This is a genomic window from Chloroflexota bacterium (genome assembly GCA_011322445.1).
In the GTDB taxonomy this organism is placed as follows: domain Bacteria; phylum Chloroflexota; class Anaerolineae; order Anaerolineales; family DRMV01; genus DRMV01.
Map to the genome: position 1 here is coordinate 1 of DRMV01000022.1, position 44,652 is coordinate 44,652.

Here is a 44,652-nt window from a genome sequence, read left to right on the forward strand (position 1 = left end):
CCCCTGGCTCCCCTCCCCGCATGCGGGGAGGGGATGGGGGTGGGGTAAAGAGGGCGGCTCTGGAAACGCTACTGCGTTGCAAGAGCGGGGGTAGGGAGAGATTAAATGCGAGAACCATCCAGGTGAGATTTGTCAGTCAACGCGCTGAACCACCGCCCGGCTTGAACCCACGGGAGGAAACCCATGCGCCGCCTGACCGCTTTGCTCGTGCTCTTTGCTGCCGCCCTGCTGCTGGCCGCCTGCGCCGCGCCCGCACCGACGCCTGCGCCCGCGGCCCTGCCCAGCCCCACACCCCAGCCCACCGCCACCCCGCAGCCGCTCACGGCCACCCCGACGCCGACGGCAACGCCTTCGCCGACGCCCCTGCCCGCGGGCCTGGGCGACCTCCTCGGGCAACTGCGCGCCGCCTGGTCCACCAACCCCACCTACGCCCCCGCTACAGCGGAGCAAGTAACCCAGTTAGCCAAGGATTTGGGGATTGAACCGGCGAAATTGGGACAAGTCTATCGAGTGGAAGCCGGGAACGGGGCGGTATTTTGGGCGAGCGCGGAAACCGGCCAGACTTATGCTATTCGTCAGGTGCCAGACGCGAGCAAGATGGAGAACCTGCAAGGATTGCTGGGCCTGGAAAACACCCAAAAAGCGGTCAAGGGTGGGGAAGAGGTGTTAGCGGTAAAAGAGGTGGCAGAACTGGAGCGCTGGGGCAAGGTGGTTAGAGGTGAGGATGGGCATTGGTGGCAATGGGATGAAAAGAAAGGGGCGTGGGAAAAAGTGCCTTATAGCGGGTTTGACCCGGAAGTTAGGGTGGAAGTGGTAGAGCGATTTTTGACGCTCAAAGGTTATACCAATGTGGAAGAGGCAGTGACAGATTTCATTGAAAATCATGGTGGTAAGTATTATGTTGATTTTGGTTTGCGGCAGCATGATGTAGACACTTTTGATAAAGCCCATTTTGTGGGTTTTGCCTTTGCGAGGCCAATGAATATGGGGACAGGCTGGTTACGGGTAGAGATGGATGGGGGCAAAGAAGTAGATGCTTTAGCCATTTTTGCTGGCTTTCCGGTGCGTGACCGAAGCCGGGTGAGAACAGGCGAGCCAAGATTGATGGTAGTGCCGGTGGTAATCGGTTTTTATGATGAAAATGGTCGGTGGTGGGATACTGTTGGAAGATTATATGGGATGTCAAATGCTGCAGTGTTAGATTCTAAAGGAGTAATTGGGGGGTGGGAAACTGGCTATCACTTACCTATTGATGATCCAAGTAAGATGGAAGCCCTATTTGACAATCCGAAGAATGTGGGAAAGAAGATGTATATGGATGATGTGAGCATAGTTTATTTACCTTGGTTAGAAGGTAAACAGCCCGAGACAGACAGGCAACCAAGCAAGGGAATGCGAGAGTGGTTTGAGAATCTGAAGAAGAGTTGGTGGTATAAGTTGTCAACCGATAAGCAGGTGATGCAGGCAGAGGTGGGTAAAAATCCCCTGAGGGAGTTGGCAACAGGAGAAAAAGAGGAATGGGAGGAAACACCTGCGGTTATACCGGTAATGTTGACTTTTGATGGAGATGGTGAGGATCCATGGGACTATAGTGTCTTGAAAAAGTAGAGGAAAGCGGTGGGGTTTGGTATAGTGGAGATATGGGTTCATGGTTGATGGTTCATAGTTCATGGTTGTTAGTTGTTGGTTCGTGGTTTGTAGTTTATGGTTTATGGTTGAGGGTTTCAGGATTGAGGAAGGTTTTTTGGGTGGTTTTAGTGGTGGTTTTGGTGGCGGGGTGGGGAAAGGTTGATAAAGTTCAAGCGGACACTTGTTCGGCGGCAGATGGAGCGGTGTATTGCGCGGCGGAGAGTTGTGGGGTTTGGTATGACCCGCCAAACAATTGTTCGTTTACCAGCCAAAAGTGTGTTTATAAAGATCCAAGCGATACATCAAAGGCTGAGTGTGGGTTTGGTTCTGGATGTCATTGGGATACGGCATATAATAATTGTGTAGCTGATGAAAATAATGCCGATGGCCTATGTTTGGTGTGCAATGACCAGACGCAGGTTTGCACTTGTGTAGATGCTTATGGCACGCCGGTGAGTTGTTGTTTTTATTGTCCTGATGGGTCGGGGTGTGGGAATGACAATCCGCCAGGGTCGCCAACGCCAACGCCGACAGGTTGTACGCCTGGGGCGCCAACCAAGCCGGCTATTACTTCACCGACCAATGGAGAAGTGGTGGCAGCGGGGAGCAGTCCGGCGACGGTGACTTTGACCTGGCAGGCGCCAAGCGAATGGAATTCGTGTAACGGGACGGAAAAATATAATGTGTATGTTGAACAGGATGATACGCCCGGAGATGGTTTGGTGACGGATAGCAGCACTTTGGTGGGCAATTGCAGCGGAATTACGGCCACCAGTTGTTCGGTGAGTTTGACGGCAGGACATAAATATGATTGGACAGTGATGGCCATGAATGAATCCTATGGTAATACGGCAGACCCTTCTTGGTTTGATTTGGAGGGGGAAGTAAGTGGAACGGTGTATTTGGATGAGAACAACAGTTGTTCAACCAGCCAGCCGTCGAATTTTGGTGGGGGGATGACGGCCAGTTTGCGGAATACCAGTTACAGCGATTCGGTGGGGAGCGACGGCCAGTTTAGCATTGGGGCGCCGGGGGGAAGCTACACTTTAGACATGACCATTCCCAACGGTTATATTTGTTCGACTGGGCCTTTGGGGACAGGTTGTGGAGGCGGTTGTCCGACCCAGACGGGAGTAACTTCACCCAGTGCGGGTAACAACTTCTTCTTTACCCAACGGCGGTCGGCCTGGTGGCAGGTGGTTGGAGGTGACGTTTACGCCGGTTCAACGGGTGGGGGAACGGTGATTCGGTCGTTGATTCCAGGGTCAGTGCCGGCCAGCCAGCGGCACTTGATTTTGTCGCCTGATGGGGTGGTGATTTATCGCACCGGGAGTTTGGCGTTGGATAGTGGGGACGTTTCGGCGGGAGGCTATAAAGCCAGGGCGGCTATTGTGAATGCTTCTGGCCCCCAAATTCGGGTATAATCGGGTTGGCCTGGGTTTCCCCAGGCGCTATTTTGGAGGGCGCCAGCGCGCCGGAGGTACACATGAGCGCAGTGCAGACCGTGGCATTAGGCGACGCCATGTATCTGCTGCGGGTGACCGACCGCAGCAGCAAATATTTTGAAGGCGTTTGGGATATTCCCGAGGGGATCACTTACAACGCCTATGTTCTGAAAACGCCTGAAGGGGCGGTCTTGTTCGATACGGTCAAAGCGACGTTTACCGACGACTACTTGAAGGCGCTGTGGGAACTGGTTTCCCCTGAGGAAATCAAACACATTGTCATTCACCACATGGAACCCGACCACAGCGGCGCCCTGCCCGCGGTGTTGGAAGCCACGGGAGGCAGGCCGGAAGTATGGGGCCATGCTTTCACCAGGCGCCTGCTGACCAGTATGTATGGCCTCAATCCCACCTTCCACACGGTGAAGGATGGCAACGAACTGGTCTTTGGCGGCGAGCGGATGGTTTTCTACCTCACGCCCTGGCTGCATTGGCCTGAGACCATGGTGACCTATTTCCCTGAGAAGGGCTATTTGCTGACCGGCGATATCTTGGGCGGGTTTGGCACGCCGGAAGCCGTGTTTGATGATGACCCTGCGGATGTGAGCGTTTTTCTCCCTATGGCGCGCAAATATTTTGCCACCGTGGTGGGGCACTACAAAGCGCATGTCATCAAGCAGTTGCCGCGTCTCAAGGCGTTGGGGGTGCAGCCTCGCATGGTGTTGCCAGCGCATGGCTTGTTGTGGCGGCATGATCCGCAGCGCATCATCGACCGCTACGTGGCATGGGCCGAAGGCGTCCCCACGCCGGGTAAAGTGGTCGTGGCCTACACTTCCATGTACCGCTACGCGGAAGAGGCGATCAATTACATTTTGGGCTTGTTGCGCGAGCGAGGGCTTTCCCCGGTGGTCTATCGGTATGTGGACGACCACCATGATGAAGTTTCCGACTTCTTGGGGGAGTTGCCCGACGCCCAGGCGGTCATTCTGGGCACGGCGACTTACGAAGGCAGCATGTATTTGCCGATGAAGCACTTGATTGAGGAAATCATCCACAAAGCCGACTACGCCAAGCCGTTGATGTTGCTGGCGGCTTATGGTTGGGCGGGGGCGGCAGGCAAGGAGGCGGCGCGCCTCTTCGAAGGCAGCGCTTACAACCTTGTCGACGTGGTGGAATTTCGCGGCAAGTTGAGCGCAGACGACCGGCAGAAACTCCAGGCCGCGGTGGCGCGGCTGCTGGAAGCCGAAGCATAGGGACGATATTTTCCCGCCGTGAGGCGGGGTTATGGCAGCGTGAAGTGGGTCGAGCGAGCGCCTGAGCGCCTGGCTGGGCCCCGGAAAGACGCCCGGCGCGTCGGCTGCGGTCGGCGGGTGGGGCGTTTTTTTGCTCTTGTGGAGGTGTGATTGTGGCCGTTTCGGTCTCACGGAAGTTGTCGAATGCTTTCGAGGGTGCCCTGGCGGGCGGTGGTGACCCGGCAACCTCGCCGCTGTATGTTTTTGGGCCTTTCCTCAAACTCATCGTCGTCGCGGGGGTTGCTGAAGTTACCTTTGGTGCCAGCGTCTGGCTGGTGGTGTTCACCATCGCGATGGTCTCGGCCATGTATCGCCTGGTGATGCGTTGGGTCACGGATGGCAGCGGCGGCAGCGGCCTCACCGAAGAGGAATTTGGCGGCTGGGCGGTCAAAATCAACGCCGGCATCACCTTCGTGGAATACACCCTTACCTTTCTGGTCAGTATGGCGGCCCTGGTGACCTTCATCGCCGACCGCCTGCCCATGCTCAACGACAAATTCCTGTTTTGGGACTACCGCGCCCTGGTAGCCGTCGCGCTGAGCATTTTCACCGGCTGGGCGGTCAACCGTGGGCCGAAGGTGGCAGCCGCCATCTTTGGCCCTGCCACCGCGGCTGTGCTGGCCCTGCTGTGGGCGATGAACATCGCCACGGTGGTCAAACTCGGCCTGCACCTCCCCGATTTTTCTTTGCAGGCGTTTACCGGTCCTTACCTGCACTATACCCTCGCCGGCTACGCCCGCATTTTGGCGGTTATGACCGGCATCGAAGTCTTTGCCAACCTGGTCGCGGCTTACGAAGGCCCCCCCGAAGAAAAAAGCCGCAAGGCCTTTGGCAGCCTGCTGATCATCATGGGCACGGCTGCCGTGACCATGCTCATCACCGGCCCGGCCATCTTCCACCTGGCCGACCCCACCAACCCTGAAGTTTCGGTTTTTACCCAAACGATGGACAAACTGCTGCCGCCCTGGCTGGCCTATGCGGGCACGCTCATTGGGGTGGCCGTGCTGCTTTCCGCCAGCGCGGCCAGCGCCCAGGGGCTGCAAAACCTGGCCCTGGGTTTGAAAAGCCGCCGTTACGTCCCCGACCTGATTGGGCGGCGCAACAAGCATGGCGTGGCCGATGTGCCTGTATGGATCGAGGTTGGCATTGCTTCCCTCTGTTTCCTCTTCATCGGCACGGCTGAAGAAACTTACCTTTCCATCTATGCCGCTGGCGTGTTCATTTTGCTCAGCATGACGGGCTGGGCGGCCACCAAGCGGCTGGTACGCGAATTGAAGGTCGAGTTTACCTCTTCGCACGCGGCGACGCTGGTGGGCACGGTGATCGCTGCCTTCCTGACCACCGCGGCGACGGTCATTATTTTTGTGGAACGCTTCAAAGGGGGCGCGTGGACTTATTTCATTTTCATCCCTGTGCTTTATTTCATCTTCACTTACTACCGGAAGAAACTCGGCCCGCCTTCGCCCCTGCAAGAGCAACTGGGGCGCCTGGAAGAGGCTATGTGGACGCTGGAAACCATTTCCCCTGGCGGCGGCAGTACGCGGCCGCTGGTCACGCCGCTGCCCCAGGTTGAGGCCTGGGAAGCCGCGCCGGAACGCGTGGCCCGCTGGCGGGAAACGGTCTCCCTGAAACGTATTCTGGTGCCCCTGGGGGGCACGGCGTATGCCGAGCAGGCGGTGGAACTGGCTGCGCTGTTGGCGGAACATTTTGACGGGAGCGTGTTGTTGGTCTCGGTTATTCGCACGCGGCCGCCGCAGGCCAGGGATAAAGAGGCCCAAGAGGCGCTCGCGCGGGTGCGCGCCGAGAAGGCGGCTTACCTGGAAAGCGTGGCCGCGCGGCTGGAAGCCCGTGGCGTGCCGGTGACCACGCGTGTGGGTGTAGGCCCGATTGCCGACGTGCTCAACCACCTGGCTGCGGAGGAACACATTGACCTGGTCGTCATGACCACGCACAGCAAGTCGGCCTTCCGGCGCTGGTTCTTGGGCAGCAAAGCCAGCAAGATTCTGCAGCTGACGAACATCCCCGTGCTGGTCTTCCGCCCGGCGAGGGAAGGGCAGCAGCCGGCCTTCCGCTTCCAGCGGCTGCTGGTGCCCCTCGATGGCTCGGAATGGGCCGAGCGGGTGGTGCCTTATGCCCGCACGTTGGGCGAGGCGTTTGGCAGCCAACTCATCTTGCTGGGGATTCCGGAAGTGCCTGACCCCGCGCTTTATGGCACGATGGCCGATGTGGTTGCCAAACTGCGCGCCCAGGCTGAGGTCGAAACCCGCGCCTATCTGCGCGCGGTGGCAGGGGTGTTGACGGCTGAGGGCCTACCCACGGAAGTGCTTGTCACCGGCACCGAGGCCGACGAAACCATCCTCAAGGTGGAAGAGGAACGCGACGTGGACCTGGTGCTGATGTCGTCCCACGGCCACGGTGGGATGGATGCCGTGCTGCTCGGGTCAACCGCCGAGCGGGTGGTGCACCACAGCCCCCGTCCGGTGATGCTGGTGCCGATTCCTGAGAAGAGGCCCTGAGTGGGGCGCGGCAAGATGCAGGATGCAGGATGCGACTTGCAACTTGCAACTTGCATCTTGCAACTTGCATCTTGCATCTTGCAACTTGCATCCTGCATCTTGTAACTTATGCTATAGTAAAAATATGAGCCCTTGGTCGCCTCTGCTCGAAGCCTTTCTCTCTGTCGTGACGGTGGGGGGGGCTTCCTGTTGGCGTGGCTGGTAGCCCGCGAGCGCCTGTCGCCTGCCGCGCGCTGGGTGGGGGGGCTCAGCGTCGTGCTCGCCGCGGCAGGGCTCTTTTGGTCCGTGTGGGCCGAGAGCCGGGCGCCTTATTTGCGCACTGGCCGGCATACGGCCGCCCTGCGCGCAGTGTTCGAGGTGCTGGGGGCGCTGGTAGGGATCGGGCTGGCCGTGATGGTGGGGTTGTGGCTTGTGCTGCTCTCGTAGGGGAGGGAGGAGTGAGCCGTGAGGCATGGAAGGCGTTCCCGAGGATGGTTGCTGGGCTTCTTCCTGGCTTTGGCACTGCTGCTGGCGGGGTGCGGCGGCAAGTCGGTCGAGGTGCTGCGGCGCCAGGGTGAGTTCTTCATCCGCCCCGATGGACGGGTGGAGGTGACGGAGACCTGGGAAGTCCGCTTTCGGGGTGGGCCGTTTCGGAAGGCTTTCCGCAGCATTCCTTACTATCGCCTGGAGGGGGTGAGTGACTGGCAAATAGCCGAAGACGGGCAAACCTATCGTGAAGTGGAAGGCGCGGCCGAGGCCGCTCCCTACACTTTTTGGGTGGAAGACGACGGCACCGAGAGCCGGGTGGTCTGGCGCTTTCCTGAGACGCACAGCGCCACCCGAACTTTTACGCTTCGCTATACACTGCACGGGGTGTTGTGGGTAGCGGAAGAAGGGGATCGCTTTTTCTATGCTTTCATCGAGGCCGATAGGGGGTATTCCATCCGAGATGCCCGGGCCACGGTGCACTTGCCGGCGGCTTTCCCCCCTGGGCGGCTGGAGACGGCCACCTTTCGAGGGGAGGAACCCTCGGACGATGAAGTGACCTTTCCCGATCAGCGCACGGTTGTTTTCCATGCGCGTAAGTTGGCCCCCGGCGAGCGGTGGGAGATTGGGGTATCCTGGCCCCACGGCGCGGTGCAGGCTGCGTCGCCAGCCTGGCAGCGGGAAGCCATGCGTTGGGTGCGCCCTGAAGTCTATCAGGCTTTCCTGCGCCTGGAACCCGATGGGCGGGTGCGGGTGACCGAGACCTGGCGGTTGCATTTCGTCTCGGGGCCTTTCACCGAGTTCACTCGCACGTTGCCCCAAACCCGGCTCGACCGCATCACCGATTGGGGGCTGAGCATGGATGGGCAGCCGTGCCCGTGGGTGGACGACCCCTTCGGGGAGGATTGCGCGCTGACGATGAGTGACGATAGCGGCCTCTTGGGGGGGAAGAGGCGGTATGAAGCCGTGTGGCACTTCCCTGAGACGAATGACGCCACACACACCTTTACCTTCACTTACACGGTATGGGGGGCTGTGGCCCAGGGCGAGCGAGATCAACTGCACCTGACGCTGGTTGATTCCCTCTTCCCCCCTTGGCCGAGTCAGAAAGTCGAGGTGGGGCTGGCTTTACCTTCGGAAGCCCTGCAGACCACCGCCCAGCCGACGCTGTGGGCGGGAAAAGCGCCGTGGGATGTTCCTTCCTGGAAGCAAGATGGCACCTGGTGGTTTCGCTGGGCCGGCGGGGCAACGCCTGGGGGCACTTCGCTGGCTATTGAGGCTTCCTGGCCCGGGGCCCTGCTGGCCCTGCCGGTACCGGCCTGGCAGCAACGCCAGCAGGCCAGGATTGCAGCCTATCATCAGCGGTTGTTCAAAATTGGCTTGTTGACCGCCCCCTTCGTGTTGCTGGTGGTGGTTTTGCTTGTGTTGCTGTTCCTGCTGGAGCCGCCCCTCTGGCCGTGGCCCTGGCCTAAATCGGCTCCCCCCGAGGCGCTGCCCCCGGCGCTGGTGGGGGTGCTGCTGGACCGGCAGGTGTTACAGCGCCACGTGCTGGCAACGTTGTGGGATCTGGCCCGAAAGGGGTATCTGCGCCTGGAACATCGGGGAGGAACTTACCGCTGGCGACGGCTGCGCGACGCCGATGTGCATTTGCTGCCTTATGAGCAGGCGGTCTTGGAATCTTTGTTCCCGGGGGACGAGAAACGCTCTTGCTCTCTGGCGACGGCGCAAAGGCGCCTGGAGGTGGGCTGGGATGAGGTGGTGCGCCTGCTTGAAATCGAGGCCCTGGGAAACCGACACTGGTTCCGCTGGCCGTGGCATATTCGGGCGAAGGTTCGCCGGGTTTTGAACCTCGCGGTAGGGGTGTGGGGGTTCGTTTTCGTGGGCGGGTGTCTGTTGGTTGATGCGCCCGCAGAAGAGCAGAAGATTTACCTTCTCTGGCCGGTGCTGCTGGGTGGAATGTTGGTGGTGCAATGGTGGCTGCCCCGACGTCTTCCGCCGCGCACGTGGGGAGGATGGCGCGCGGCGGCCCGCTGGCGGGCGTATCGTCTGGGGCTGTGGCTGCGTTGGCTTCGCCCTTCGGCCTTGTCTCAGGATACCTTGGACGAGACGCTGGCTTATGCCACGGCTTTTGGGCTGGGCCCACGTTTGTGGCGCCGCTTGCAGGCCCGGCCGCCTGCTGCGGCTTCGGCGTCTTTTGCATGGGTGCATTTGCCTGCTGCGGCATCGGCGGCGGGCCGCTCGTCCAGTCCATCGGAGGGCGGAGTGACCGTTTCCGCCACAGATGCGCTGAATGCAGCCGCGGGCGCGGTGTTTGCCGCCCTCGAGGCCGCGGCGAATGGCGTTTTCTCGGCGCTGAACGCGGCTACAGCGCCTTCGACGCCTTCTTCCGGCAGCAGCGGCTACAACAGCAGCGGTAGCAGTTCCTCTTCCGGCTTTGGAGGCTCGTCGTCGTGGGGAGGCAGCACTTTCTCCGGCGGTGGCGGCAGCGGCGGCGGTTCGAGCGGGTTTGGGGAGTGAGGCAAAGACAAGATGCAAGGTGCAGGGGGCAAGATGCAGGATGCAGGATGCAGGATGCAGGTTGCAGGTTGCAAGCGTGGCTCGCGAGGCAGGGCAGGGATGGCAATTGCCCTATGGAAGGGGGTATAATTGCCCCATGCACTTTGCCCTTTTTTGGCAGAAGTGCGCACCCCAACGATGGAGGTATGACCATGTCCTTGAAGCACAAAGTGCTCGTCCTTGTCTCGCTGCTGTTGGTGCTGAGTATGGCGTTGGCGGCGTGCGGTTCGAAGGCCACTTCGACGCCCGCCCCCGCAGCCACTGAGGCCCCGGCGGCGACTGAGGCCCCGGCAGCCACCGAGGCCCCTGCGGCCACGGAAGCGCCTGCGGCCACGGAAGCGCCCGCGAAGCCCGTCACCATTGAGGTTTATTACCCCGTGGCGGTGGACGCGCCGATTGCCAAAATCCTCAATGGCTATATTGCCGAATTTGAGAAAGAAAACCCCAACATCACCGTGAAGCCGGTGTTCGCGGGGGGCTACGGCGATGTCAAGACTACCATCCAGACCACCATTGAGGGTGGCGGGAAGCCGCCGGTGCTGGCCGTGATGCTCGCTGCCGACCTGTACGACCTGGTCAACGCTGGCTACATCGTCCCGTTGGACGACTTCATCAAGGCCATGCCCAATGGCGATGCCTACATCAACGACTTCTTCCCGGCCTTCCTGGCGAATTCCAGGTACGACGGCAAGATCTGGAGCATTCCCTTCCAGCGCAGTGTGGTGACGCTTTACTACAACGCCGACCTGTTCGAGCAGGAAGGCATCAAGCCGCCCGACAGCTGGCAGGCGCTGGCAGAAGCCGCCCAGAAACTCACTATCCCCGACAAGCGCTGGGGCATCGAATGGCCTTCTGGCTGGCCTTACTGGCTGTTCCAGCCGCTGGCCATTGGCAATGGCCAGAACATCGTGAAATCGCCCACCGAGGTGGTCTTCAACGACCCGAAGGTGATCGAGGCCGTGCAGTATTACATCGACCTCTCGCACAAATACCACGCGATGCCCGAAGGCGTGCAGAAGAACTGGGGCAACGCGCCGGCCGATTTCGCTTCGGGTGCCGCGGCAATGATCGTGCATTCCAGCGGCAGCCTGAACGGCATTCTCAAGCAGGCCGACTTCAAGGTGGGCGTGATGGCCGTGCCTGGTAAGGAGCCCGGCACTTACGCCACCGTGACCGGCGGCGGCAATTTCTACATGCTCAAGGGCGCGACGCCTGAGCAGCAGCAGGCCGCCTGGAAGTTCATCGAATTCGTCACCCAGCCCAAGTATGCCGCCGACTTCAGCATCCAGACGGGCTACATTGCTACCCGCAAGAGCGCCTACGAAACCGATGCGATGAAAGCCTACATCGAGAAGGTGCCGCAGGCCGGACAGTTGAAGGATATGCTGCAGTACGCTGGCGCGGAACTTTCGTGCATGAACCTGGGCAAGGTGCGCAACATCTTCCACAAGTACCTGCAGGCAGCCTATAACGGCCAGATGACGCCTGAAGAGGCCATGCAGAAAGCCCAGCAGGAAGCCGACAAGGCGCTGGAGATGTTCAAGTAGTGTGCGTTTGAAGTCTAATCCGTACCATAGGGGCGAGGCGCCACCTCGCCCCTATGTGTCATTCCGTCCACCGATGCGCGCCGATGGACGCTGTTTTTTTCTGGGTGCTGTGCTCGTCGGTGCAGTCGGTCGTTTTTCCCGGAGCCTGCCATGTCTGCTGCTGCCCCTCCGCTTTCCCACCGCAAAGCCCCCAAGTGGCTGCCCTATTTACTGATTTCTCCCACGCTGGTGATTGTGCTGGTGTTCACCGCCTGGCCCACGGTGCAGGCGATTTACATGAGTTTCTTTCGCCAGTATCTTAATTTTGCCAAGTTCCGCACGCCCACTTTCATTGGCTTACAGAACTATAAAGAGCTCTTCACCAGCCCCGATTTTCTGCAGGTGCTGAAAAACACGGCTATTTATGTGATTGGTACCGTGCCCGCGAGCATTGTGTTGGCTTTCCTGTTTGCCTTGCTGGTCAACCGGGCGGTGAAGGGGATTGGCCTGGCGCGTTTGGGTTTTTTCTATCCCACCATTTTGCCTATGGTGAGCGCCGCGACTATCTGGATGTTCTTTTTTACGCCTGATTATGGGCTTTTCAATACTTTCCTGGAAACCTTCGGCTACCACGGCCCTGAAAACTGGCTGGGGAACCCCCACCTCGCCTTGCTTGCTGTCATGATTGTGGCCGTGTGGAAGAACGCCGGTTATTTGATGATTTTCTACCTCGCCGGGCTGCAAAATTTGCCAGAAGATGTCTTCGAGGCGGCTTCCCTCGATGGGGCCAGCTGGTGGACCCAGTTGTGGAAGATCGCCTTCCCCCTGCTGCGCCGCACGACACTTTTTGTTTCCACCATTGCGATTATTGATGCTTTCCAGGTGGTGGACCATATTTTCGTGATGACGCAAGGCGGCCCCAGTGGTGCCAGCACGGTGTTGTTGTATTACTTGTGGCAGGTGCGCTTTGAAGACCAAAACGTCGGGCTGGCTTCTGCATTGACGGTGGTGCTCATCGTGATTATGCTGGCGATTACGATTACAAACTTTGTGCTTTCTGAGCGGGAGGGGGCATGATGGTCGTAAGCAGTGCAAAACTCCGCAAACGTTTGACGGATGTGTTCCTCAATGTGCTCACGGCGGTGCTGGCCGCGGGATGGGCTTCTATCATCGTCTGGGCGGTGGTGGTGTCGTTTCGGCCTTCCAGCGAGCCGCTGGGGCGCGGCGATGTGTGGTTCGGCCATGCGCTGACCTTTGCGAATTACCTCAAAGCATGGTCGCTGGCCCCCTTTGGAATTTACTACCGCAACACGATCATCATTGTGGGGATGATTTTAATTGCCCAGTTGATTACGATCACGCTGGCGGGCTTTGCTTTTGCCCACCAGGAATTTTGGGGCAAGAAGGCGATTTTCTTCTTCATCCTGCTGCAATTGATGATTCCCGCGGCGGCGCTTTTGGTGCCTAACTTCTCTACCATCCGCAAACTGGGGCTGTTCGACACCACGCTGGCAGTGGCGTTGCCTTATTTTGGCTCGGCTTTCGGCACGTTCCTCATGCGGCAGGCTTTCCTGGAGGTGCCGCGCGACCTGGTCGATGCGGGCATCATGGATGGCTGTTCGTGGTGGCAGTTGTTGTGGCATATCTATCTGCCGCCCTCGGTGCCCACCCTGGTGGCGTTTGCCCTTTCTTCGGTGAGTTGGCACTGGAACGAGTTTCTCTGGCCGTTGGTGGTCACCTTGACCAACCGCTCGCGCCCGCTGACGATTGGCCTGGTGCGCTTTACGCAGTTGGGCGAAATTGGGGCGCGCTGGCCGTTGCTGGCGGCGGCGACGATCACGGTGATTGCGCCGCTGTTCCTCCTCTTCCTGATTTTCCAGAAGCAGTTCATCCGCAGTTTCCTGCACTCTGGGCTGAAATAACGGCTGATGTCCCGCCGCTGGCTTGCTAACAGCCTTTTGCTCATCACCGCCGCGGTGTGGGGGCTGGCTTTTGTGGCCCAGCGTGTGGGGATGGACTACATTGGCCCCTTTACCTTCAACGCGGTGCGGTTTGCGTTGGGGGCGGTGGTGTTAGGGTTTATCGTGCGCTTCCGCCGGGGCCGCGCTGCGCGGCTTGCTTTGCCGCGAGCCAGCGTGCAGCGCGGCCTGGTGTTGGGGCTGGTGCTTTTTGTGGCTTCCTCGTTTCAGCAGGTGGGCTTGGTTTACACCACCGCCGGGAAGGCGGGCTTCATCACAGGGCTGTATGTGGTGCTGGTGCCGCTGGCGGGGGCGCTGCTGCTGGGAGAACGCCACGGCGCGCAAGTATGGCTGGGGGCAGGATTGGCTGCCGCGGGCCTTTACCTGCTGAGCGTTACCGGCGCGTGGCAGATGGAAAAAGGCGACCTGCTGGTGCTGATGAGTGCCTTTTTCTGGACGGCGCACGTTATTTTGGTGGGGCGGTGGACGGTCGCCCACGATAGCCTGACGCTGGCTGCGTTGCAATTCGCCGCGGTGGCGCTGCTCAGCGGCGTGGTGGCCGCGGACTGGGAAAGCGTGACGCTTGCAGGCTTGCAGGGGGCGCTGTGGGCGATTTTGTATGGTGGGCTGATTTCGGTGGGCGTGGGCTATACGCTTCAGGTGGTGGCCCAGCAATACGCCTTGCCGGCTCACGCGGCCATTATCATGAGCCTTGAGGCGGTGTTTGCTCTGCTGGGCGGTGTGGTGTTGTTGGGGGAACGCGTGAGCGGGCGCGGCCTGGTGGGGGCGGCGTTGATGCTCGCGGGCATGGTAATTTCCCAATGGGAAGCCACGGCCGACGACGTGGCAGGCGGGGCGGGCTGAAAGCATGGCCGGCGCGATAACCTACGGCTGGGAGGGGTGTCGCCGGGAAACGGAGGCGCGTGAAGGCTATTTGAAGGGTGGCTTTACTGCTGGCCGGAGGAGGGGGTTTTTTGTAGAGGGCTTTCGACTTGATTTTTTTCGCAAATTCGTCTACGCTTAGGCTGGCTGTGGTCATAAACATTTACCCCCCGTAGGTGAAATGGCGAACCGGACCCCCGCTTCAGAGGAATTTCCTCTGCTCCTCACCAAAATCCAGGTGCCGCGTCGGCCTCCGGGTGTGTTGCGTCGCGCCCGGTTGGTGGAAAGGTTGCACCAGAACCTCCACCGCCGCCTGACGTTTGTTACGGCCCCTGCGGGTTTTGGCAAAACAACCCTGCTGGTAGACTTCGCTGCTGAAGCGCCTGCCAGGGTAGGGTGGTATCACATCACCGCCGAGGACCGAGACCTGCGGCGCTTTGTGCGCTACCTCGCAGGGGCTTTCCTGCAGGTCTTCCCGCAGATGCGGGAGGTGTTTGCCGATTTGCTGGAAGGCGTGCTGCCGGCTCAAAACCCGGTGGCCCTGGCGGGGTGGTTGAACAACTTGCTCGCCGAGCACGTGGATGATTTTACGCTGTTGGTGATTGACGATTACCACCTGGTGGGGGAACAGCAAGAGGTGGTGGATTTTGTGGAAGCATGGCTGGAGCATTTGCCCGACCAGGTGCGCTTGCTGATTGCCTCGCGCAGTGTGTATGGCATTCCTACCACCCGCCTTTACCTGCGAAATGAACTTGGCCTGATAGGCCCTGAAGATCTGCGCTTTACGGCGGAGGAGTTGCGGGCCCTGGCGCGGCTGGCTTATGACGTCGACCTGCCGTTGGATTATGCCACTGATCTGGCTGCCCGTACCGATGGGTGGATCATTGCGATGCTGCTGGCTATTCGCCTGCGCACCGAGGGCAATATTCCTCTCATTCACGGTGAGCGAGAAGAACTGTACGCTTTTTTGGCGGAAGAAGTTCTCAGGCATCTGCCGGCCTATCTGGTGGATTTTTTGCTCAAGACCAGCCTTTTCGACGAGTTCGATGCCCCGCTGTGTCAGGAAGTGCTGCAGGAGCCGAAAGCGGCGGCTTATTTGCGGGAGGTTGAAAATCGCAATTTGTTCGTCACCCGGGTAGATACGCGCGAAGGCGCGGTTTATCGGTATCACCAATTGTTTGCGGATTTTCTGCAGAGCCGCTTGCAGGCAGAGGCTCGAGAGGGCCGGGTGGCGCTTCATGCGCGGGCGGCGCGGTGGTTTTGGGAGCGGGGCGATGTCGAGCGGGCGGTGGCTCATCGGTTGGCGGCTGGCGATCGGGAAGGCGCGGCCGAATGGATGGATGCGGCAGCCCGGGAAGCATTTTTGAATGGTCACTTGGAGCTGTTGGCCCAGTGGGTGGCAACGTTGGAGAAGCCGGTGGACCTGCGCCCACGCGCGCCGCGCTTGCTGCTTTACCATGCCAAGGCGTTAGGCAATCAACAACGCTTTGCCGATAGCGATGCGCTGCTGGCGCTGGCGCGGCCGGTGCTGGAACAGCAGCACGATGACTTGCTTTGGGCTAACCTTCTGGAAGCCCAGGGACTGAACGCCTACATGCAGCGCGACTATGCCCGGGCAGCGCAATTGGCCCGCAGTGCCAGCGAAGCACTGAGCAAACTGGGGGAAGGGCTCTGGGAAAAAGCACTGCGCTTTGCCCAGTCGCGACGGGTAGAGGCCCTGGCAATCTATTATTTGGGGCAGCGTAGGGAGGCGTTGAAGAAGTTAGAAGGCGTGGTGCACGATCTGCGCGCGTTGGGCGGAGAGACGGCACGCGAGCGGCAGGAAAAGGCCTACAACCTGGCGATGGTTTTGCAAGACCTGGGGGTGCTCTATTTCCAGGAAGGCCGTTTAGGTGATGCGTTGCGTGCCTTTAGTGAAGTGAGAGATCTATGGCGTGAGCATCATTTGAACCCGGTGGAATTTCCCGCCGTGCTGAACAACCTGGCGTTTCTGTACCACCGCAGCGGACAGCAGGAAATGGCGCTGCGCACCTATTTAGAGGCCGCCGATGCGGCGCGTAAGCAAGGCTCTCCTAACCTGGCGGCCGTACTTTCAGGCATTGGGGAAATTTACTACGAAGAAGAGCGGTGGGAAGAGGCCCACAAGACCTTTCAAGAAGCGCTTGCTGTGGCGCGACAAAGTCAGTCGGCTGACTTCCTCGCCGCGGCCCATCGGGGAATGGCAAAACTGTGGGCTGCGCGTGGTCAGTTTGCCATGGCTTTCGAGCACTTGCGACAGGCGGCTGTGTTGTTGGGGCGTTCTGAGGAAAGCGCGTGGTATGCGGCCTGGAAGGGGCGGTTGTATTGGTTGCTGGGCGACGACAAGGCGGCTTTGGCCGCACTGTTGCCGCTTTTGGAACCGCGCGACGAGAGCCTTTTGCAGGAAGACGAGGCGCGCATCTTGTTGCTGACGGCAGCATTGTTGGCCGATCAGGGGGAAACCGAGCGCCCCCTGCGTTTGTTGCAGCGCGCTTTGGAAATGGTGGCCCATTTGGGGTATGTCCACTTCCTGCGGGTGGAAGCGCGCCGGTTGCAGGCGTTTTTCCGTCAGATGTCTGCGCGCCTGTCGCATCCTGTTTTGGAAGAGTTGGTGCGCCTGGGGCAGCCGCCCTTAGCCCTCGCGCTGGAAGCCCCTCAGCAGGTTGCCTGGCCGCCTTTGGTGGCGCATGGTTTTGGGGTGGGGGAAGTGTGGCTTGGCGAGGCGCGTATTTCTCGCGCGGCATGGCGGGCAATGGGGGCGCGGGCGCTGTTTTTCTTCATCCTCGACCGCGGCCCGGTGCGGAAAGAGGAAATTGCGCTGGCTTTTTGGCCTGATTTCTCGCTGGCAAAGGTGAATAGCAATTTGCATGCTACCTTGTGGCGGGTGCGGCGAGCGTTGGGCGATAAGCATTTCATTCAGGTGGAAGAGGGGCGTTACCGCCTGCATCCTAATTTGCAGGTGCGCTATGACGTCGCGACGTTTGAACAACTGCTGCAAGAGGCTGCCCGCCTCACCGAAGTGGAGAAGCAGCGGGGCTTGTTGGCGGAGGCGGTGCGGCTTTACCGCGGTGATTTCCTGGAGGATATGGACTTTCCCTGGGTGAGTGATCGGCGCTATGAATTGCAGCGCCGCTATGGAGAAGCCCTGGCGTGGCTGATTGAAGACGCCATGCGCCGGCGGGCGTGGCGAGAAGCCCTGACGTGGCTTGAGCCTGCCCTGGCAACGGAGCCGTATAACGACCGCTGGCATCTTTACCGTTTGCAGTGCCTCGCGGCCATGGGAAAGCCTTCCCGCGCGCGAGCCTACTACCGGGATTACCGCCGCCGTTTGAAAAAGGAGTTGGGGGTTGAGCCGGATGAGGCATTGCAACGTTTTGTCGAGTCCTTAGGGTAGAGGGCACACCCAGGGGGAAGCCGGATGTGGAAGATGGTGACGCGTACAGACCGCCTCAAGGCGGTTTTTTTATTTGTTCAGAGGGTTGTTCATAGAGTAAGGGGTAAGATGCAGGCAAGAATTCGGTGATGACGTGGAGAGCGTCATTCGGTGGCTTGAACTAAGGAGGTTTCTCATGTTGAACAATGTGATGAATCGGACGATGATGGCGCTGGCTGACCCGCGTCGGCGGGCGTTGCTGCGGGTGGTGGTGATCGCGTTGGCGCTGCTGGCCAGCTGGCTTATTCCCCAGCACTACGCTTGGGCAGAAGGGGTTTTGATTCCGGGCGGCCATGGCGTTTAACGGCAACCTCGACAAGGAGGCTCCCAATGTGCAAACTAACCCTCAACGCCATTGTGACCCGGGCTTTGATGGATGAGCGTTTCTGCCAGGCCCTGTTGGCGGGACAGACCGACCAGGTCCTGCGCGAATTCCCTCTGGGCGAGGAAGAACGCTGGGTGTTGGAACATGCCCGGGCGGCCACGTTGGATGGGTTTGTCGCGCAGCTTCACGCGTTGATGCATCAACAGCAAGCGCCAGTGCCCGCGCCCGCAATGGACATGCCTGTGGCGGCGGCTTACCAGGCGGTGGGCGCAGCCTGAGAGAGCGGTGTAGTGGGCCTTCCTGGGGCGCATTCAAAGGTAGGGGTAGTAGATGCAAATAGTCTGACGAGCCTTTCCCCGTTGGAGCCTTGGGTGGGTGCGCATCGCTTTCCCGAGCACCGCAGAGGAAACACGCCGGGACCGCGGCCTCACGACGCACACGGAGCGATGGAAATGGTGCCCACAAATTCTTTACAGGCAGTTGTGGGGGAAGATGCGGAGCGAAGGGCTCGTCTGAGGTTGGCCCTGGATGAGGGTGGGGGTGTTCTCCGGGCCTACCTGACAGACCTCTTCGTGCAGGGGTGGGTGGCGGCGCTGCACGTCCGCGATCTGGAAACCAGCGACCATACCCATCGCGTGGCGCGCGCGACCGTGGCTCTCGGCCGGGCGTTGGGCCTTGATGAGTGGACGCTGCGTATCTGGCGCTGGGGAGCACTGTTGCACGACATTGGGAAAGTGGCCGTGCCCGATAACATCCTCCACAAACCGGGGCCGTTGACGGCAGAGGAGTGGCGCGTGATGCGCCGTCACCCGCTGCTGGCGCGAGAGATTCTTGAAAAAGCCGCTTTCCTGCCGGCCGAAATTGTAGAAATCCCTCTCTATCATCATGAGCGCTGGGATGGGAGTGGCTATCCCTTTGGCCTCAAAGAAGGTGAGATTCCGCTGGCGGCGCGAGCCTTTGCCGTCGTTGATGTGTGGGATGCCCTCCAAAGCGAGCGCCCGTATCGTCTTCCCTGGCCGCGGGAACGCGTGGTCCGCTACATGCAGGCCAACGCAGGTGTTCTTTTCGACCCCTATTTGGTAGAACTGTATATCCGCCTGTGGCGGCAAGGGTTGCAAGGTTAAAGTTTCTACCAGGTCGAAAAATGTGAGGGGTACGACGGTGAGCTGAAGGTGAAAATGGATTAGGTTGGTTGTGTGGGGAAAGTGTAACGAAGAAAGCGGAGCAGAAGAAACCTGCTCCGCTTTCTCGCGCCTTTGGTGCTTTCCTTTCTTGGGCCGTTGGCCTTGTGCCTCACCCTTATGCTGTGTTGGGGAAGGAGGAAGGAAGAAGGAAGAAGGAAGAAAATAAGCAGCCTCTATCCAGCCAGGGCCGCGCCAAAGCTGCTGAGAAGCAAAACGCCGATGCCTAACGCGATGTTGATGTAAAGCAAGGTGGCGCTGAGTTTGGCGCGCTGGGGCGTGGCTTGCCCTTTACTCAGCACCAGCGTCCGCACCAGTGCGATGATGACCATGACGATGACGAAGATGTGTTTGGTGGCGAGGGTGTTGGCGTAAGGGTTGCCGAAGTGGAAAAGCCCCAGAAAGTGCGGGGAATGCTTTGCCATCAAAGCGCCGGTGATGGCCAGCCCTACCATGCTGATGTAGGCCAAAATGCTTTGGCGCTTTTGCATGGTGCTGAGCACTTTTTTGGTTTGCGGTGTTTGGCCTAATACCTGAACCACAGTGGGGCGGAAAGTGATCCCGATGGCAATCATCCCGCCGATCCAGGTGACGGCAAACAGGTCGTGCAAGAAAGAAATGATGGCTAAACTTTGTGCAGACATGGTGCTCTCCTGAAAAGAGGGTTAGGTGGACAAATGGGAAGGGTTGCGCGAACTGGCTTCCGCGGCGTGCAGGGCGCGTTCCCAAAGGGCGAGCAGGGTTTCCTGCTCGGCGGCGGTCAGCCCGCTGAGGAACTGGCGCGCTTTGGCACGGCGGAATGCCAGGACTTCCTGATACAGGGCCTCTCCCTGTGGGGTGAGGAAAAGACGTCGTGCCCGTTTGTCGGTGGGGTCGGGCTCGCGGCGCAGCAGCCCGCCTTGCTCCAGCCGACGAAGCCCCACGCTGACGGTGGGCGAGGTCAGCCCCAGCCCGGTCGCCACGTTTTGAATGTGGCAGCCGGGGTGGTCGGCAATCCAGCTCAAGAGCATGAGTTGCGCGGGTGAGATCTGGAAGGCTTCGAAGGGCGGGGCTTCTGCCCCCAGGGTGCGCAGGCGGTAAAGCAGGTGGAGAAAGCGATCTTCGATGTTCATGGGGAGGCTCTTCTGAGGTGGTGCTCATAGTATGAGGGGGAGATCACACTTTTCGGCCGCGCACTGAGCCGCAAGCGATGTTAGTTAGGCTATCTAAATTATACTCCCGTTTTGGCTCAGGGGAAGAGGTGGTCTGTCAGCGTTTGGCCACGTACTGAACTTTTCCACCCGATTTGGCACGGTCACCCTGGAAACGGTCTCCTTGACAATAGGACTAAAGGGCTATATACTTTATGTCGTAAAGTCGATTCCGGAGGTTGATGGGCCCTTAATGAGATTCTCTCGACGATCTTGGCTTGCCAGGTTTGGCATCATGGGGCTTGTAATGATGGCCCTCTTGGCTCGGCCGCAAACGGCACTTGCGGCGACGAGCGGGAGGGTTGCTGCGTTTAATACGGGGGGATACAGCCACCAGGCTTTTGAAGCGGGAACAGCAACCTCTACCCCGAGTGCGACGCCTGCCCCGAGCAATGCCGAAGGGCCTGCGCCGACGGCGACGGTCATGGCGACCTCGGGGGCAGATGAGGCGGCGCCCCCGGCGGATACGCCAACGTCAACGCCAACGACCATGCCGACAGCGGGCGTGACGCCGACGACCACCCCAGCGGTGACGGCCACGGCGACCTCGCCTGTCACTGCAGCGCCCACGGTCACGGCGACGCCTGCACCCACCGGAACGGTCACGGCGACAGGGCCGCCACCACCCGCCACGGCAACAGTCACGGCAGCACCGGCAACCACGGCCACGCCGGTCGCCACGAGCGAGGCCCGGCCAACAGAGGGGGACGCGGGCGCCGCAGGAACGGGGGGACAGGATCCTTACTTTACGGCCACAGACGCAAGCGGGAATTCCACCACTTATGCCTATGAAACCGATTGCAGCACTGCCCCGACGGGGAGCACCTGTACCACAACGACCACCCCAGTGCAGGCTGCAGTTGATGGGGCTAAAACGCAAAAAGCCAACGGTGATACGATTCAAAATGACACCATCAACATCGAGGCCGGCGAGTTCACTGAGACTTCGCTGACCTTGCAAGACATTGATTTCCCGTTGACTTTGGAGGGGGCGAGCGGCGGTACCACCACGCTGGACGCCGACATTTCGGTGCAGAACGTCAGCGCGACGTTGACCTTCCTCAACCTGGTGCTCAAGGGGACGATCTCGGTACAGAACAGCACCGACGTGCAGTTTCAAAATGCCACGGTGAGCAATGCCCTTACGGTGCAGAATGCCTCGGTGACGCTGGACAATGTCAGCGGCAATGCGACCACGAATACCGTGACCGTGGTTTCCGATGGGAAGGACGCAGCCACGAATGTATCCAACACGCTGACCGTGCAAAACACGAGCGACAACGTGACGGTAGCGGTGCAGAACAGCGACGGCAACGATGCGCACACCGTGGTCGCCAACGGCGCCACGGTGACGGTCAACGGCTCGTCGGGCGACGACCACGTCACGGTGCAACTCCAGGGCGGCAACACGACGACCAACGCGGTGGCGGTGAACGGCGGCGACGGCGATGATGCGCTCACGGTGGAACAGCAGGGCGATGCTACGAGCACGGTGAACTACAACGGGGGAAGCCAGACCACCGGCGACAGCCTGACGGTGACGGGGAGGAACACCGACGCAGCGACCTACACCCCCGCCGCCAACACCTCGGGTGTCGGCACGGTCACAGCAGCCAACGCCACGGTGAACTTTGCCAACCTGGAACCGGTCACGGTGCACGATGTCGCCAGCCTGACGGTGAACGGCAGCGCCGGTGTGGACGCCTTCGCTGTGGATAGTCCGGCGGCGGGCGAGAACCGCATCCACGGCACGGTGAACGGCGGCACGCCTTTCGAAGCCGTGACTTTCTATAATGTGTCGACGGTGACGGTGGCGCTGGGCGCGGGCAACGATAGCCTGACGCTGGAAAGCGACCTGGGAGCCGCGAATCTGACCAGTTTCCAGGTGCAGGGCGGGGCGGGCACGGATACGCTCACGGCGTATGACAGGGTGAACGATTGGCAGATTACGGGAGCCGATACGGGGACGCTGAACAGCGTGCTTTCCTTTACAGGGGTGGAAAACCTCGTGGGCGGCAGCGACGCCGACACCTTCACCATCGGGAGCAGCGGCAGCCTGAGCGGCGCGCTGGACGGCGGCGGCGGGTCGGACACGCTCGTGGGGCCGAACCTGGATGCAGCCTGGGGGGTGACCGCGGTGAACGCGGGCACGCTTTCCGTGGGCGGGGCGCAGGTCGCCGCATTCCAGGATGTGGAAACCCTGACGGGCGGCGGCGGCAACGATGATTTCACCATCGGGAGCGGCGGCAGCCTGAGCGGCGCGGTGAATGGCGGCAATGGCACCGATACGCTGGATTTTGGCAATTACAGCGCCGCCGTGGCGATGGTGCTTCTGGCCCTGGGAACTGGCGGCTTCCGCGGCACGGTGACGGCGTTGGGGGGCGGCTTCGACGGCATCGACGGCGTGATTGGCAGCGCCCAGGTGGACCACCTCACCGGCCCTGACGGCGGTTTGACGTGGCAGATCACCGGGGCGGATGGAGGCATGGCGGGGAGTTTCGCTTTCGAAGCCATCGAAGATTTGAGCGGTGGCAGCGGCGCGGATACCTTCGTGATGGGCGCGGGCGGCAGCCTGAGCGGCTCGCTGGACGGCGGCAACGGCACCGATACCCTGGATTACAGCGCCTACAATACCACCGTGGTGGTGAATTTGATGCAAGGCACGGCCACGAATGTTCAGCAAGGGATTTCTTCCATCGAAAATGTCACAGGGGGCAACGGGAATGACGAGATTACCGGCAACGACAGCGCAAATGATCTGGAAGGAGGGGGAGGCGACGACACGTACTTCCTCGCCGAGGGTTGGGGAACGGATACGATTGTAGATAGCGGCGGCAGCGATACAGTGGACTGGCTGGCGGTCACCGTGAACACCACCCTGCGCTTCACTGCCAGCACGACCGCAACGCTTTCCGACGGCGCGGGGGATTCTGCCGGTATTCAGGGCGTGGAAACCTTCCAGGCAGGCAGCGGGAACGATACCTTCCAGGTTGATGGCGGCGTGACGGCAACGGCCACCATCTACAGCAACGGCGGGGATGACACCATCGTTTTGGGCGATGGAGGGAAAATCAGCGGGGCAGTGGACGGCGGCGATGGATCGGACACGCTGAATTACAGCGCTTACACGACGACGGTCTGGGTGAATTTGACGACGAGACAGGCCGTGAACGTGGCCGGCGGGGCGCAGAATGGGGTGTCGAACTTCGAAAATGCCATCGGCGGCAGCAATGATGATACGCTGGAGGGCGACGGCAGCGACAATATGCTCCAGGGCAATGGTGGCAACGATACCATTTACGGCTACGGCGGGAACGACACCCTCAGCGGTGATGTGGGGAACGACGTGGTTTACGGCGGCGACGGCGACGATACCCTCGACGGCGGCTCGGGGAACGATAAACTTTACGGCGAGGCCGGCAATGACACCCTCAGCGGTGGCCCGGGGAACGACGCGATTTACGGCGGCGATGGCACGGATACCTTTTCCGAAACCCAGGATGCCGTCGGGTTCAGCGTGGATTTGTCGGATATTCAACAGGATACCACGACGGGGGATTACTATGTAGAAGCCACCCAGAACGGCGTCGGCGGCATTGGCACGGACCGACTGTATGCCGATAGCGTCGGTAATTATTGCGAGATCGAGAACGTCACCGGCGGCAGTGGGAACGACACGCTCACCGGCGACGACCGGAACAATGTCCTCAAGGGCGGCCCCGGAAGCGATACCCTCGACGGCAAGAGCGGGGACGACACCTATGTCTTTGGCCCCAATTGGGGAGCGCATGACTATGTAAAGGAAGCGGACAACGGCGGGGAGGATACGTGGGATTTCAGCGCTGTGCCGGGCACGGTTGGCCTGCGGGTGGTGGTGGACAACAAGCCGGGGCAGGAAAAGGTGTTTGCTTACACCACCACCGGTCTCGACTTCGTCGAGTTCGTGAACGCCAGCGGCACCTCGGGGAACGACATTGAACACTTCGTGGGCACCTCGGGCGATGACCTGTTTTACTATCGTGCCATGCGCAGCCCCGACGTTTTCTTCGATGGGGGGGACGGCCACGACGTCCTTTACCTGGATGCGGGCAGTGCTGCCATTGATTACACCCTTGCCAGCGGCCTCAACAGCGGGCAAACGAAGGTCTCTATGCAAGGGGTACCAGTACCACCCTCTGTCTCTTTCCAGCATGTCGAGAAAGCGGAACTGTATGATGGCATCTTGCCCTTGCGCAATGGGGAAGCCAGTGCGCTGCGCGACCTGTTCGTGGCTTGGTACACATGGGGCGGGCGCCTGCAGGCCACAGGCTATCTGGATGTCACCCTCCCGCTGGTGGGCAGTACAGCCTATGGTGCAGAGGACGAGCGCCGCACCCTGGGAAACATCCTCGACCTGCAAACGCTGTGGCAAACGTATCTTGCCGACGTCGTGTTCCCGGCGGGCGACCTGCCCTCCAACACCCTTGAGGTGCAAACTCGCCTGGAGAGCATTACCGGCAACGGCAGCGACCTCAGCATTGCGGTGACGCTGGCTTCCCTGCCTGCGGCGTTCCCCTTCGACCCTGCCGATTTCTCAGCACCCACGTGGGTCGAAATCACCTGCGATGCGGCTTCGTGCGACGACAGCCTGCACTTCGACGCCGATTACAAGGCCACGCGTGCCTACACCACCTTCTACCCCTCTGCCGCCGATGGCCTGAAAGAGTGGAACTTCGCTTTCATCGACCCGACCACGGGGGACAACCTGCAAGTGCGCCTCCAGAACGAGGCTGTGCTGGATATGCCCATGACCTTCGGCGACTGGCATCGTTCGGACGGGAACAACCGGGAAGCCTTCCTTACCCTCGACGGCGGGGAGATGGCGGCTTCTTTGGGCGATGGTTCGGGAAAGGATCTGGTGCGCGAAGACGACCCCAGTGATAACGTGCTGCCTGCCCTCTTTGGCTTTGCCCCAATCGAAGTCTCGGGCGGCCAGACCACTTTCCAGGCTGCATTGACCCTGGCCCCGCCCGACCTCGATGGCAACGGTTACTTCACCACGGCCGAAATCGGGCAGTGGGATCAAAACGGAAGCCACGCCACCACGCAGACCATCCAAAGCGAGACCTTTAGAGCCGACCTGCCCGTGGCCTTGCGCGGCAGCGACACCACATGGTTGACGGTGCCTGCGGGCGCGAAAGTGACGCTGCAAAACGACCATGTTTTCACCCAGCCCACCTACACCCTGACCACTTTTGAGAACTTCGGCGATCTCTTCTACTTCCATCGCGCCAACGCGATGGCCGTGCTGGGCATGTGGCGCAAACTGACGGCGTGGTTGGTGCAGTTTTCAGGGTCGCCGTTCCTGAATATTCCCATTCCCTTTGTGGGGGGCGTGACCATTATCGACGCTAACGGGCATGAGCACCATCTGGCCCCGCCGGTGCTGGGGCAGTTGATCAACTACGGGGCGGTGTTCAAGAGTAAATTGCTCGATGCGCTTTACAACCAGCCCTGCGACCCCAACGACGCCAGTTGTCAGGAAGCCGTTTCCCTTTGGTGGCAGGATTTGAAAGACTACCCGAACTGTGGAGCGGGCGGCAGTGCGGATTGTGGCACGCCGACTTTCGCCGATGCTGTGGAACTGGCTGACAAACTCAAAGGGGCGGTGGGCGATACGCACCTCACCTGGGAATATGATTCGGCGAGCAAGGAACTCCGCTACACCATCACGAACTGGCAGGTCGCCTTTGCCCTCTCGGTGGACCCGGCGATTTACGCTTCTTACGACCTGGGAAGCGCCGGCGACCTGCTGGAGGACCTGACCGCCCAGGGCAGCGCGACGGTGACGGGGACGCTGACCTTCAACTTTACCTTTGGCATCAACCTGGGGCAGGTGTCCGATCGGGCCGTGCTGGGGCCGGACATCCCCACCGTGCCTTCGCTGTACGGCGAGCCGCTCTTCATTCAGCGGGTGATGGACGCCGCCAACGATACCACCAAACTGGATGGCGTGCCGATTACCGGGCAAATCGACGGCACCCTGGATGCCAACGGCGACCCCACTCATGACCACCGGGCGGTGTTCTCCATGACGGTGGATACCTCGAATGGGCCGCTTACGAGAAACATTACCCTCGATACCAGCGGGAATGCCGACCCGCAGGCCGCTCAAGATCAGGGATACCCGATTTTGGACGACCCTCAAAATCATCCCACCGGGCTGGACGTGCTGATCGGTGAATTGAATGCTGCGTTTCAGGCCGCTGGGCTGGGCAGTTATGTCACCGCGCGGCGGGCGGACGGGAAGATGCCAAACCGCATTGAGATTTTGCCCGGTGGTGCAAACGCCGAGGCCGTCACCGGCCTCACGCTGACGTGGAGCAACGATGAAAGTCGCTGCAATGACGCCGCCGAGAGCAGCCTTTCCCAGTTGGGCTTTACCCCTTCCTGGGATGGCAGCGCCTGCGTGGTTCGCGCGAGTCACGTGCCTTTGCCTTCGCCTCTGGCCGACCAGGGTTATGTGCTGGGCAGCGACGCCCGGTTCGTCGTGCGGGTGGTGCAGCCGGGCGGCGGCGGATGGCAAACCAACGATTACACCGTGACCCTGCCGGCCACAGCCACGGCAGACAACAGCACCATTGACGACCTGATTGCCGACATGCAGGCCGCCCTGGCAAATGCGGGGCTTGGCGGGACGCTGACGGCGGCCAACATTTTCGACCTCAACCAGACGCCCGACCCCGTCTATCTCACCGATGCCAGCACGCTGGATAGCGACGGCAACCCCGAAATCGTCGATGACCCCAACACCGGCAACCCCATCGTGCTTTACACGCCGCCTTCCAAAGGGGAATGGGTGGTGCTTCCGGCGGCCAACGGCAGCAATGTCGAGATGCTGCGCTTCCTGCAGGTGAACGACGAGGCGTACCATTCCCTTGCCTACGGCGTGAATGCCCCCACCTCGCCGCTGGCTACCTTCTTCGTGCGCAACATGACGCTGGATGGCGCGGTGTCGGCCACGCTGAAGCAAAATACCTCCCTGACCACCGATGCCCACCTGGGCTTCGTTCACCTGCCGGGCACCAACGGGCAGATGAACACGAATCTGGTGGTTTCTTTCGATATTTACAAAGGCGACGGTACCCAGGTGGGCGATCACGACCTGACGATGGACGACCTGGCGGCGTATGGAAGCCAGTGCGTCGACCCCACCAACCCGCCTCCCGACCCCTACAAGAACCCCGACCCCGTGAACAACGCGACCGACCCCTGCATGGGTAAGGTGGTGCATCCCGACCCTACCGTGCAGACGGCGAGCCTTTCCTTTACCATCCCGCAAGATAGCGCCTTTGGCGTGCCGAATGATATTGATGTCCTCCTGACCTTCCCTAACGATAGCGCCAATGCCGACGACGGCTGGTACTGGTGCGCCTTGAGTATGAGTTTCCTGGGGCCGTGTGTGCCGCGCAACCCCGACCCCACGGTGGCCGACGACCCGCCTTCCAACGCCGTGGCCGTGTATTTCAACGGCACCCTGGCGCAGAACAGTCACCTGCTGGACGCGGCTGCCGAGTTGCGCCATCTCACCTTCGACCAGGTGGTGACTTCGTTGGACCAGGTGACGGCCTACCTGCGCGATCTGGAAGCCCAGAAGGCTGCCTACCGCAACGATCTGCCCATTCTTTCTAAGAGCCTGGCCGAGTTCTTTGACTATGCTGACGCCTTCCAGCACCTGGTGGACCAGGTCGCTGCCTATGGCGGGCGCTACGCGCAGGATATTCAACCCGCGCTGGCCTCGGCGGGGGCGACGAATGTGGACGTCCGCCTGGACAGCGCCAGCCACCTCCTGAACATTGCCCTCCAGCATCAGGAAACCGTCAGCGGCACGTATTCGTTTGCCTTCCATGTGGCGGAGTTGTGTGCCAACCCCACTCAGGCCCAGCAGCAGGCTTGCGATAATCTGAAGGGCATTAACACTTTCGTGAGCGCGCCTTCCAACACCGCGGGGGCAGTGCAGGCCGTGGGCACGGCGACGCTGAACCTGGGGCTGGGCATCGATCTCAACCGCGTCGACCAGAACGCGCAGGATGTCGCCGATGGGAAGGCGAAAACTTACGGGGACGACGAGGTGGCTTTCCTGTACGACGATACGGCCAGCGCGGCCAACCCCGACCTGCGCACCCGTCTGGCGTTGAACCTCCATGCGTCGGTAGGGGGCGGCGTCAACGGCAGCGGCGCGGACCTGGCGCTCGTGGCCGGGCCGTTGAACCTGCTGGTGGTTGGCGGCGTCGCCGATTTGGGCGACGGCAGCGGCGGCGGTATGCAGGCCGTTTTCCGGCTGACACACGGCCATCAGGCGGACACGGCCCACCCCTATTACTATTTCAGCGATGACATTGTCGGCGGCACGCAGCCCGCGGTCACGGGCGCGGCTTCCCTGCAATTTCCCCTTTACTACCCCTCGGAAGAGCAGGGCGACTTCCAGGGTATTTTGGACGTCGATTTCGGGGCCATTGCCTCCTGGCTGGCAAACTCCTTTGCCAATGTCACCATCACCACGCCCAACCTGGGCATGAACGGCGGGGTCATTGCCCAAAATATTACCATCATCGGGATGCTCAACGACGTCGATTTGCTGGTGAATGGCCTGGACAGGCTGCTTTACCGCGTGCAAGAGGCGCTGAACGCACGCTTCTTCGGGCTGCAACTGCCGGTGATTGGCAACGCCCTCGCGAACAATCCGGCCGCCCAGTTCATCGCCAACCTGCGGCCTGTGCTGCTCCAGAAAATTGCCAACGCCTTGCGGACTTCCGATGGCTCGTCGCCGGCGAAGGTTTTGCAGCATGCCCTTTTCCTGGCCTTCATGAGCATGGGCGTGTTGAATGATTTGGATGGGGATAGTGACGTCACCCAAGACGATGTGGTGGTGGATACGGACGACCCCGATGCCAGTAAACTTTGCGGCTATCAGGCGACGTATTGCCAGTATTACCTCAAATTGGGGCAAAGTACGTCTTTCTCGATACAAAACGGCTTCAGTACGGGGATGCCCGCGCTGGGGCTGGATGTTCAGGCGGGCGTTCAGGTGGATTTAAGTTGGACGTTCTACCTCTCCTTCGGCGTGTCGGAAGAGACCGGCTTTTATCTGGATACGAACAATGACGATTGGAGCAATGTCAACAACATCGCCAATCCGCCGCCTAACAATCGCGAACTGGAAGCCACGATTGACATCCACCTCACCGATGGTTCGCACATCAAGGGTAGTTTCCTTTTCCTCACCGCCGAGGCTACGGATGGCACGCTGCCTTCCATTGACACAGGGGGTAATGAAGTGCCCGCCGATGGAAAGCCCGACGACCTGGACTTTAGCGCTACGGCTTCCTGGACCGACGGCCACACCACGACGTACGATATGCAGTTGGACTCAGGGGAAGTCCAGGACAACCACACTTTGCAAGACCTGGTCGACGATTTGAATACGCTGTTTGCGGACCAGCGCGCGCCGATGATTATCATGGTGTGGGTGCCGACGGGGGAGACGGAGAACCGCCTGTTGCTGGCCGTGCCAGATAACCGCGTGCAGCAAGTCGACCTCACGGGAAGCGGATGGGGAAGCATAGGGTTCGACGAGAACTCCATTGAGCGAGAATCCACCGGCCTCAGCGTTACACTGTACGTGGATTTGAAAGACCCCCATGCCGGCACGCCGGAAGCCGACGGCAAGTTGAGTTTCTCTGAACTGCTGGATCCCTCTGTCGGTCTGGCCGACATTGTCCACATCGGCATCCAACTCCAGGCCGGGATTCACCTTTACCTGCATCTTTCCATTGCTGGTAGTGACGCTTTCCCCTCATATGGCGTCGATTTCAACGTCTCGTGGAATTACAACAAGAGCCTGGTCGGCGGCCCCGGCCCGGATGACGACCCTGACCTCTACGCGAATGGCGTGACGATCTCCTTCGATAACGCCCGGCTGTATTTCGGCACTTTCCTCACCCATTACGTCCTCCCCGTGATGGACAAGATCAAGGAAACCTTGCAGCCCTTTGCCTGGCTCATTGACCGGCAGACCGGTTTCCTCTACCGACGTGAGCCGATCATGAGTTTTCTCACCGGGCGGAACATGACCTTCCTGGACGAGATTTCGCTTTACTGGAGGAGTCAGGGGGCGCAGATCAAACTGTTCGTCAACGCGGCTTCTTTCCTCTACGAACTGGCCTCGAATGTCCATGCTGTGGTGGATGCTGGTGGCGTTGACCAGAACGCCTATTTGTACCTTGGCAGTATGCACAACCTGTCGATTCACAGCAGTGGTTCGCTGGATCAATACCGCCGGGTGAATTATGGGCAGTCCCTGGAAGACGCTATGCGGAACGGCAACCTGCCGACGCCCTCGGCGAACTGGTCGAAGTGGTCGAGCATTTCGGGAGCCCGGCTGGCTGCCAGGAACGCTTCCCAGGTGGCGAAAGACAAAGTCAAGACTGTCGCCAGCAACATGCAGGTCAAGGTGGGCAAGCCGAAAACCTCGCAGCAATGGGGAATGCGCTCCCAGTTCCAACTGGAATTCCCCATCATTACCCAACCGCTCAATGTGTTCTATCTGTTGCTGGGGCAGAACGTCGACCTCGTGACCATCAAACTGCCGACCTTCTACTTTGAAGGTTCCTTGAGCGTGAACATTGTTTTCTACACCCCGCCCACGATCAAGGCGACGGTGACGGCGACGGCGAGCATTGAAATCAACCTGGCGTTTGGCTACGACACCAAGGGGCTGCAGGAATACGCGGTTTCCAAAGACCCCGCCGACCTGTGGGATGGCTTCTATGTGGATGTGCGGGATGACAACGGCGATGAGCAGCCCATCGTCACCTTCACCGCCGATTTGTCGGTGGCGCTGGCGCTGAACATTGTCGTGGCGGAAGTCGGTGGCGGCGGCGGCATTCGCGCCACGGTGCGCCTGTATCTCGACGACCCCAACGGCGACGGCAAGGTGCGCGGCCAGGAAATCGCTCGTAACGCCCAGTGTGGCTCGTCCTGTGTGCTGGACGCCGAAGGCGACGTGCATGTCTATTTCTTTGCCTACATTGACGTCCTGGGCCACCGGGTGCACACCTGGCACATCGCCGATATCGAAGTTTATAAATCACCGCGCTTCACCTGCGACCGGCCGCCGCTGCTGGGTACCACGCTCAAAGTGCCGGATGGTTACGGGAAGCAGATCCTCGAATTGAATATGGGGCCGATGGCCGGCATGCGCATGTTCAAGACCCTGGACGACGTCGATGAGGCCTTCACGATCCACGTCGGCAGTCCGGGGGCTAAGGGCGGCGTAGACGTGACCTTGAGCGCGGTCATTGGCGGGGTGTCGTACCCCAAGGACTTTGGCGGGACATACCACAACATTGTGGAGATCCGCGCCTACGGCGGTGCTGGGAACGACCAGGTGCTGCTGACCGGGACGTTGAGCAATCTGGTCGGCCAGGGTGTGGTGATGAAACTCTGGGGTGGCCCGGGGAACGACACCCTCCAGATTGGGGGCACCTCGGATTCCGAAGCCCACGGCGATGGTGATGACGATACGCTCACCGTGATGACCGGCAGCGGCGGCGCCCTCTACGGGGGTGCGGGCGACGATACCCTCACCGGCGGCGGCGGGAACGACGCCCTCTACGGCGGCGGCGGGAACGATACCCTCACCGGTAACGGCGGCAACGACACCCTCGAGGGCGGCAGCGGCGATGATACCTTGATCGGCGGTGCAGGCAATGACACTTACGTCTTTACCGATAACGCCGGCAACGACACCGTCACGGAAAACCCCGGCGAGGGCACCGACGATTTGCTGGACTTTTCCCAGAGTTACAGTCCGCTGACCGTCACTTTCCAGAGTTCCGGCATCACTGTCGGCGGCGCAGGCACCCACGTCACCGCTGACCTTTCCATCGAGCGGTGGTACGGTTCCCATAGCCAGGATACCGTCGATGTCTATGCTGCTTCGGCGGATTACAACAGCAACGGCGATTACAATCTCTTACTGGACGGCTACGAAGGGTCGGACCTGTACAACCTCTACCTGGGCGGACCCGGCATGAATGGCAAGAAGGTTCGCATTCAGGATACCGGCAGCGCCTGGTTCACCGATACCCTGAACGTTTACGCTACCAACAACGACGACATGGTGAGCGTAACGAATGCCCAGGTTTGCCTGGTTGCCAACAACGCCTGCGTGGCCTACGATATCACGCCCTTGATTGTCCGCGCCGTTACCCTTGAGAACACCGTTCTCGGCTTTGGTACTGCGACGGTGACTTCGGCGGAAGGCGAACTGTCTGCCGGGAACTACTATGTGGAAGTGCGCGATAACAGCGGCTATCAATTCCGCCTGACGGACGCTTTTGGCAGTTGCGTGGCGACGCAGGGCGCCGATTGCGGCAGCGACCCCAGCGATCCGGACACAGGCTGGCAGGCCTGGAGCGCGGGTTGGGTGGACACCGGGCGCGGCCTGAAATTCCAACTCGGCGCTTCCCCTGACCACGAGGGCGGGCGCTACAGCGGTGCAGCCCACGCCTATTACACTGGCAATGCTTCGGGGCTGGAGAAACTGCGGGTGATCACCCTCAAGGGGAGCGATACTTTCCAGGTGGAAAGCACCCCGCAGCCTATCGCCGTTTCCCTCTACGGCAATGAAGACGACGACATCTTCATCTTCGGCTATGGCGTGCAGAAACTGGAAGGCATCGTCGGCGACATAGGCCCGGTGGAAGTCTACGGCGGCACGGGTTACGACACGCTGCAACTGGATGACCGGCAGGACACGGCAGGCCGCACCGGCACCACCGACCACGAGAGGATCCACGGCCTGAGCATGGGCACGGATGTCCACTTCAGCGACATCGGGCATCTGGTGGTTTACCTCGGTCAAGGCAACGACATGCTGGACGTCCAGGAAAACATCGCCGGTTCCACCGAACTTTACGGCGATGGCGGCGATGACATTTTCAACATCTACGACGGCGTCACCATCAATAAAGACGAGTACAACCCCGGCAAGGTGGACGGCGGGCCGGGTTGGGACATCCTGGATTACTCCCGCTACACCACGGCGCGCGATTTCACCCTGACCGCGGTCAGCGCCGATGGCTTCGACGGCAAGGCGTTGAGCATTGCCGCCTACGCTGGCGCGCCCAGCGGCTTTTTCGCTATCGACAAACTCGTGGGGGCCAACACCGCCGACGGCAACGGCGTGATGCCCACCACCGACAAACTGACCGCCCTGGACATGGACGCCACCTGGGCTATCAAGGATGCTGTGGATGCACCGGATACCTACACCGTGCCGTTGGCGGGCGGTGGTTCGCAGACCCTGGACTTCACCCACATCGAGCAGCGTTTTGCCGGCGCCGGGCAGGATACCTTTTTCATCACCGGCGCCGAGGGGGGCGTCCTCTCCGGCCGTGAAAGCGGCGATACGTTTATCTTCACCAACGACGCGACGTATGGCGAGGCCACCTTCGACGGCACCATCGACGGCGGCGGCGGCAACGATACCCTGGACTACGACGAATACACCACCCCGGTGCAGGTGGACCTGCCCGGCCAGACCGCCCAGGCCAACGGCGTCACCACCACGGTGCTCAACATCATCGCCGTCGTGGGCGGCAGCGCCGACGATACCCTCATCGGCGACAACGCGGGCAACATCTTAGTGGGCGGCCCCGGCGACGACATGCTGGAAGGCGGCACGGGCGACGACACCTACGGCTTCGGCGACGGCTGGGGCCACGATACACTGGTGGAAACCCCCGACGCAGGCACCGACACGGTGGACTTCTCCGCGACTTACGCTCAGGCCACGGCGGGCTTGCAGCGTCTCGCGAACAACGGCACGATGACGGCTGCCACAGCAAACCTGCTCTTCCACCTCACCGGCAGTTTGCAGGTGACCGATGGCAGCGGCAACATCCTTGATCACAACGTCGCCCCCGCCGCGCCTTCCCAGGTGGAGAACCTCATCGGCGGCGCGGGCGACGACACTTTCGACTTCAGCGCTGGCGTGACGGTGGCAGGCTACATCGATGGTTTCGCCGGCCACGATACCCTGGATTACAGCGATTACACTGACACCCGCGACATTGTGCTCACCGGCTTGGGCGCGCAAGACGGCTTCAACGGCACTGACAACAAAGGCAGCATTGGTGGTGGGTTCCGCAACATCGATGGCCTTATCGGCACGCCGGTGGGAAGCCACGCGGGCGACGCCCCCAAGGGCGACCATCTCGCCGGTTACGACGGCGACGCCACCTGGTGGCTGGACGCCTCTCAACCGGTCGATCGCTATGAGGCCGCCGGCCATACGCTGGACTTCCGCGGCATGGAATTCCTGCGTGGCGGCGTGGCGGTGGATACCTTCGACATCCGTGGAGAAAACGACCTCTCGCTGAACGGCGGATTGGGGGATGACTGGTTCGTCTTCCACGCTGGTGCAGCCTTGAACGGCGATTATGCGGGCATCGAGGGTAGCGGCGGCATCAACACCCTCAATTACCACCCGGATGCCGACCCCTACACCGCGGATGTCACGGTCAACCTCTACCAGGGCACCGCGACCAGCATCAACCACGGGGCAGCCGATGGCTTTGCCAACATCCGTAACGTGTACGGCGGCACAGGGAACGACATCCTCACCGGCGACGCGCTGGACAACGAAATCCGCGGCTATGAAGGCAACGACCGCCTGGTCGGCGCGGGCGGCAACGACACCCTCAACGGCGGCGCGGGTGATGACACCTATGTCTTCGAGCCGAACTGGGGGCAGGACACGGTCATCGAGGCGACCAATGAAGGGAACGATACCCTGACTTTCTCGGCCACCGACCTGGGCTACCAGGCGGTGAGCGCCGATCTGCGCTTCGATATCGGCGTGAGCGATTTGGCCGTCGGCGATGGGCAGAGCAACACCATCACCCACAGCGGCAATCACGTCGAAAACCTCGTGGCAGGCACGGGCGACGACCGCTTCGTTTTTGCCGACGGCGCGCAGTTGGTGGGCGGCACCGGCATCATCGACGGCGTCGGCGGCACGAACACCGCCGATTACAGCGCCTACACGAGCGCGGTGAATGTGGATCTGGCCGCCCAGACCGCCACCGGCCTGCAGAACGGCGGCATTACCGGCATCCAGAACCTCATCGGCGGCAGCGGCGACGACACGCTGACGGGCGACGCGCAGGACAACGTCCTCACTGGCGGCACGGGGGACGACGCCATCGACGGCGGCGCGGGCACGGATACCTGGGATGAGCACACTGCGACCTGCGATATCGACGCGAACCTCTCCACCGGGCAGGCTTCCGGCGCCTGCATCGGCACGGACACCCTCGCGCATATCGAAAACCTGACCACGGGCAGTGGGAACGACACCCTGACCGGCGACGGTCTGAGCACGGTGGACAACGTCCTCACCGGCGGCGACGGCAACGACACCTACGCTTTGGTGGATCACTGGGGCCGCGTCACCGTGGTGGAAACCAGCACCACCGATGACGACACCCTCACCTTTGCCGCCGTTACCGCGCCGCTGGATTTCGACCTGACTCACGGGCAGGTGACGGATAACGCCGGCGACCTGGTGACTTACAGCCCCGACAACATCGAGAATGTGGTCGGGGGGCAGGCGGATGACGTTTTCCACATCGAGGGCGACCGCCGGGCCAATCTCGACGGGAGTGGAGGGAATGACACCTTCGTCTTTGCCAACGGCGCCACGCTGGAAGGCGTGCTGGAAGGCGGCGCGGGCCACGATACCCTCGACCTGAGCGCCTACCAGGGCGATCTGACCATGCGCCTCACCGCGGTGGGTGCGACCGATGGCTTCGACGGCACCCTCACTGCCGCGGGTGGCCAGGCCGTCGTCACGCAGGGCTTCCAGGATGTGGATGCCTTCACCGGCGGTCAGGGCCACGATGCCCTTTACGGGCTGGACGCCGCCAGTACCTGGACGCTGGGCGCGGTGCATCAGTACGCCGAGACAGCCAGCGCGCACACGCTGGACTTTGCCGGGGTGGAAGCCCTCCACGGCGGCGCGGCGGCGGACACCTTCACCCTGAGCGGGACGCAGGCTGCCGAACTTTACGGCGGCGGCGGCGACGACACTTTCGCCTTTGCCGATGGCGCGACCCTCACCGGCCAGATCGACGGCGGCGCGGGCAGCGATACGCTGGACGCCTCGGCTTATACCACGGCGCTGGATGTTGCCCTGACGGCCCTGGGTGCGACCGACGGGTTCCGGGGGCAGGTCGCGGCGCTGCTTCCCAACAACGGCTTCTTCACCAACCTGGAAGCCCTCATCGCCGGAACGGCGGAGGATGCGCTCCACGGCCTGAACGCGGCGGCCGACTGGCTGGTGAACGGGAACGCCAGCACCTACACCAGCGGCAGCCGTACCCTGACCTTCGGCGGCTTTGAGGCGCTCCACGGCGGGGATCAGGCCGATACCTTTACCATTGCAAGCGGTGCGCAGGCCGTGAGCCTCTATGGGGAAGGCGGCGACGACACCTTCGTCTTCCAGAATGGAGCCAGCATCACCGGCGTGCTGGATGGCGGCCCCGGCACCGACCGCCTGGATTACAGCGCCTCTCAAAGCGCCGTGCAGGTGAACCTGAGCACGGGCACGGCTTCCCACATTGGCGGCGGCATCGTCATGGTGGGCGGGCTGAGCAGTGTGGAAGACGTCACCGGCGGCGCGGGGAACGATACCCTCCAGGGCGACGCGGGCGCCAACGTCCTCGCGGGCGGCGCGGGCGACGACGTCTACGTCTTCGCTCCGGGTTGGGGAAACGATACGCTCGACGAAGCGCCGGGTGAGGGCCATGATACCGTCGATTTCTCCGGTGTGATGGCCAACCTGCTGTTCCTGCTGGGCACCGCGGGCCTCACCGTGACCGACCCCAACGGCAACAAACTGACCGCCGCGGGCAAGGCGCTGGAAAGCCTCGTCGGCGGCAGCGGCAACGACACCTTCCGCTTCGACGCCGACACGTTCTGGCCGGCTGCCGCGGTGGACGGGCGCGGCGGTTACAACACCCTGGATTACGCGGCCTTCACCGTGCCCATCGACCTGCGCCTCACCGCCGTCGGCAGCCTCGCCGTCGACAACGACGACGGCTTCCAGGGCACGGAGGCCAACGGCTCACTGCTTTCCTTCGACAACATCGACGAGGCCGCGGCCGGTTCGTCGGATCAGGATACGCTGGAAGGGCTGAACGCGCCTTCCCAGTGGCTCTACAACCCGCAGCGCTACCTCAGCGAAAACCACACGCTGTATTTCAGCAACTTCGAGAACCTCATCAGCACTGGTGGCAGCACCTACTACATCGTCGGCCACCACGACCAGAATTACGTCGGCTCCAACGAGGCCGACCGCTTCATCTTCGCCGACGGGGCGACGGTGAACGGCACCATCGACGGCCTCGGCGGGAACGACAGCATCGAGTTTGGCGAATACACCACCGACATCGTGGCGACGCTCACTGGCCTGGGCACCACCGACGGCTTCCAGGGCCGGGTGCAGGACGCCGCGGGCAATAACATCCTCACGGCCTTCGATAATGTGGAAACCTTGCAGGGCGGGCAGGGCAGCGATACCCTCGTCGGCGCGCCGCGGGACGCCCACTGGAATGTGGCCGCCGAAACCTACCGGGACGATGCCACCGCCCGCACCCTGGCCTTCAGCAGGTTCGAGACGTGGATGGGCGGCGCGCAAGCCGATGCCTTTGTCTTCGACGATGGGGCTACCGCCGGCGTGGATCTGGACGGCGGCGCGGGCAGCGATACGCTTGATCTCAGTGCCTACACCACCGCCCGCACGGTGACGCTGACCGGCGGCGGCGCGGTGGATGGCTTCACCGGCAACGAGACCGCTTTCCAGAACGGCCATACCTTCACCAACATGGATGCCTTCCTGGGCGGTCAGGCCGCTGCCGACCGCTTCATTGGCGTGGATGCGCCCGCCGTCTGGAATCTCGCCGCGGCCTGGACGTACACTGCCCTCGGCCACACCGCCGCGCTGGCGGGCTTCGAGGACCTGCAGGGCGGCACCATGACGGACACTTTCTATGTGACGGGCGCGCAGATGGCCCGCCTGTGGGGTGCGCAGGGTGCCGATGCCTTTGTCTTCGCCGACGGCGCGACGCTCACAGGCCGTGTGGATGGCGGCGGTGGTAGCGATACGCTCGACTTTAGCGCCTACACTTCGGCGGTTTCGGTCAACCTGGAAGAGGGTTGGGCCGACAAGGTCAGCAGCGGCCAGCAGGGCGATGTGACCAACATCCAGAACATCATCGGCGGCGAGGGGGATGATGCCCTCATCGGCGATTCCGGCCCCAACCGCATTGTGGGCAACGGCGGCGATGACGATCTGGAAGGCAAGGCCGGCGATGACCTCTATGTGTTTGCCGATGGTTGGGGGGATGACACCCTCGTGGAAGCCGCGGACGGCGGCACAGATACCGTGGACTTCGGCGCAGCCCTCGCCAACCTGGACTTCAACCTGAACAACGGCCTGACCGTGACCGACGGCGTGAACCATCTGACCCAGACCGGCGGCCTGAACATTGAATACCTGCTCGGCGGTGCGGGCGACGACGCCTTCCACTTCGCCGACGGCCAGACCCTCGTGGGCAGCATTGATGCCAAGGATGGCAGTGACACCCTCGATTTCAGCGCCTACACCACGCCCGTGAGTGTGGATCTGGCCGCGGGCACCGCCTCGCCGGTAAATGCGGGCATCACGGGCATTGAAAACGCCATTGGCGGCAGCGCCGACGACATCCTGCGCGGCGACGCCGGAAACAATGCCCTGACCGGCAACGCGGGGAACGATACGCTGGAAGGCCGCGATGGCGACGACACCTTGAACGGCGGTGCGGGCAACGACACTTACCGCTTTGCCGCCGGCTGGGGGCAGGACACCCTCACCGACGCTTCGGGCGCGGACACCCTCGATTTCTCCGCCGTGAACGCCGCGCTGGCCTGGAACATTGGGGCGCAACTGGTGGTCGGCGATGGACAGAACGCCCTCACCGCCGACAACGCGCTGGAAACCCTGCTGGGCGGCGGCGGCAGCGACCGCTTCGTTTTCGCCGACGGCGCGACGGTGGCGGGCGGCGCGGGCACGCTGGACGGCGGCGCAGGCGTCAATACCCTGGATTACAGCGCCTACACCACCGCCGTCGCCGTGAACCTGACGGCAGGCACGGCCACCGGCACCGCGGGGGTGAGTCACATCCGTGACCTGGTGGGCGGCAGCGGGAACGACACCCTGACCGGCGATGACCAGGACAACACCCTCACCGGCGGGCCGGGCGACGATACCATTGATGGCGGCGCGGGGCAGGATACCTACGCCGAGCCCAACGACGCTGTGGGCATCACCGTGGATTTGCCCCACGGCACTGCCGACCAGAAGGCCGCCGGCGGCGTCGGCCACGATACCCTCACGAGCATTGAGCGGGTGGTCACGGGTGCGGGGAACGACACCCTCATCAGCAGCCCCGCCGACGAGGTGCTGGAAGGCGGCGCAGGCGACGACGTCTATGTCTTCCCCAACGCGGGCTGGGGGAACGATACCGTGGTGGAAGCCGCGGGCGACGGCACGGACACCTGGGACTTCAGCGGCGTGACCTTTGACTTGCAGGCGAACATCGGCACGGCTTCCCTGACCGTCAGCGGCAACGGCAGCACAGTCACGGCCAACGGCGCGGCGGTGGAAAACCTCCTCGGCGGCAGCGGCGATGACACGTTCACCTTCGCCGACGGCGCTTCCCTGAACGGCTGGGTGCACGCGGGCAGCGGTGCCGATACGCTGAACTTCAGCGCCTTCACCACCCCCGTCACCGTGGCCCTGACGGCCAACGGCGCGACCGACGGCTTCGACGGCACGGCGACGCCGGTGGCGGGAGGTTTCGCCGACATCGATGCCGTGATCGGCGGCGCGGCCGCGGACACCCTGGATGCCACGGCGCTGAACGACCCCGCCGAGTGGACGCTGAACAATGATAGCGGCAATTACCGCGACACCGCCACGAACCACGATTTGGACTTCCAGAGCATGGAACGCCTGCTGGGCGGCGGCGCCAACGTCTTTGACATCGTGGGCGACATGCACGCTGACCTGGTGGGCGGCCCCGGCCAGGATATCTTCCGTTTCCACGCGGGGGCTACGCTCACCGGCAGCCTGGACGGCCAGGGCGGGAACGATACGCTGGACGACCACCTCTATGACGGTGCGGTGGCCGTGGTGCTGACCGGTCTGGGCGCTCAGGACGGCTTTGCGGGCACGGAAGCCGCCACGCTGCCCAACGGCGGCACCTTTACCAACATCGACCACCTCTTGGGCAGCCCCCAGGCCGATACACTGACCGGCCCCGACGCCGCGGCCACCTGGCACATCAATCAGGGCGACGACGACATCCAGAGCGGCGGGCACGTGTTCACCTTCGGCGATGTGGAAAGCCTGACGGGCGGCGCGGGCGCCGATACCTTCACCTTCGCCGATGGCGCTTCGTTGCTCCCCGGCGGCGTGTTGGACGGCGGCGCGGGGGTGGACACCCTGGACTTCAGCGCCGCCAACGCGGCCCTGAACGTGACCCTCACGGGCGCAGGCGCGACCGATGGCTATGCGGGCAGCGAACCCGCGGCCCTGCCCGCCGGTTTCACCAACATCGGCGCCCTCACGGGAAGCCAGAGCAACGCCGACCGCCTGACCGGCCCCGACACGGTGAACACCTGGCACCTCACCGCTGCCGACCAGGGCGATCTGAACGGCGTGCTGGCCTTCCAGGGGGTGGAGAACTTGACCGGCGGCGCGCTGCAGGATGCCTTCCTGGTGCAGCCGGGCGGCAGCCTGAGCGGCGAACTGAACGGCGGCGCAGGCGAGGACACGCTGAATTACAGCGGCTACGATCAGGCGGTGGTTGTGGACTTGGGCGCGGGCACCGCCACGGCGCTGGGCAGCGTCGCCGCGGTGGAAGACCTGGTGGGCAGCGCCTACGACGACCACCTGACTGGCGACGCGGCCCCCAACCGCATCACCGGCGGCCCGGGCGACGATGCCCTCGACGGCCTGGGCGGCGACGATACCTACATCTTTGCCGATGGTTGGGGGAACGACACGCTGGTGGAAGCCTTGAACGGCGGCACCGACACCGTGGATTTCAGCGCGCTGAACGCCGACCTCACTTTCACCATCAACGACACCCTCACCGTGGCCGACGGCGCGGGGAACACGCTGACCCACAACGGCCACGCCGTCGAGAACCTGCTGGGCGGTGCGGGCGACGATGCTTTTGTCTTCGGCGCGCAGGCTCAGTCCCTCGGCGGCTGGATCGACGGCGGCGCGGGCAACGACACCCTGAACGATGCCCAGTACCCCAACCCCGTGGCTGTGACCCTCACCGGCGCGGGCGCCACCGACGGCTTCGACGGCGCCGCCACCGCTGTGGGGGCGGGCTTCCGCAACCTCAATGCCCTGGTGGGCAGCGTCCAGGCCGATACCCTCATTGGCCCGAACCATGCCAACGCCTGGCATCTCACCGGTCAGGACGCGGGCGATGTGGATGGCTTCGCCTTCCAGAGCGTGGAAAACCTGACCGGCGGCACAGCGGAAGACACCTTTACCTTCGATGACGGTGCGAGCCTGACCGGCGCGCTGGACGGCGGCGCGGGGGACGACACGGTGGACTTGAGCGCCTACACCGCCGCCCTGAACGTCACCCTGACCGGCCTGGGGGTGACCGATGGGCTGGCGGGCACCGAACCAGCGGCTCTGCCGGGCGGCTTCACCGACCTGGATGTGTTCCGTGCGGGCAGCGCCATGAACGACCGCCTGACCGGGCGGGACGCCGCCGCCACCTGGCAGTTTGGCGCGGCCTGGCAGTACCGCAGCGGCGGGCGCAGCCTGACCTTCGACGGCTTCGAGCAACTGCTGGGCGGCACGGCGGATGATACCTTCGCCTTCCTGGCCGGTGGGGCGTTGCCCGCGGGCGTTTCCCTGGACGGCGGCGCGGGCAGCGACACGCTGGATTACAGCGGCTACGCTCAGGCCGTCACCGTTGCTTTGAGCAGCGTTGGAGCGACGGACGGCTTCGACGGCGCTGAAGCGGCGACCGTGCCCGGCGGCTTTACCAACCTGAACGCTTTCATCGGCACGCCGCAGGCCGACGCCTTCCAGGGCTTGGATACCGACGCGGTCTGGACGCTGACGGCGGCCAACACCGTCTATGCCACGGGCGGGCGCCAGGCGGGCGTGAGCGGCTTTGAGGCGCTGCACGGCGGCGCCGGCGAGGACACCTTCCAGTTGCAGGGGAATGCCACGGCGGATCTGTTCGGCGGCGACGGTGCCGACCCCTTTGCCTTGGCCAATGGCGTGGTGCTTACCGGCGCGATCCACGGCCAGGCCGGCGCTGATGTGCTCGACTTCTCGGCCTACACCACGACCCGCCATGTGACCCTGACCGGCGTGGGCACCGGTGGCTTCAGCGGCACCGAGGCGGCGGTGACGGGCGGCTTCGACGGCATGGCCGTCATCCACGGCGGTGCGGCGGATGACGATACCCTGACCGGTGCCGACCGCGAGACCACCTGGACGGTGGACACGAACACCTCGCTGACCGACGCCGCAACCCACGAAGTGCTGACCTTCGACGGCTTCGAGACGCTGATTGGCGGCGCAGTGAACGACACCTTCGGCATTACCGGCGACCGGCACATCCACATGCAGGGCAGTGCGGGCGATGACCGCTTCGTCTTCGCCGACCAGGCCGCCTTGCAGGGCACGGCGCCGATGGTAGACGGCGGTGCGGGCGATGACACGCTGGATTACAGCGCCTACACCACCGGCGTCACCGTGAACCTGATCACCGGCGCAGCCAGCAATATCAACAGCGGCGCGGACGGTGGCTTTACTGGCATTGAAGAGGTTATCGGTAGCCAGGTTGGCGACACCATTACCGGCACGTCCGGCGATGACACGCTGGAAGGCGGCCCCGGCGACGACACCCTCATCGGCGGCGGCGGGAACGACACTTATGTCTTCCAGGGCAATTGGGGCCATGACACCGTGGTCGAGAAAGCCGGCGGCGGGAACGACACCCTGGACTTCCGGGGCGTGACCGTCCCGCTGAGCATCGACATTGCCACCAACCGCATCTTCGCCGACGACGGCCACGGCAACACGGTGGAACACGACGGCGACGCGGGCGGCATCTACATCGAGAACATCTACGCCGGTCAGGCCGACGATCACATCACCTTCCAGAATCAGGCCACGCTGGCGGGCTTCCTGGATGGCTACAACGGCACCGACCATCTCGATTACAGTGCTTACCAGACCGCGGTGGATGTGGACCTGAGCGCCGGCACGGCTGCGCCAGTGGGGCTGAGCGTCACCACGACCGTGCGCAATGTCGAGAACCTGACCGGCGGTGCAGGCGACGATACGCTCACCGGCGACGACAGTGCCAACGTCATCACCGGCGGCCCTGGCAACGACACGCTGGACGGGCGCGGCGGCGACGATGCCTTTGTCTTCGCCGACAATTGGGGCGATGATACGCTGGTGGAAGCCGCCGGTGGCGGCACCGACACCGTGGACTTCTCGGCGGTGAACAGCGACCTGACCTTCACCTTAGACGCCGACCTGACCGTGGCCGATGGGCAGGGCAACACCCTGCACGCCGCGGGCAATCCGGTGGAGAACCTCATCGGCGGCAGCGGCCACGATATCCTGGACTTCAGCGGCTACAGCGATCCCGTGGCCCTTGCCCTGACCGGCTTGGGCGCGCAGGGCGGCTACGATGGCAGCGCCACAGCCCTCGCGGCGGCGTGGAATTTCTGGAACATGGACGCGGTGGTCGGCACGGCGGGGAACGATGCCCTGAGCGGCGCTGACCGGGCGACGACCTGGGCAGTGACGGCGGCGGACGCCGGGCGGCTGACGGACACGGCCAGCGGGCGTACCTTTGATTTTGTTAGCGTGGAACGGCTGGCGGGCGGCAGCGCGGCGGACACCTTAGACTTCAGCGGTTACAGCAGCGCCGTGACGGTGACGCTCACGGGGCTGGGTGCGGCGGACGGCTTCGACGGCACGGCCACCGGGCTGACCACGGGCTTCGAGAACATGAACGCGCTCACGGGCAGCGGGCAGGCCGACATGCTGCAAGGGCTGGATGCGGAAACCACCTGGGCCGTGACGG

15 protein-coding genes and 1 pseudogene are annotated in these 44,652 nt (G+C 62.2%); 14 read left to right on the forward strand and 2 right to left on the reverse strand.

Features of this window, described 5'->3' with window-relative positions; genetic code table 11:
* Positions 1–183: 183 nt before the first annotated feature.
* The 13 genes from ENJ54_04355 to ENJ54_04415 all read left to right on the forward strand — a co-directional run bounded on the left by ENJ54_04355 (position 184) and on the right by ENJ54_04415 (position 19,169).
* A complete protein-coding gene (locus tag ENJ54_04355; GenBank protein HFC09077.1) occupies positions 184–1,608 on the forward strand; it encodes a hypothetical protein in 1,425 nt (474 codons plus the stop codon).
* A gap of 32 nt (positions 1,609–1,640) precedes the next feature.
* Complete coding sequence (locus ENJ54_04360; protein ID HFC09078.1) at positions 1,641–3,053, forward strand: hypothetical protein; 1,413 nt, start codon at positions 1,641–1,643, stop codon at positions 3,051–3,053.
* Positions 3,054–3,115: 62 nt separating this feature from the next.
* The gene (locus ENJ54_04365; GenBank protein ID HFC09079.1) at positions 3,116–4,327 is read left to right on the forward strand and encodes an FprA family A-type flavoprotein; all 1,212 of its coding nucleotides are present in this window, start codon (positions 3,116–3,118) and stop codon (positions 4,325–4,327) included.
* A gap of 152 nt (positions 4,328–4,479) precedes the next feature.
* Positions 4,480–6,882: a hypothetical protein gene (locus tag ENJ54_04370; GenBank protein ID HFC09080.1), complete on the forward strand. Its 2,403-nt coding sequence runs from the start codon at positions 4,480–4,482 to the stop codon at positions 6,880–6,882.
* 189 nt (positions 6,883–7,071) lie between these two features.
* Entirely contained in the window at positions 7,072–7,308 is a 237-nt protein-coding gene (locus ENJ54_04375) for a hypothetical protein (protein ID HFC09081.1), read from the forward strand.
* An 18-nt stretch (positions 7,309–7,326) separates the two neighbouring features.
* A complete protein-coding gene (locus tag ENJ54_04380) occupies positions 7,327–9,864 on the forward strand; it encodes a DUF2207 domain-containing protein (GenBank protein ID HFC09082.1) in 2,538 nt (845 codons plus the stop codon).
* 245 nt (positions 9,865–10,109) lie between these two features.
* Positions 10,110–11,450, forward strand: coding sequence for an ABC transporter substrate-binding protein (locus ENJ54_04385; GenBank protein ID HFC09083.1), 1,341 nt, complete (start codon positions 10,110–10,112; stop codon positions 11,448–11,450).
* 150 nt (positions 11,451–11,600) lie between these two features.
* Positions 11,601–12,506 (forward strand): sugar ABC transporter permease, encoded by a 906-nt coding sequence (locus ENJ54_04390; protein ID HFC09084.1) that lies wholly within the window; start codon positions 11,601–11,603, stop codon positions 12,504–12,506.
* Positions 12,506–13,351 carry a carbohydrate ABC transporter permease gene (locus ENJ54_04395; GenBank protein ID HFC09085.1) on the forward strand — a complete coding sequence of 282 codons (846 nt, stop codon included), beginning with the start codon at positions 12,506–12,508 and terminating at the stop codon, positions 13,349–13,351. Before ENJ54_04390 ends, ENJ54_04395 begins: the two co-directional genes overlap by 1 nt.
* A 6-nt stretch (positions 13,352–13,357) precedes the next feature.
* A complete protein-coding gene (locus tag ENJ54_04400; GenBank protein HFC09086.1) occupies positions 13,358–14,251 on the forward strand; it encodes a DMT family transporter in 894 nt (297 codons plus the stop codon).
* A 199-nt stretch (positions 14,252–14,450) separates the two neighbouring features.
* The gene (locus ENJ54_04405) at positions 14,451–17,681 is read left to right on the forward strand and encodes a tetratricopeptide repeat protein (protein ID HFC09087.1); all 3,231 of its coding nucleotides are present in this window, start codon (positions 14,451–14,453) and stop codon (positions 17,679–17,681) included.
* Positions 17,682–18,050: 369 nt separating this feature from the next.
* Positions 18,051–18,323 carry a hypothetical protein gene (locus tag ENJ54_04410; GenBank protein HFC09088.1) on the forward strand — a complete coding sequence of 91 codons (273 nt, stop codon included), beginning with the start codon at positions 18,051–18,053 and terminating at the stop codon, positions 18,321–18,323.
* Positions 18,324–18,491: 168 nt separating this feature from the next.
* Complete coding sequence (locus tag ENJ54_04415) at positions 18,492–19,169, forward strand: HD domain-containing protein (protein ID HFC09089.1); 678 nt, start codon at positions 18,492–18,494, stop codon at positions 19,167–19,169.
* Positions 19,170–19,402: 233 nt separating this feature from the next.
* On the opposite strand, the gene ENJ54_04420 is transcribed toward ENJ54_04415, so the two are convergent.
* Together ENJ54_04420 and ENJ54_04425 are read right to left on the reverse strand one after the other, a co-directional pair.
* Positions 19,403–19,870, reverse strand: coding sequence for a hypothetical protein (locus ENJ54_04420; GenBank protein ID HFC09090.1), 468 nt, complete (start codon positions 19,868–19,870; stop codon positions 19,403–19,405).
* Between the two features lie 21 nt (positions 19,871–19,891).
* Entirely contained in the window at positions 19,892–20,338 is a 447-nt protein-coding gene (locus tag ENJ54_04425; protein HFC09091.1) for a MarR family transcriptional regulator, read from the reverse strand.
* Between the two features lie 576 nt (positions 20,339–20,914).
* On the opposite strand from ENJ54_04425, the pseudogene ENJ54_04430 reads away from it, so the two are divergent.
* Positions 20,915–21,028: pseudogene (locus tag ENJ54_04430) on the forward strand (hydrogenase accessory protein HypB).
* Positions 21,029–44,652 lie beyond the last annotated feature (23,624 nt).

Coding starts and splice junctions, on each gene's coding strand:
- ENJ54_04390 (HFC09084.1), top strand. CDS start 11,601: ATGTCTGCTGCTGCCCCTCCGCTTTCCCACCGCAAAGCCCCCAAGTGG.
- ENJ54_04360 (HFC09078.1), top strand. CDS start 1,641: ATGGGTTCATGGTTGATGGTTCATAGTTCATGGTTGTTAGTTGTTGGT.
- ENJ54_04410 (HFC09088.1), top strand. CDS start 18,051: ATGTGCAAACTAACCCTCAACGCCATTGTGACCCGGGCTTTGATGGAT.
- ENJ54_04355 (HFC09077.1), top strand. CDS start 184: ATGCGCCGCCTGACCGCTTTGCTCGTGCTCTTTGCTGCCGCCCTGCTG.
- ENJ54_04385 (HFC09083.1), top strand. CDS start 10,110: ATGGCGTTGGCGGCGTGCGGTTCGAAGGCCACTTCGACGCCCGCCCCC.
- ENJ54_04405 (HFC09087.1), top strand. CDS start 14,451: ATGGCGAACCGGACCCCCGCTTCAGAGGAATTTCCTCTGCTCCTCACC.
- ENJ54_04420 (HFC09090.1), bottom strand. CDS start 19,870: ATGTCTGCACAAAGTTTAGCCATCATTTCTTTCTTGCACGACCTGTTT.
- ENJ54_04365 (HFC09079.1), top strand. CDS start 3,116: ATGAGCGCAGTGCAGACCGTGGCATTAGGCGACGCCATGTATCTGCTG.
- ENJ54_04415 (HFC09089.1), top strand. CDS start 18,492: ATGGAAATGGTGCCCACAAATTCTTTACAGGCAGTTGTGGGGGAAGAT.
- ENJ54_04425 (HFC09091.1), bottom strand. CDS start 20,338: ATGAACATCGAAGATCGCTTTCTCCACCTGCTTTACCGCCTGCGCACC.
- ENJ54_04395 (HFC09085.1), top strand. CDS start 12,506: ATGGTCGTAAGCAGTGCAAAACTCCGCAAACGTTTGACGGATGTGTTC.
- ENJ54_04400 (HFC09086.1), top strand. CDS start 13,358: ATGTCCCGCCGCTGGCTTGCTAACAGCCTTTTGCTCATCACCGCCGCG.